The following is a 56166-nucleotide window of genomic DNA, read 5'->3' as shown; positions in this document are numbered from 1 at the left end:
GAAGCTGATCTAGCGCTGCTGCCCTTTGCCTCCTGCAAGCGGGGCGCACTTTCGCCCCGCTGACAGCTGAGGCTCCATCGCGCCGCCTAATTTTTTCATCCCTCCGTTGCATGAAGGGAACAAAATCGCGCTGAACGTGTCATAACTCAGCTCGCCCCACCTCGCTGCGTTTGCTCCAAATAGTCAAATAATATGACTAGTCGGAACTCAACTTCCGTGAAATAGTGCCCGCCGCTGGCGCGAAGGCCGGCCTGTGGGTGCCATGCTACCAATCGGCGCCCCCGGATAAAACATCTTGGGAGACGCTGATGCCCCCTAAAGCTCTCTGTGCGGCCAGCGCCATGGCCGCCTTGTTGCTCGCGACGCCGGCCAGCGCCCAGCTCACGATCGGCTTCTCGCAGATTGGATCGGAATCCGGCTGGCGCGCGGCCGAAACGTCCGTCTCAGCATGAAGTCGACCTCCTGCACCGCGCCAAAGCTCTTGCTGATCCCCCGCACCTCGGGCGTGCTTCTATTCGCGTTCATTGCCCTGCTGCAGGGGCTGGTCGCGCTTGCGCGCCGGCCGGCGGCGAAGCATGCGGGAGCGGCGTCATGACCTCGCGGATCGTCGTCATCCCGACGCGGCGGGCCCATTCCAACCATGCGGAGGTGGCGCGTTCGATCGGCGTCGACATCATCGCCGGCCGCTATGCGGAAGGCACGCGCCTGCCGGGGGATGCCGAGATGATCGCAATGTTCGGCGTGTCGCGGCCGGTGCTGCGCGAGAGCGTCAAGACGCTGGTCGCCAAGGGCCTGCTCACCACCAAGGCGCGGGTCGGCACCGTCGTGCGCGAGCGAGGTGCCTGGAACATGTTCGACGCAGACGTGCTGGCCTGGCACCTCGATGCCGGCATCGACAAGCGCTTCCTTGACGACCTCGCCGAGATCCGTCTCGCCGTGGAGCCGCGCGCGGCGATGCTGGCGGCAACACAGCGATCCGAGCAAGACATCAGCGAGCTGCGCCGCAGCATGGATCGGATGCGGCATGAAGCGTCCGACTCGGTCGGATTTGCAGATGCAGATCTCGCGCTTCATGTTGCCGTGGCGCGTGCCTCGGGCAATCTGTTCATGCGCTCGATTGGGCATGTCATTGAAGCAGCGCTGCGCGCCTCTTTCCTGCTCAGCGCTCCGGTCGAGCCGGAGGATCGCGATACCGTGCTGCTCTGGCATCAGAAGATCGTCGATGCCATCGTCGCGGGCGATGCCCATGCCGCATCCGAGGCCATGGTCTATGTCATTCACAACGGCATGCGCCGCCATGACAGTACGGCGATCGAGACCGCCCCGGCCGAGCCGCCACCGTCGGCCGACACTGGAGAACAAGCGTGACAGACCTTCGCATCGCCATCGTCGGCTTCGGCAAGATCGCGCGGGACCAGCATGTGGCGGCGATCGCCGCCACACCGGGCGCAACGCTTGCCGCCGTGGCGAGCCGCAACGCCTCGCTGCAGGGGGTGCCGCATTTTGCGACCATCGAGGAATTGCTTCAGAAGGGGCCGCCGATCGACGCGGTCTCGCTCTGCACGCCGCCGCAGGTGCGGCGGGCCCAGGCCGCGGCGGCGCTCGCCGCCGGCAAGCACGTCATGCTGGAGAAGCCGCCGGGCACCGGCGTTGCCGAGCTTGATCCGTTGATCGCGATGGCGGCGGGTGCGAAGCGGACATTGTTTGCGACCTGGCATTCGCGCTATGCGCCGGCGGTGGAGCCGGCCCGGCAATGGCTCACTGATCGGCACATCAAATCCGTTCACATCAGCTGGAAGGAGGACGTGCGTGTCTGGCATCCCGGGCAGGGCTGGATCTGGGAGCCCGGCGGCCTCGGCGTGTTCGATCCGGGCATCAATGCGCTGTCGATCCTGACCAGGATTCTGCCGGAGCCCGTGTTCGTCACCGCGGCCGAGCTGGCCTTTCCAACCAATTGCCAGGCGCCGATCGCGGCGAACCTGAACCTGACGGATATCAGCGGCCTGCCCGTGACCGCCGAGTTCGACTTCCGCCAGACCGGGCCGCAGAGCTGGGATATCCTCGTCGAAACCGATCAGGGCCGGCTGACGCTGTCCAGCGGTGGCGCGCGCATGGCCGTCGACGGCAAGGTGCTTGCCGAAGGGCCCGATGAGGAATATCGCGGGCTCTACCGACGCTTCGTCGCGCTCGCAGCAACCGGCGCAAGTGACGTCGATCTGACGCCGCTCCGTCTCGTCGCCGACGCCTTCCTGCTCGGCAAGCGCACGATCGTCGAACCGTTTGTGGATTGAGCATGGCCGCATCAACAATCACAAGAGACGTGTTCGGGACGCTGCCCGACGGCCGCGAGGTCGAGCGCGTCGTGCTGCGCGGGGAGGGCGGCTTCGAGGCGCGCATCATCAGCTACGGCGCGGTGCTGCAGGCGTTGATCGCGCCGGATGCCAACGGCGGATATGACGACGTCGTGCTTGGCCATGATGCCTTCGCCGGCTATCTCGCCGAACGGAAGTTTCTGGGCGCCACCGTCGGCCGCTATGCCAACCGCATCGCCAAGGGACAGTTTTCGCTTCAAGGCGAGACGGTGCAGCTAGCGGTCAACAACGGTCCGAATGCGTTGCACGGCGGGCTCGAGGGTTTTGATCGCAAGCTCTGGGAGATCGCGGAGATCGACGAAGGCGCCGAGCCCGCGGTGACGCTCACCTATGTCAGCCCGCATGGCGAGGAGAGTTATCCCGGTAGGCTCGACGTTCGCGTGACCTATCGCATCACCGGGCCGACCGAGCTGTCGCTGCTGATGGAAGCGCGGACCGACCGGCCGACCGTCGTCAATTTGACCAACCACAGCTTCTTCAATCTCGAGGGTGCGACGTCGGGGACGTCCATTCTCGATCATCATCTAATGGTCGCCGCCGAGCAGTTCCTCCCCATCGATGCCACCGCCATTCCGCTGCCGGAGCCGCCGTGCAGCGTGGCCGGCACGCCGTTCGATTTCCGCAAACCGTGGCCGGTGGGTGAGCGCATCCGCGAACGTGACCCGCAATTGCGCAACGGCAGGGGCTACGACCACACCTACTGCCTCGGGCGCGACGGCAAGCTTGCGCTCGCGGCGCGGCTGGAGGCGCCGCGCTCCGGGCGCATCATGGAGCTGCTCACCGATCAGCCCGGACTTCAGGTCTATTCGGGCAATTATCTCGACGGTACGATGTCGGGCAAGGGCGGCAAGCTGATCCGGCAATCGGACGCCATCTGCCTGGAGCCGCACATCTGGCCCGACGCTCCGAACCGGCCGGACTTTCCGAGCCCGCGCCTCGATTCCGGCGAGGTCTATCGCCATCACACGGTCTATCGCTTCTCAGTGAGGTCGCCATGATGGAGCAGGTGCCGACGGCTGTCCTCTCGGATCATCCTTGCCATCTCGGCGAAGGTCCGACCTATGACGTGACCACGGATATGGCGTGGTGGTTCGACATTCGCGAAGGCAAGCTGTTCGAGGCGCAACTCGGCACCGGCACTGTCCGCAGCCACGCGCTCGGGCGGATGGCGAGCGCGCTGGGGCGCATCGACGCCGAGCGGCAGCTGATCGTCGCCGAGGACGGCCTCTATATCCGCAAGCTCGCTGATGGTGCGATGACGCTGTTCTGTCCGCTCGAAGCGGACAATCCGGCGACGCGCTCAAACGATTGCCGCGTGCATCAATCCGGTACGTTCTGGATCGGCACCATGGGCAAGAAAGCCGAGCCGAAGGCGGGCGCGATCTACGCGCTTCATCGCGGCAAGATCTCGACGCTGTTTCCCGGCATCAGCATTCCCAATTCGATCTGCTTCTCGCCCGACGGCGCCACCGGCTACTTCACCGACACGCCGCGTGCGGTGCTCTATGCCGTGCCGCTCAACCCCGCGACCGGCCTGCCGCGCGGCGAGCCGGAGGTGCTGTTGCGCCACAGCGGCATCGGCGGTCTCGACGGTTCGGTATGCGACGCCGACGGGCAGATCTGGAATGCGTGCTGGGGCGCGAGCCGGATCGACGTCTACTCGCCGCAAGGCGAGCGCCTGCGTTCGCTTAGCGTGCCGGCGAAGCAGGCGAGCTGCCCCGCCTTCGTCGGCCCCGACCTGTCGCGCCTGCTCGTCACGTCGGCCTGGCAGGATATGGACACGGCGGCACGCGCTGCCGATCCGCAAGCCGGCTGCACCTTTCTGCTCGAAGCAGCCGCGCGCGGACGCGCGGAACCCGACGTCAAGCTCGCATAGGAGGCCCAAGCCGTACACGACCGTCGTTCTCGACACCACGAAGAAAGTCTGACACCCAAAGGGAGTGAAACATGCTGAAACTGAAAACAACATTCCTCGCGCTGGCGTTGGCCAGTGCCGCCACGATGGCCACAGGCGTCGCTGCCTTCGCCCAGAAGGCGACGGTCGGCATCGCCATGCCGACGAAGTCCTCGGCGCGCTGGATCGACGACGGCAACAACATGGTCAAGGTGCTGAAGGAGCGCGGCTACAACACCGACCTGCAATATGCCGAGGACGACATCCCGAACCAGCTCTCCCAGGTCGAGAACATGGTGACCAAGGGCGCCAAGGCGCTGGTGATCGCCGCGATCGACGGTACCACCTTGTCCGACGTGCTCAAGCAGGCGAAAGCAAAAGGCATCACCGTGATCGCCTATGACCGCCTGATCCGCGGAACGCCGAACGTCGACTATTACGCGACCTTCGACAACTTCCAGGTCGGCGTGCTCCAGGCGGAGTCGATCGTGCAAGGTCTCGGCCTGAAGGACGGCAAGGGCCCCTTCAACATCGAGCTGTTCGGCGGCTCGCCCGACGACAACAATGCCTACTTCTTTTACAACGGCGCCATGAGCGTGCTGAAGCCGTATATCGACAGCGGCAAGCTCGTGGTCGTGTCCGGCCAGATGGGCATGGATAAGGTCGCGACCCTGCGCTGGGACGGCGCCACTGCGCAGGCCCGCATGGACAACCTGCTCAGCGCCTACTACGGCAACAAGAAGGTCAACGCCGTGCTGTCGCCCTATGACGGCCTCTCGATCGGCATCATCTCCTCGCTGAAGGGCGTCGGCTACGGCAGTGCCGGCCAGCCGATGCCCATCATCTCGGGCCAGGATGCCGAGGTGCCCTCGATCAAGGCGATGCTGCGCGGCGACCAGTACTCGACCATCTTCAAGGACACCCGCGACCTCGCCAAGGTGACCGCCGACATGGTCGACGCCGCGCTCGCCGGCAAACAGGTCACCGTCAACGACACCAAGACCTACGAGAACGGTGTCAAGACCGTGCCGTCCTATCTGCTGAAGCCGGTTGTGGTCTACAAGGACAATTGGGAGAAGACCCTGGTCGACAGCGGCTACTACAAGAAGTCGCAGTTCCAGTAAGACTCTCTCTTTTTCCCCTCTCCCCGCTTGCGGGGAGAGGGTTAGGGTGAGGGGCCTCTTTCCATACGGGCAGTGGTTGGTATGCACTCCGTCATTGCGAGCGCAGCGAAGCAATCCAGTCTGCCACCGCGGAAATTGTCTGGATTGCTTCGCTGCGCTCGCAATGACGATGTGGATGCAGCGATATCAGTCAACCTCTCCCCGCACGCGGGGAGAGACGAAGTAACGCAAGGGACACCAAAGCCATGACCGCCATGCTGGAGATGCGCAACGTCAGCAAGAGCTTTGCCGGCGTGCAGGCATTGCGCGACGTCAACTTCTCGGTTCGCGCCGGGCAGATCCATGCGCTCGTCGGCGAGAACGGCGCCGGCAAGTCGACGCTGATGAAGGTGCTGAGCGGGGTCTATCCGCACGGCAGCTACGAGGGCACCATCATCTTCGATGGCGAGGAGCGCCGATTTCGCGACATCAATGATTCCGAGGCGCTGGGCATCATCATCATCCATCAGGAGCTGGCGCTGATCCCGCTGATGTCGATTGCGGAGAACATCTTCCTGTCGCATCCGCCGTCGAAGTTGGGCGTGATCGACCGCGACGAGGTCTACCGGCGCACGCGCGAGCTGCTGGCGCAGGTCGGCCTGAAGGAATCGCCGGATACGCTGATCACCGATCTCGGCGTCGGCAAGCAGCAGCTCGTCGAGATCGCCAAGGCGCTGTCCAAGCGGGTGCGGATGCTGATCCTGGACGAGCCGACCGCGAGCCTTAACGAGGCCGACAGCGCCGCGCTGCTCGAACGCCTGATGACCTTCCGCGAGCAGGGCATCGGCTCGATCCTGATCTCACACAAGCTGAACGAGGTCGCCAAGGTCGCCGACCACATCACCGTGCTGCGCGACGGCCGCACGGTGGACAGCATCGACTGCCACGCCGAGCAGATCCAGGAAGATCGCATCATCCGCAGCATGGTCAACCGCGACATGGCGCACCGCTTCCCGGAGCGCAACGTGAAGATCGGCGAGCCCGTGCTCGACATCGAGAACTGGTCGGTCTATCACCCCATCCATCCCGAGCGGCAGGTGATCAAGAACGTCAGTTTCGGTGTCAAGCGCGGCGAGGTCGTGGGCATTGCCGGGCTTATGGGGGCAGGGCGCACCGAGTTCGCCATGAGCCTGTTCGGCCGCTCCTGGGGCACCAATATCAGCGGCACTATCCGGCTCGAAGCCCGTGAGATCGCGCTGCCGAGCGTCGCCGCCGCGATCGACGCCGGCCTTGCCTACGTCACCGAGGACCGCAAGCAACTCGGCCTGATCCTCGCCGACGACGTCCGCAAGAACATCACGCTGGCGAGCCTCGACCAGGTCGCACCGGGCAGGGTGATCGACGATATCGCCGAGCTCAAGGTCGCCAGCGACTACCGCAACCGGATGCGCATCCGCTGCTCCGACGTCTACCAGGAGACCGGCCAGCTCTCCGGCGGCAACCAGCAAAAGGTCGTGCTGTCGAAATGGCTGATGACCGACCCCAAGGTCCTGATCCTGGACGAGCCGACCAGGGGTATCGACGTCGGTGCCAAATATGAGATTTACTGTATCATCAACGAGCTTGCGGAAGCCGGCCGCGGCGTCGTGGTGATCTCCTCGGAGATGCCCGAGCTGCTCGGCATCTGCGATCGCATCTGCGTCATGAACGACGGCGCCTTCGTCGGCGAGTTCAAGGGCTCAGAGGCGACACAGGAAAAGATCATGCGCGCCATCATGCGCAACGAACGAAGCATTGGGAACGCCGCGCCCGCGGCCGCGGAGATGGGAGGATTGCAGCCATGACCGACAAGACGGTTTCGCTGCCCGAGGAGCGCCGGCACGGCAGCTTCATCAAGAACAATTTGCGCAATTACGGCATGTTGATGTCGCTGGTTGCGATCATGCTGTTCTTCCAGGTCGTGACCGGCGGCACGTTGCTGCAGCCGCTCAACCTCACCAACCTGGTGCTGCAGAACAGCTACATCGTCATCATGGCGCTGGGCATGCTGCTGGTCATCGTCACTGGCCATATCGACCTTTCGGTCGGCTCGGTCGCAGGCTTCATCGGCGCCGTGGCGGCCTTGCTGATGGTGACCTACAAGGTCGATTATACGCTCGCCTTCATCGCTTGCCTCGCGCTCGGTGGCGCGATCGGTGCGGCGCAGGGCTATTGGGTGGCCTATTTCAAGATCCCCTCCTTCATCGTGACATTGGCGGGCATGCTGGTGTTCAAGGGCCTGGCGCTCGCGGTGTTGCAGGGCCAGTCGCTCGGGCCGTTCCCGGCCACCTTCCAGAAACTGTCCTCGGGTTTCATTCCGGAGCTGCTGCCTGAGGCCGGCACGCTGCATCCGACCTCGATGCTGATCGGCGCCGTTCTCGCGCTCGGGCTCGTCTATGCCAGTGCCAAGGGAAGGTCGCGCGAGCAGTCGCACGGCATCGAGGTCGAGCCCTATGCGTTCTTCCTCGGCAAAAGCATCTTGCTCGCCTGCGCCGTGCTCTATTTCACCTATCTGATCGCCTCGCATCGCGGCTTGCCGAACGTGCTGGTGATCATGACCGCGCTGATCGCGCTCTACGGCTTCGTCACCCGCCGCACCGTGATCGGCCGGCAGATCTACGCGGTCGGCGGCAACGCCAAGGCGGCGAGCCTGTCGGGCATCAAGACCGAGCGGCTGACCTTCCTCACCTTCGTCAACATGGGCGTGCTGGCCGCGCTCGCCGGCCTCGTCTTCGCCGCGCGGCTCAACACGGCGACTCCGAAGGCCGGCCTCGGCTTCGAGCTCGACGTCATTGCCGCCTGCTTCATCGGCGGCGCCTCGGCCTATGGCGGTGTCGGGCGAGTCGGCGGTGCCGTGGTCGGCGCCATGATCATGGGCGTGATGAACAACGGCATGTCCATCCTCGGCATCGGCATCGACTATCAGCAGGTCATCAAGGGCCTGGTGCTGCTGGGCGCGGTGTGCATCGACGTGTACAATCAGCGGCGGTAGCGCTTCGTAGCCCGGATGCAGCGCAGCGTAATCCGGGTCTCTGCGCTTGGTGAGATTTCCCGGATTGCGCTGCGCTGCATCCGGGCTACGGTCCTAAGCACTACGGCAGCGGTGATTGCGTCGTGAACAGCACGGTCGCGATCCCGATCGAGAGCCCCACCGCCGATACGGTTCCCACCGTCGACAGCACGCCCATGCGCCTGAGCGCGATGGCGAAGGCAATGATGATGGGTGTTGCGGTCATCAGCCCGATCTGTGCATCGCTCATGGGATCGTCCGGCGCTCCGTGAAGCTCTGAGCCGGTTCGTACCGCGAAACGGCTGGCTGAACGTTGTGTCGGCGCAAACAGGAGCCCTGCAGTCCCCCAGTTTGTCCGGCAACAAATTCGGAACCGGGTGGCCGAGCTAAGTCTGACCGGTGTCCTGATCCGGAAAGACGATGTCGACGGCCGAGTGCGAACAGCAGGAAACAGGCTGGGGAATCCTGCAGGATCTCCCCGGCGATCCCATGATCTGGGTGCTGATCTTCAGCGAACTCGTCGCCTTCGGCCTGCTCCTCGGCGCCTTCTCTGTCGCCCGCGCGATTCACCCCGCGATGTTCGCGGCCGGGCAGGCCACGCTCGATTCGCATCTCGCCGGCCTCAATACCGTCGTGCTGGTGACCAGCGGCTGGGCGGCGGCCCGGGCGACCAAGGCCGTGCGGAATGGACAACGGGCAACGACACGATACTGGCTTCTCGGCGCCATGGCGCTCGGCTGCCTTTTCATCGCGATCAAGCTCGCAGAGTACGCCGAAGAAACCGGGCGCGGGGTCGGGCTTGAGACCAATCCCTTCTTCACGCTCTACTTCCTGCTGACCGGCTTTCATCTCCTGCACGTTGGTCTCGGCATCATCATTCTCGCCGTGGTCTGCCGCCGAGCCGGGATATCAGGCGTCGAGACGGGAACGGCCTTCTGGCACATGGTCGATCTGGTCTGGATCGTGATGTTCCCGATCCTGTATCTGGTGAAATGACGATGCCAGATCGTGTCGACGTCACCTGGATCGCCTTGATCGGCCTTGCGCTTGCGACCGTCCTGCTGCCGCCGCTGATACCACGGGCGCTGCTCGGCAACGCTCTGCTGCTTGCCTTCGCCGCGCTCAAGGGGCATCGCATCGCGCTCGACTTCATGGATCTTCGCGCCGTCCCCGCACTCTGGCGCGGTCTCGTCGCGAGCTGGATCCTCATCGTGCTGCTGCTTGCCTGGCTCGCCTCCGCGCTCGTCGCCCTGATCTGACGCGCTCATTGCGCCCTGACAAAGAACGGGCCGGGCAAAGCGGCAATAAATCACACCATCGCAATTTCGCAGGAATCAACCGGAAAGGATTGGCAATGGCTGAACGCCTGACCAAGTCGGCCGCTCGAAACGTCTTCTACGGCGGCTCGGCCTTTTTCTTCGCCATCTTCATAGGGCTAACGGCGCACAGCCATTACTACATGGCCACGACATCGACCGACGCAGCCACGCTGACGTCTTCGGTTGCCCGCGGCAAGCACGTCTGGGAGAAGAATTCTTGCATCAACTGTCATACCCTGCTGGGCGAGGGCGCCTACTTTGCGCCTGAAGTCGGCAATGTCTGGGATCGCTGGGGTGGCAACGAGGATCCGGCCGCCGCGCGCGAGACATTGAAGGCCTGGATGCAGTCGCAGCCTTCGGGCGCACCGGGCCGCCGGCAGATGCCTCAATTCAACCTCACCGACCAGGAGCTCGATGATCTCGCCGACTTCCTGCAATGGACCAGCAAGATCAAGCGCCAAGAGTGGCCGCCGAACAAGGCGGGCTGAGCGCATCGCTTCCTGAAATCCCTCAAGACAGAGAGCCTGAGATGAAATATCAGACCCAGAAAGTCGCGATGCTGTATTTCTACGGCGCGCTGACCCTGTTCGTGGCGCAGGTCCTATTCGGTCTCGTCGCTGGAACGATCTACGTCCTGCCCAACACGCTGTCGACCCTGCTGCCGTTCAACGTCGTCAGGATGATCCACACCAACGCGCTGATCGTGTGGTCGTTGATCGGCTTCATGGGCGCGACCTACTTCCTGCTGCCCGAGGAAACCGAGACAGAGCTCTACAGCCCGCTGCTGGCCAAGATCCAGTTCTGGATGTTTTTCGGTGCTGCGGGTGTGGCTGTGGTCGGTTATCTCTTCCAATACCACGAGGGCCGCGAATTCCTCGAACAGCCCTTCATCATCAAGGTCGGCATCGTCGTCGTCTGCCTGATGTTCCTGTTCAACGTCACCATGACGGCGCTGAAGGGCCGTAAGACCACGATCACCAACATCCTGCTATTCGGGCTGTGGGGCGTTGCGATCTTCTTCCTGTTCGCCTTTTACAACCCGGTAAATCTCGCGGTCGACAAGATGTACTGGTGGTATGTTGTTCATCTCTGGGTCGAGGGCGTCTGGGAGCTGATCATGGCCTCCGTGCTCGCTTATCTCATGATCAAGCTCAACGGCATCGACCGCGAAGTGGTCGAGAAGTGGCTCTACGTCATCATCGGGCTGGCGCTGTTCTCCGGCATCCTCGGCACCGGCCATCATTTCTACTGGATCGGCGCGCCCGGTTACTGGCAGTGGATCGGCTCGCTGTTCTCCACGCTCGAGGTCGCGCCGTTCTTCACCATGGTGATCTTCACGGTGCAAATGACCTGGAAGGCCGGCCGCAAGCACCCGAACCGCGCTGCATTGTTGTGGTCGGTCGGCTGCTCGGTCATGGCGTTCCTCGGCGCCGGTGTCTGGGGTTTCCTGCACACCCTGTCCTCGGTCAACTACTACACCCATGGCACCCAGGTTACCGCCGCGCACGGCCATCTCGCCTTCTTCGGCGCCTATGTGATGCTGAACCTGTCCGTGATGGCCTATGCAATCCCACAGATCAGAGGGCGTGCGCCCTACAATCAATGGCTCTCCATGGCGAGCTTCTGGATCATGTGCACCGCCATGATGGTGATGACCTTCGCGCTGACCTTCGCCGGCGTGGTCCAGGTCCATCTCCAGCGCGTGCTCGGCCAGGGCTACATGGACGTGCAGGACCAGCTCGCGATGTTTTACTGGGTCCGGCTGGGGTCCGGCGTGTTCGTCGCGATCTCCGCGCTGATGTTCGTGTGGGCCGTGCTTGTGCCCGGTCGCGCCCGTCAGCCGGTCATCCCCGGCGCGTTGCAGCCGGCCGAGTGAGCGCGCAAAGGCGGCCGTGGCTCGCTGCGGCCGCCGTCACTATGTGAATTCCGGAGAAAGACCATGAATGCAGCACTTCTCGCCGTGGCGAAGCCCGAACCTCAGCCGCCCGCCTATATTGCCAGTGGCAACGAATGCGCGCTGTTCGAGCACGCTTGGCGCAATCAGCTGCCGGTGCTGCTGAAGGGGCCGACCGGCTGCGGCAAGACGCGCTTCGTCACGCATATGGCGGCGCGGCTGGGATTGCCGCTGCATACCGTCGCCTGCCACGACGATCTCACCGCGGCCGATCTCACCGGCCGCTATCTGCTCAGGGGCGGCGATACCGTGTGGAGCGACGGCCCGTTGACGCGGGCGTTGCGCGAGGGCGGCATCTGCTATCTCGACGAGGTCGTGGAGGCGCGCAAGGACGTAACGGTGGTGCTGCATCCCCTGACCGACGATCGCCGCATCCTGCCTCTGGAGCGTACCGGCGAGCAGCTTGCCGCGCCGAACAGCTTCATGCTCGTCGTCTCCTACAATCCAGGCTATCAGACGCTGCTCAAGGCGCTCAAGCCGTCGACGCGGCAGCGCTTTGTCGCGATCGAGTTCGGCTTCCTGCCGCCGGAGCAGGAGATTGCGGTGGTCGCCGCCGAGAGCGGACTATCGCCGGAGCGCGTGCGGCCGCTGGTCGGGCTGGCTGGCCGGCTGCGCGCGCTGAAGGGCCACGACCTGGAGGAGGGTGTCTCGACCCGGCTCGTCGTCTATTGCGCGACCCTGATTGCGGCCGGCATGCCGACGGCCGATGCCGTGCTCGCTGGCATGATCGAGCCGCTGACCGACGATGCCGATGTCAAGGCGGCGCTGCTGGACGTCGCGCGTGCCGTGATCGGCTGAGGCGGCTCCGATGCTCGATTTCCTCGAACTGGAAGAGACCGTCGGCCGCGCCTGGCACCGCATGGTCGGTGGCACCGCCAGCTATCCGGTTCATGCCGAGCATGCGGTCTCGCTTGCGGAAATGAGAAACAGGCTCGCGGTGATGTTCCGCGCGCTGGGCGGTGAGGCGGGTGTGCAGATCGCCGGTGCCGGCGCGCGCAAGTCCGGGCATCGGCTCGGCTGGCGGCAACGCATCGGTCTCGGTGACGAGCGCCTGGAGCAGCCGGGCCGCGATGCCACCTCCATCTTCCTTCCTGAAAGCATCGCGATCTTTCCCGACAACGCGCTGAATGCAGCGCTCTATCGCTGGCTCGCGGCATGGTTCGCAGCCGCGCCGATCGAAACCATCACCGAATCCGATCCGCTGCGGCGGGATCTTCTGGTGTTGCGCCGGGCCAGCGAGACGGCGGTCTTCGTGCTCACGCAATTTCCCGGCCTCGTCGACGACTATGCGCAACTCGCCGCAGCAACTGCCGAAGCCAGGCCGCGTCGCCCCTTGCCGCGCATCGAGCAGGAGGTCGAGCAGATCGTGCTGGCGCTACTTGGAACCGGAAAGGCTCCCGTGGGCAAGCTGTGGCCGGCGATGATGGGAACGGAGCCGCTGCCGGTCAAGGCGCCGCCTGGCTATCGCTCGATGCTTCCGTGCCCGCTGTGGGGCGATTGCTGGACCCGCGAGCTGTCGCCTGCGCATGCGGGCGTGGATGAATGCGCCGATGGTGCGGAGGCCGCGAGCGAGGACAATCGCAAGCACTTTGCCGTGCGCGAGCGCGAGGACGGCGCCAATCGCCGCGATCCCTTCGTACTCAACCGCTTCGAGAAAATTCTCGCGATGGCCGAGATGGTCAATGTCGACCGCCCCACCGATGACAGTGAGGAGGAGGATGCGCAGAAGGCGGCGGACGATCTCGAGGAGATAACGCTCAGCCGCCGCAGCGGCAAGCCGGCGGGCCGGTTCAAGTTTGATCTCGACCTCCCGCCGGAGGCCCTCGATGCCTCGCGCTTGACTGCGGAGCTGACCTATCCGGAATGGGATTATCGCAGCGGCTCCTATTTGCCGGATCATTGCCGCGTACTCGCATCTGCCGCCCCCGAGAATGGGGAAAGCTGGACGCCCGACGAGACCATGCGCCGGCACATCCGCCAGGTGCGCCGCCGCTTCGAGGTCCTGCGGCCGCGCCATGAGTTGATGCGGGCTCAGGCCGACGGGCATGATCTGGATCTTGACGCGCTGGTGCGTGCGCGGTGCGATCTCCGCGCCGGCAGCAGCAGCGGTCTTGATCGCGTCCACATGGCGATGCGCCCGCAAGGTCACGATCTCGCTGTCACGCTGCTGGTTGACGTCTCGCTCTCCACGGACGCCTGGGCCAATGGCTACCGCGTGCTCGACGTCGAGAAGGAGGCGCTGCTCGTGCTTGCCCACGGCCTATCCGCCTGCGGCGATCACCACAGCATCCTGACCTTCACCTCGCGCCGGCGCTCCTGGGTGCGGCTCGAGACGGTTAAGGCGTTCGGCGAGCCGATGAGTGACGTGGTCGAGCGCTGCATTGGCGCGCTCAAGCCCGGCTATTACACGCGGATCGGTGCGGCGGTACGGCATGCCGTCGCCGAGCTTGCACGCCAGCCGCAGCGCAAGAAGCTGCTGCTCGTCCTCACCGACGGCAAACCGAACGACGTCGACCACTATGAAGGGCGCTTTGCGGTCGAAGACACCAGAAAGTCCGTGCAGGAAGCGCGCCGGCTCGGGATCACTGTGTTCGGCGTAACGATCGACGCGGCGGCGCAATCCTATTTTCCGGCCCTGTTCGGGCGCAGCGGCTATGCGATCGTCGGCAACATCAAGCGACTGCCCGCGGCACTGCCGGCGATCTACCGGCAGGTGGCCCACTGAGGCGGTTCATGCAACTCGACGTTGGGCTATTGCTCACGGCTTGGGTATATGATCGAATGTCCGGATGGACCAGAGCCGGCCAAATCCCGATCTGATCATCTTCGACTGCGACGGCGTGCTCGTCGACAGCGAGCTCTTGAGCTGCCGCTGCCTGTCCGAGGTCCTGGCGGAATTCGGTCTCGTGCTCAGCGAGGAGCAGGCGCTCGAGCTGTTTCTCGGACGCAGCACCAAGGCCGTCGAGCAGCATTATCGCGATCTCGGGCACTCGCTGACGGACGCCTTCCCGCCCCGACTGAAGTCGCGTGTGCTGGAGAATTTTGCCGCCTCGCTCGCGCCGATTCCCGGGGTGGAGGCGGCGATCTCCGGACTGACCGTGCCGTTCTGCGTGGCCTCGTCGAGCGATCTCGACCGCGTCTCGCTCTCGCTCGACGTCACCGGTCTTCGGGCATATTTCGGCGATCGGATCTACACCGCGCAGATGGTCAGGCACGGCAAGCCGGCGCCTGATCTCTTTCTTCAAGCGGCCGAGAGCATGCGCACGCCGCCATCGCGCACGCTGGTGATCGAGGATAGCGTCAGCGGCGTGCAGGCGGGTAAGGCGGCCGGCATGACCGTCTGGGGATTTGTCGGCGGCGGCCATTATCGCAGCCGCGATGGCCGGGCTATATTATCGGCCGCCGGGGCCGATCGGGTCTTTACACATATGAGCGATCTCTGGGAGGTGTGAGCGCGCATGGCCGCCGAGAACGACAAGTCGAGACTCGACGACGCCGCGCGCGCCGGCTGGCTCTATTTCATTGCCGGTCACACACAGGACGAGATCGCAAAGATGCTTCAGGTGTCGCGGGCTTCGGCGCAGCGGCTGGTCTCGTTGTGCCTCGCCGAGCGGCTCATCACCTTCCGGCTCGAGCACCCCATCGCAGCCTGCATGGAGCTGGCGGCGCGCTTGAAGCAACGGTTCGACCTCGTTCATTGCGAGGTGGTGCCGGCCGATCCGGCCGCGCCGCAGGCGGTGGCTGGAATCGCCGAGCGCTGCGCCAATTTGCTCGATTCCACGCTGCGTTCGGAGACGCCCGTGATCGTCGCGCTCGGCACGGGCCGGGCGGTGCGTGCCGCCGTCGAGCGCGTCACGCCGATCGAGCGGCCCAATCACCAGATCGTCTCGCTGGTCGGCAACATCTCCGCCGACGGCTCGGCGAGCTTCTACGACACCGTCGGCCGGCTCGCCGACCGCACCGGCGCGCGGCACTATCCGATGCCGCTGCCGTTCCTGATGTCGTCGGAGGACGAGCGCAACAGGATGGTGCGCATCGAGCCGATCGCGAAGGTGAAGGCGGTCGCGGCAAGGGCTGACTTGCGCCTCGTCGGCATTGGCCAGATGGATCAGAAGGCGCAGGTGCACGTCGACGGCTTCGTCACCCGCGACGAATTGTTCGAGATGATGCGGCTGGGCGCCATCGGCGAGATCACCGGCTGGGCCTATGACGCCAAGGGCCGCCTGCTCAAGGCCGGCACCAACAAGCGCCTCACCAGCATTCCGCCGGAAGTGCCGGCGAAGACCACGACCATCGGTGCGGCGGTGGGCGCAGCTAAGGTGGCGGCGATTGCAGCCGCGCTGAGCGGCGGGCTGATCAACGGATTGATCACGGACGAGGCGACGGCAAGAGCGATTCTGGAGCGGTAAAGCGCTCACGCTTCGCGTGCCTACCACACTGGATGCTTCGCGTTCGCGGAGGACGGCAGCCGTGGGTGAAGCGAAACCTCCCCATCCTTCCCGCACCGCAGCACTCACAAGTTGCTGGAATGCCCACGCGCCTGCTTGACAACGTGCCGCCCTTGCGCTGAACATACGCCCAACGCGTGGGCATATGCCCAAAACGCGAATTGAGGGGAGGTCACCGTGAAACATGTCCTGGGCGCCGTCTGCGGCGCGTCTTGCCTGCTGCTGGCCGTCCCGGCGACGGCCGAAACGACCCTGACGATCGCCACCGTCAACAATGGCGACATGATCCGCATGCAGGGGCTGACGGGTGAGTTCACCAAGAAGAACCCTGACATCACCGTGAAATGGGTGACGCTGGAGGAGAACGTGCTGCGCCAGCGCGTCACCACCGATATCGCCACCAAGGGTGGCCAGTTCGATGTCCTCACCATCGGCACGTACGAGGTGCCGATCTGGGCCAAGAAGGGCTGGCTGGTACCGCTCGCCAACCTCGGCGCCGATTACGACGTCGCCGACCTCCTGCCCAAGATCAAGGACGCGGTCTCCGCCGACGGCAAGCTCTACGCCGCGCCGTTCTACGGCGAGAGTTCGATGGTGATGTACCGCACCGATCTGTTCGAGAAGGCCGGCCTGAAGATGCCGGAAAAGCCGAGCTGGGATTTCGTGATCGATGCGGCCAAGAAGCTGACCGACAAGAGCGCCGGCACCTACGGCATCTGCCTGCGCGGCAAGGCAGGCTGGGGCGAGAACATGGCGTTCCTCTCGGCGATGGCCAATTCCTATGGCGCGCGCTGGTTCGACGAAAAGTGGCAGCCGCAGTTCAACACGCCGGAATGGAAGACGACACTCACGACCTACGTCAACCTGATGAAGGAAGCCGGGCCTCCCGGCGCCAGCTCCAACGGCTTCAACGAGAATCTGGCGCTATTCAACGCCGGCAAATGCGCGATGTGGATCGACGCCACGGTCGCGGCGTCCTTCGTCACCAACCCTAAGGAGTCTAAGGTCGCCGACAAGGTCGGCTTCGCGCTCGCGCCCAACACCGGGCTCGGCAAGAACGCCAACTGGCTGTGGGCCTGGAATCTCGCAATCCCTGCCGGCTCCAAGAAGACGGAAGCCGCCGAGAAGTTCATCGCCTGGGCCACCAGCAAGGACTACACCAAGCTGGTGGCCTCGAAGGAGGGCTGGGCCAACGTGCCGCCGGGCACGCGTACCTCGCTCTACCAGAACGATGAGTACCTGAAGGTCGCGCCGTTTGCGAAACTGACGCTGGCCTCGATCGACGCCGCCGATCCCAACAAGCCGACGGTGAAGCCCGTTCCCTACGTCGGCGTGCAATACGCCGCCATCCCTGAATTCCAGGGCATCGGCACGCAGGTGGGCCAGCAGTTCTCGGCGGCGCTTGCGGGATCGATGACGGTCGATGCGGCGCTCACGGCTGCGCAGTCCGCTACCGAGCGCGAGATGAAGCGCGCCGGCTACATCAAGTGAACCCGGGCTCTCCCTGAGCTCAAACTTGCGGCCATCCATTCCTTGCTGGATGGCCGCCCTTCTTCCTCCGAGCGGAGCGCCAAGAATGGCAACCCGGCAGACGCAGCTTCTTGCGCGGTCGCTCCTGACCCCGGCCGTCGGGCTGCTGTTCATCTGGATGATCGTCCCGCTGGCGCTGACGATCTACTTCTCGACGCTGCATTACAGCCTGCTCGATCCCGGCTCGGAATCGTTCGTCGGCCTTGAAAACTTCCGCTACTTCCTCACCGATCCTGCCTTCCTCGCCTCGCTTCAGAACACGCTGGTGCTGGTCGGCTCGGTGCTGGCGCTGACCATCCTGCTCGGCATTCCCCTGGCGCTGCTGATGGACCAACCCGTGATCGGCCGCAATATCGTGCGGTTGATGGTGATCGCCCCGTTCTTCGTGATGCCGACGGTGAGCGCGCTGGTCTGGAAGAACCTGTTGATGCATCCGGTGTCGGGATTGTTCGCCTGGCTCGCCTCGCTGTTCGGCCTGACGCCGATCGATTGGTTCAACGACGTGCCGCTGTTTGCGGTGATTTTGATCGTGACCTGGCAATGGCTGCCGTTCGCGACTCTGATCCTGCTCACCGCGCTGCAATCGCTCGACGAAGAGCAGAAGGAAGCCGCCGAGATGGACGGCGCCAGCGCCGTTTCGACCTTCATCTACATCACGCTGCCGCACCTCGCGCGTCCCATCACGGTGGTGATCCTGATCGACACCATCTTCCTGCTCACGGTGTTCGCCGAGATCTTCGTCACCACCGGCGGCGGGCCGGGCCTGCAAACCACCAACATCGCCTTCCTGATCTATTCGCAGGCGCTGATCCAGTTCGACGTCGGCAGCGCCTCGGCGGGCGGGCTCGTCGCGGTGGTCATCGCCAACATCGTTGCCTTCTTCCTGGTCCGCATCGTCGGCCGCAACCTGGAGGCCTGACATGGCACGGATGGCGACGACGCGGCGGGTCATGATATCGACGGCGGCGGCCTGGCTGTTCGGCTTCCTGATCTTCTTTCCGATCCTGTGGATGGGGCTGGCGAGCTTCAAGACCGAGCTCGAGGCCTTCGCGATCCCGCCATCCTTCCTGTTCTTCCACTGGACCACCGAAAACTACGCGACCGTGCAGGAACGCAGCGATTATCTGCACCACGCGATGAACTCGATCATCATCGCCGGCGGCTCGACGCTCATTGCGCTGCTGATCGCCATTCCGGCGGCCTGGTCGATGGCGTTCTCGCCAACCAAGCGCACCAAGGACATCCTGCTCTGGATGCTCTCGACCAAGATGATGCCGCCGGTCGGCGTGTTGGTGCCGATCTACCTGATCTACAAGAGCCTCGGGCTGCTCGATTCCCGCATCGGCCTCGTCTTCATCCTCTGCCTCGGGAATCTGCCGATCGTCATCTGGATGCTCTTCACATATTTCAAGGAGATCCCACGCGACATCTTAGAGGCCGCGCGCATGGACGGCGCCACGATCGGCCGCGAGCTCGTGTATGTGCTGACGCCGATGGCGATCCCGGGACTGGCGTCCACGCTGTTGCTCAATCTGATCCTGGCCTGGAACGAGGCGTTCTGGACGCTGAACCTGTCCACCTCGAGCGCTGCGCCGCTCACCACGTTCATCGCCTCCTATTCGAGCCCCGAAGGGCTGTTCTGGGCAAAACTGTCGGCGGCGTCGACGCTGGCGATCGCGCCCATTCTCGTCCTGGGTTGGTTCAGCCAGAAGCAGCTCGTGCGCGGGCTCACCTTTGGCGCGGTGAAATAGGGGGCTGCCGGATCATGGGTCAGATCACACTTCAGGGCGTGCAGAAATCCTTCGGCCCCGTGCACATCATCAAGGGCGCCGACCTCGAGATCGCCGATGGCTCCTTCGTGGTGTTCGTCGGTCCCTCCGGCTGCGGCAAGACCACGCTGCTGCGGCTGATCGCGGGGCTCGAGGACGTCAGCGGCGGCAAGATCCTGATCGACGGCAAGAACGTCGTCGATACGCCGCCCGCCAAGCGCGGGCTGTCGATGGTGTTCCAGTCCTACGCGCTCTATCCGCATATGAGCGTGCGCGGCAATATCGGCTTCGGCCTCAAGATGGCGGGCTTGCCGAAGGACGAGATCAACCGCAAGGTCGAGGCGGCCGCCGCGACGCTGAATCTCACGCCCTACCTCGACCGCAAGCCGCGCGAGCTCTCCGGCGGCCAGCGCCAGCGCGTCGCGATCGGCCGCGCCATCGTCCGCGAGCCCAAGGCATTCCTGTTCGACGAGCCGCTCTCCAACCTCGACGCCGCGCTGCGCGTGCAGATGCGCATCGAGGTGACGCGACTTCAGAAGCAGCTCGGCACCACCGCGATCTACGTCACCCACGACCAGGTCGAGGCCATGACCATGGCAGACAAGATCGTCGTGCTCAACGGCGGCAAGATCGAGCAATATGGCTCGCCGCTGGAACTTTACGAGCGACCCGCCAATCTCTTCGTCGCCGGCTTCATCGGCTCGCCCAAGATGAATTTCGTCACCGGCGAGCCCGCTTTGCAGAAGGGGGCAGCGACGATCGGCGTCCGGCCGGAGCATCTGAAGATCGAGCGCGACGGCGGTGGCGGCTGGCAGGGCACCATTGCGGTGGCCGAGCATCTCGGCAGTGACACCTTCCTCTACGTCGACGCCGGTGCGCTCGGCATGCTGACGGCGCGCTACATCGGCGAATTGAGCCTGCATGCCGGCGACCGGGTGTCGCTGATGCCCGACCCTGCACGCATTCACCGCTTCGACGAGAGCGGCAACGCTCTTCGGGGCTGACAAGAAACGGCAAGAAGACGGAAAGACGACCATGTATCTGGAAAAATTCAGGCTGAGCGGCAAGACCGCGTTCATCACCGGCGGCGGCCAGGGCATCGGCCTCGCCTGCGCGGAGGCGCTGGCCGAGGCCGGCGCGAAGGTCATCATCGGCGACCGCGACGGCAAGGTCGCCGACGGCGCCAAAGCCAGCCTGAGGGCGAAGGGCTACGACATCGAGACCGCAATCATGGACGTCACCAACACCACACGCGTGGCGGAGGTGGCAAATGATCTCGTCGCCCGCCATGGCAAGGTCGACATCCTCGTCAACAATGCCGGCATCGCGCGGAGCGAGACGCCGGCCGAGACCGTTACCGACGAGCACTGGCTCAACGTCATCGACGTCAATCTCAACGGCACCTTCTGGTGCTGCCGCGAGTTCGGCAAGCACATGTTGAAGGCTGGAAGCGGCGCCATCGTCAATGTCGGCTCGATGAGCGGCTTCATCGTCAACAAACCGCAGGAGCAGTGCTTCTACAACGCCTCCAAGGCCGCCGTGCACCATCTGACCAAGTCGCTGGCCGCCGAATGGGGCGCGCGCGGCATCCGCGTCAACGCGGTGGCGCCGACCTATATCGAGACGCCGCTCAACGCCTTCGTGAAGAGCAATCCGAAAATGTATGACGCCTGGATCGGTGGAACTCCGATGGCGCGCATGGGGCAGGTCGAGGAGATCGCCTCCGTCGTGCTGTTCCTCTCGTCCGAGGCCGCGAGCCTGATGACTGGCAGCATCGTGCTGGTGGATGGCGGCTACACTTGCTGGTAGGCTCACCGTCAAAACGGACGGACCGGGAGAGACCATGCCGCGAGCGTATATCGGCGTCGACGTGGGGACCACGAGCACGCGGGCAGGGGTGTTTGACGAGGCCGGCACGCTGCTCGCGACGGCCCGGCATCCGATCAGGATCTGGCACGAGGCCGGCGACATCGTCGAGCAGTCGTCGGAGGACATTTGGCAGGCCTGCGCCAAATCGGTGCGCGCGGCGATGGCGGAAGCAGCGATTGCGCCGGGCAGCATCGGCGGCATCGGTTTCGACGCCACCTGTTCCCTCGTGGTGCTCGATCCGCAAGGCGAGCCGCTCACCGTCAGCACCTCCGGCGAGGCGCAACGCAACGTCATCGTCTGGATGGACCATCGCGCCACGGCCGAAGCGCGGCTGATCAACGAGACCGATGATGCCGTGCTGCGCTATGTCGGCGGCTCGATCTCGCCGGAGATGGAGATGCCGAAGCTGCTATGGCTGAAGCGGCATCTGCGCGCGAGTTTCGATGCCGCCGGTCACTTCTTCGACCTGGCCGATTATCTGACCTGGCGGGCGACCGGCGCGCTGCAGCGCTCGACCTGCACCGTCACCTGCAAGTGGAACTATCTCGCCCATGACGGCGGCGGCTGGAGCGCGCCGTTCTTCAAGCGCATCGGCCTGTCCGACTTCGTCGCCGAAAAATATGCGCGCATCGGCACCGAAATCGTTGCGCCCGGTACGCGCCTCGGCGTCGGGCTCACGCCGGCAGCAGCAGTCGAGCTCGGCCTTCCTCCCGGCACCCCGGTCGGCGCCTCCCTGATCGACGCCCATGCCGGCGGTATCGGTGCGATTGGCGGCCGTGACGGGGCAGGCGGCCCGAGCGATGTCGGCGATCGTCTCGCCTACATCATGGGAACGTCCGCCTGCATCATGGCGACGACGAAGGAGCCGTGCTTCGTGCCGGGCGTGTGGGGTCCCTATTATTCCGGCATGGTGCCGGAGTTCTGGCTCAATGAAGGCGGGCAGTCCGCCGCGGGCGCTGCGATCGATCATCTCCTCAAGTCGCATCCCGGCCATGGCGAGGCGAGCGCGGCGGCACGCAGCGAAGGCCTCGATCTCATCGATTTCCTCGAGCGCCGCATCATCGCGCGCTCCGGCGGTGCCAGCCGCGCCGCGCTGCTGGCGCGCGACGTCCACGTGCTGCCGGAATTCATTGGCAACCGCTCGCCCTATGCCGATCCCGACACGCGCGCGGTGATCGCGGGCCTTGATCTCGACACCGACATCGCCGCGATGGAACGATTGTTCGTCGCCGGCCTCTGCGGTCTTGCCTACGGGCTTGCGGAGGTCATCGAGGCGTTTGCCGCGCATGGGGTCCGCTCCAGCATCATGATCATGGGCGGCGGTGCCAGCCGCAGTCCTTTGGTGCGGCAGATCATGGCGGATACCACCGGTCTCACGGTCGCGTTGCCGCAGACGAAGGAGCCGGTGCTGCTGGGCGCCGCGATGTTAGGGGCGGTCGCCGGTGGCGCCTATGCCTCGATCGGTGAGACCATGGCCAAGATGTCGGCGCTGGGACGCAAGAGCGAGCCGACCGCGCCTGATATGGCCGCGTTTCACGCCCGCAAGCGCGAGGTCTACAAGCTGCTGCGCGAGCTCGATCGCGGCAGCCGTGCCGCGATGCGCAGCGTCGCGAGAGGTTGAAGGACATGCTGATTGCCTGCGGCGACGCGCTGATCGATTTCGTGCCGACGCGAAACGTCGAAGGGCGCGAAGCGGTGATGCCCGCGGTCGGCGGCTCCTGCCTCAACGTCGCGATCGGCATGGCGCGGCTGGGCGCGCCGACTGGTTTCGTCGGCGGCATCTCGACCGACCTGTTCGGGCGCATGATCGCCGATCATGCCTCCGCATCGAAGGTTGCACTCGATCTCGCCACCCGCAGCGACCACCAGACCACGCTCGCCTTTGTCCGCATTGTCGAGGGCGAGTCGCACTACGCCTTCTACGATGCCGAGACCGCGACGCGGAACTGGACTTACCGGCATGGGTCCATTCCGTTCGATACTGTCGAGGCCGTCCATGTCGGCTCGACCACGCTGATCAACGACCAGGGTGCGGCCGAGACCAAGGCGCTGATCGCAGACGCGCGGGCGCCGTCCACGATCTCCTTCGATCCGAATTGCCGATCGAACCTCGTCAAGGACAAGCCAACCTATCTCGCCCGCATGGTCGAGTTCTCGAGGAGTGCCGATCTCATAAAGATGTCGGACGTCGATTTCGCTTATCTCTTCGGCGAGGAGCCGTATCAGCAGCGCGCGAGCACATTGCTGGGGCAGGGGACGAGCCTCGTCGTCATCACCCGCGGCCACAACGGTGCCATAGCCTGGCATGCGCAAGCAGGGCAGATCGAAGTGCAAGCACCAAAGGTCGAGGTGGCCGACACCATTGGCGCCGGCGACAGCTTTCAGGCGGCGCTGCTGTTCGCCCTGTACAAGCAGGGTCGCATCGCCCGGCCGAGATTGAAGGACATCGGCGCGGACGAGCTCCGCCGTGCGCTGTCCTTCGCCGCCAATTGTGCCGGCCTGACCTGCACCCGTCCGGGCGCCGATCCGCCCTGGAGCCACGAGATCAATTGGGACTGATAGTCCACGTCACATCCGCGCGACGGCCTTCTCGGCACATTTGAGGAAGGTTCCGATCAGCGGACTGTGGGAGTCCCGCCGCCAACAGACTGCGATGTCGAGGGAGTCGGCGACATCACGCAGGCGTCTGAACACGACTCCGCGTGGCGCGCCGAGCTGTGCGCAGGCCGGCAAGATGGCGAGACCTTCGCCGGCCAGGACCAGGCTCATCGCCGAATGCACCGTCTCCACCCGGCTGGCGATCGGCATCACCACCTGGTGCCGACGCAATAAAGGGACGACCGCGGAGGAGGCGGGCCCATGGTCCGGATGCGGGAGTGCGATCAGCGGGCGGCCCTGCAGCCGGGCCATCGGCACCGAGCTCAAGCGGGCGAGTGGCGAGCGGATCGGCATGGCCAGCATGAAAGGCTGTGCACCGATCTTTGCCACCTGTATCTCGGGATGATTGATTGCGGGCATACACAGCGCGACTGTGACGCTGCGGTCGAGTACGCGGGCCTCGCGCGTTGAGGCGCTGAGCTCAACGAAGCTGAGGTCGACGCCGGGAACCGCGCGGCGCAGTTCGGGGATGAGCCGCGGCAGCATCGCATTCGCCAGCACGAACATGTAACCCACCGACAGCCGGCCGCGCCGTCCCGAAGCAACCGCGCGCGCGGCTTCGGCGCCGTCGGAAGCCAGCGCCAGCGCTTCGCTGGCGCGCGCCAGCAATGCCTGGCCCGCCTCGGTCAGATCCATGCCGCGGGTACCGCGGCGGAACAGCGGCGCGCCGATCTCGGCCTCGAGCTTGCGGATCTGGACCGAGAGCGGCGGCTGCGCCATCCGGAGCTGCTCGGCCGCCTTGCCGATGCTGCGCGCCTCGGCGACGGCGACGAAATAGCGGAGCCGGCGAAGATCCATTGGCATACCGAGAACGTATGGGTTGGCGACAAAAATTGTATTGGACGGCGAGTTAACAAAACTGTCATTCTCGCTGTCAATGTCTACGGGCCAATGGCGGCCCGCTTCGGAGCGTGATGTGACGATGAACGGCGATCCCTGTCTGTTGTCCGCGACCGAGCTGCGCGGTCTCATCGCGGCAAAGCGGATTTCGCCAGTCGAGCTCACCCGTGCCGTGCTTGCCCGCGCCGAGGCCCTCCAGCCCGAACTGAACTGCTTCATCACGTTGTGCGGCGACGAAGCGATTGCAGCGGCACGCGAAGCCGAGCGCAAGGTGATGGCGGGCGAACCGCTCGGCCTGCTGCACGGCATCCCCGTAACCGTCAAGGACATCGTCAATACCAACGGGGTCAAGACCACCTTCGGCGCCGTTCCCTACAAGAATAATGTGCCGGCCGAGGATGCCGTCGCCGTCGCGCGGCTGCGCAGCGAAGGTGCGATCCTGATCGGCAAGACCACGACGCCGGAGTTCGGCAGCAAGTGTCTCACCGATTCACCTTTGTTCGGTCGGACCCGCAATGCCTGGGACGCCTGCCGTTCGTCCGGCGGCTCCAGCGGCGGCGCGGCGGTCGCTGTGGCGAGCGGCATCGCGCCGCTGGCGATTGCGACCGACGGCGGCGGCTCGACGCGAATTCCGGCAGCCTGCAACGGCGTCGTGGGCCTGAAGCAGAGCAACGGCGTGATCCCGCACAGCCAGGCGCTCGACGTCTTCGGCAACCAGACCTATGTCACGCCGACCACCCGCACCGTCGCCGATACCGCGCTGATGATGCAGGCGATGGCGGGCGAAGATCCTATCGATCCCTGGTCGATCGGCGTGCCCGTGCCCGACTTCATCGGCACCGCCGCCCCGCATGGTGATTTGCGCGGGCTGAGGATCCTGTACTGCCTGACGCCGCCGGGCCGTCCGGTATCGGCCGAAGTCGCCGCCAATTTCAAGGTGAGCCTCGACCGGCTGGCCGGGTTAGGGGCCGAGCTCGAGGAATTCTCCGGCGAGGGGTTCGACATCGAGCCGATCTGGCGCGCCATCAACCACACCGTCTGGCGCACGCGCTTTGCCAAGCTTGCGGCCGAGCATCGGGGCGAACTGAGCGAGGCCTTCCTCAAGCAGCTCGCGCTCGCCAGCGAAGTCAGCGGCATCGACTATCAGGAGGCGATGTTCGCGCGCACCGCGTTGTTCCGCCGCGTGCAATCGCTGCTTGCGCGCGGTCACCTGCTGGCGATGCCGACGCTGACGCGCACCGCGCTGCCGATCAAGCAGGACCTGTTCGGCAATATCGAGATCGACGGCAGGCATTACGACAGCGTCCGGCCGCATTGGTTCCCCTGGACAATGCCGTTCAACATGACCGGTCACCCCGCGATCAGCCTTCCCTCGGGCTTTGCCCGCGACGGGCTGCCGATCGGGCTCCAACTGGTCGGCCGTTTCCGGGCCGATGCGGAATTGCTGCGCGTGAGCGCTCTGTTCGAGACGTCAAGCGACCTTCTGTCCCGCTGGCCGTCTTGAGGAGATGGAGATGCAGCAAAGAGCTTGCTTAAGGCGTCCGGACATGTTGATCGTGGCCTGGGTGAGCCCTGAAGCCGAGCGCGCATGAGCGTCTTTGTCCTCCGACGTCTGTTGACTCTGCTGGCGACGCTGGTCGGCGCATCGCTGATCATCTTCCTGGTGCTGGACGCGCTGCCCGGCAACGCCGCGCAGATGCTGATGGGCGCTGATGCTTCGCCCGACGCGGTGCGCGCGCTCACCGTCAAGCTCGGCCTCGACCAGCCGCTGGCGGTTCGCTATTTGCAGTGGATCAAGGGCCTCCTCGTCGGCGATCTCGGCAATTCCTACGTCTACGGCACCCCGGTCGGCAGCCTGATCGCCGAGCGGCTGGTGCTGACCATTCCGCTCGCGATCATGGCCATGACGATCACGGTGACGCTGGCGCTCTCGGCCGGTATCTACACCGCCGCCAACCACAACAAGCTCGGCGATGTCGGCGTGATGTCGTTGACGCAAGTGGGCATCGCGCTGCCGAATTTCTGGTTCGCGATTCTCCTGGTGCTGCTGTTCTCGGTGCGGCTGCAATGGCTTTCGGCCGGTGGCTTTGCCGGCTGGGAGGACGGCATCTGGCCGGGGATCAGGTCGCTGCTGTTGCCCGCGATCTCGCTCGCGGTGGTGCAGGCCGCGATCCTCGCGCGCGTCACGCGTTCGGCCGTGCTCGAAGTGCTGCGCGAGGATTTCGTCCGCACCGCCCGCGCAAAGGGCCTCGGCAAGCGCGAGGTGCTGTGGAGCCACGTGCTGCGGAATGCCATGATCCCCGTGATGACCGTGATGGGCCTGCAATTCGCCAATCTGCTCGCCGGCACCATCGTGATCGAGAACGTGTTCTACCTGCCGGGCCTCGGCCGCCTGATCTTCCAGTCGATCGCCAACCGCGACCTGATCGTGGTGCGCAATTGCGTGATGTTGCTCGCCGCGATGGTGGTGATCGTCAATTTCGTGGTCGATGTGCTCTATGCCTTCATCGATCCCCGCATCAAGGTGCACGACCTGTGAGCGCGCCCATCACCATCGACGCGCCCGTCGCAACGCGTCCGCTGCCGGCGCGCACGTTCTGGCGCCGCGCGCTGCGCCACCGCAGCTTCGTCCTCGGTGGCACGCTGAGCCTTCTGGTGCTGGCTTCGGCACTGTTGTCGCTGGTATGGACGCCGTGGTCGCCTTACGAAATCGACATCGCCGCAAAGCTCCGCCCGCCCTCGGCGGCGCATTGGCTCGGCACCGATTCCTTCGGCCGCGACATCGTCTCGCTGCTGCTTGCGGGCGCCCGATCCACCATCATGGTCGGTGTCATCGCCGTCAGCATCGGTCTCACCTTCGGCGTCACTCTGGGTCTGATCGCCTCGGCCCGGCGCGGCTGGACGGAGGAGATCATCATGCGCTTTTCCGATTTCACCTTCGCCTTTCCGGCCGTGCTGTCCGCGATCATGCTCGCCGCCGTCGTGGGGCCGGGCATGGTGACCTCGATCGTCGCGATCGGCATCTTCCAGATCCCGACCTTGACCCGGCTGACGCGCGGCTCGGCCAATGCGATCTGGGCGCGTGAATTCGTGCTGGCGGCACGGGCGGCGGGCAAGGGGCGCTTCCGCATCACCATCGAGCATGTGCTGCCGAACATCCTGTCGATCCTGATCGTGCAGGTCACCATCCAGTTCGCGCTCGCCATTCTCGCCGAGGCCGCGCTGTCCTATCTCGGCCTCGGCACGCAGCCGCCGCAGCCATCCTGGGGACGGATGCTGAACGATGCGCAGACGTTGCTGTTCCAGTCGCCGATGCTCGCGGTCTATCCGGGCGTTGCGATCGCAATCTCGGTGCTCGGCCTCAACCTGCTCGGTGACGGATTGCGCGACCTGCTCGATCCCCGGCTGGCGCGGGAGCGATGACGATGGCCGAGCGCTCCAACATGCCGCTAATCGAGGTCGACAATCTCGGTGTCCGCCTCAACACCAGCCGCGGGCCGGCGCAGGCCGTGCGCGGTGTCAGCTTTGCGCTGACGCGCGGCGAGACGCTCGGGCTCGTGGGCGAGTCCGGCTGCGGCAAGTCGGTCACGGCGTTGTCGTTGATGGGGTTGCTGCCGGACAGCGCCGTCGTGACCGGCAGCATCAAGCTGGACGGCGATGAACTCGTCGGACTTCCGGATTCCGACTATTGCCGCCTGCGCGGCAACCGCATCAGCATGATCTTCCAGGAGCCGATGACAGCGCTCAATCCGATGCATACGATCGGCAACCAGGTCGCCGAGCCGCTGCGCCGTCACAAGAATTATTCGGCGGCGCAGGCTCGTCGGGAAGCAATCGCCTTGCTCGACCGCGTCGGGCTGCCCGACCCCGCGCGTCGTGTCGATGCCTATCCGCATCAGTTCTCCGGCGGCCAGCGCCAGCGCGTCACCATCGCGATGGCGCTCGCGTGCGAGCCGGACCTGTTGATCGCGGACGAGCCGACCACCGCGCTCGACGTCACCATCCAGGGCCAGATCCTCGACCTCATCGCCGATCTCGTCGAGGAGCGCGGCATGTCCATGATCCTGATCTCGCACGACCTCGGCGTCATCGCCGAGAACGTCCAGCGCATGATGGTGATGTATGGCGGCACCGTGGTCGAGAGCGGCCCGACCGACGAGGTGTTTCGTCGCATGGGCCATCCCTACACACAGGGCCTGTTCCGTGCCCGGCCCAAGCTCGGCGCGCGCAAGGGGACGCGGCTGAAGACGATCTCCGGCACGGTGCCGGAGCTTGCCGATCTGCCGTCCGGCTGCACCTTCTCCGATCGCTGTCCGCTCGTGATCGACCAGTGCCGCGCGGCGCTGCCGCCGATGGTGGACGTCGGCCCCGGCCATTTTGCGCGCTGCATCCGAACGGACGTGTCGATAGCCGAACGCGTCGGAGCGCTGACCGCATGAGCATCGCCCCGCTTCTCGACGTCAGGGATCTCGAACAGCGCTACACGCTGCCGCGCGAGAGCCTGTTCCGTCCGCCGGGGCAGGTGCGCGCGCTCAACGGCGTCAGTGTGCAGGTCCGGGCCGGCAAGAGCCTCGGCATCGTCGGCGAGTCCGGCTCCGGCAAGTCCACCTTCGCGCGCGTCGTGATGGCGCTGGAGCGGCCGACCGCAGGACAGGTCGCGCTGCTCGGGCGCGATCTCAACCGCTTGCCGGCCGACGAGCTGCGCCGCGCCCGGCGTGATTTCCAGATGGTGTTCCAGGATCCCTACGGCTCGCTCGATCCGCGGCAGACCATCGCGCGGATCGTCGCCGAGCCGCTGACCGTGCTGGAAGGTGCCGACCGCACCACGTTCCGCGACCGCGTCGCCGCGGTGCTGCGCCAGGTCGGCTTGCGCGATGCGGACATGGAAAAATATCCGCACGAATTCTCCGGCGGCCAGCGCCAGCGCATCGCGATTGCGCGTGCGCTGATCACCCAGCCGAAGCTGATCGTTGCCGACGAGCCGGTCTCGGCGCTCGATGTCTCCGTGCAGGCCCAGGTGCTGAACCTGATGCAGGACCTCCAGGAGCAGTTCGGCCTGAGCTACATCCTGATCAGCCATGACCTCGCCGTGGTCGACTATCTCTGCGACGAGGTCGCGGTGATGTATCTCGGCCGCATCGTCGAGCAGGGGCGGCCAGAGGATTTGTTCGAGCGCTGCGCCCATCCCTATACGCGGGCGCTGCTGGAGGCGGTGCCGCGGGCTCGCGCCGGAGGTGGCCGGCGCCGCCGCGGGGCCCAGGCGATCGCCTCGCACTCGGCGGTGACGACCGGATGCCCCTATGCATCGCGCTGCCCGCTTGCCGACCAGCATTGCCGCGAGGTTCCGCCTGCGTTACGCAAGGTGGGCGAGGGGCACCTTGCCGCCTGCCACAAGGCCGAGGCCGTGATGGCGTTGCCGCAGGCGGCCATGGAAGGTTAGTGTTCGGGGCAGGATTGGCGTTAAGCTGGAAACAGGATTGGCCGGGGAGTTCGCGCATGTTCAGGAAACTATCGATCGTCGCATTTGCCGCTGCGCTCGTCGCGGCGCCTTTGCCGGTGCTGGCGCAGAGCAAGAAGGACAGCGTCGTCATGGGGATGACCCTTGAGCCGCCGGGGCTCGACCCCACCAACGCCGCCGCGGCCGCGATCGCCGAGGTCACGCTCTACAATATCTATGAGACGCTGACCAAGATCAACGAGGACGGCTCCACCTCACCGCTGCTCGCCGAGAGCTGGACCGCGTCGCCCGATCTGAAGACCTATACGTTCAAACTGCGCAAGGGCGTCAAATTCCACAATGGCGAAGCGTTCGATTCCGCGGCGGTGAAGTTCTCGTTCGAGCGCAACGCGGCGCCCACCAGCACCAACAAGGACAAGAGCCTGTACCAGGCCTTCGAGAAGGTCGAGACGCCCGACGCCGACACCGTCGTGATCACGGTGAAATATTCCGAGCCGAACCTGCCGTTCCTGCTCGGCCAGGCGGGCGGCTCGATCGTCGAGCCGAAGAGCGCTGGCACCAATGTCACGCAGCCGGTCGGCACCGGACCATACCAGCTTGGCGCCTGGGCCAAGGGCTCCTCGATCACGCTGAACAAATGGGCCGACTACCGCAACGCCTCCGCGATCAAGCTGTCGAAGGTGACGATCCGCTTCATCTCCGATCCGGCGGCGCAGGCCGCGGCGTTGCTCTCGAACGACGTCGACGCATTCCCGCGCATCGCGACCCGCGTGGTTGCTCAGTTCAAGTCTGATCCGCGCTTCACGGTGCTGATCGGCGGCTCCAGGGCCAAGACCATCGTGGCCATCAACCACCGCAAGAAGCCGCTCGACGACGTCCGCGTTCGCCGCGCCATCCTCGCCGCGATCGACCGCAAGGCCTTGATCGACGGCGCGGTCGAGGGTTACGGCACGCCGATCGGCAGCTTCTACACGCCGGGATCGCTCGGCTATGTCGACACCACCGGCATCAACCCGTACGATCCCGAGAAGGCCAAGAAGCTGCTGACTGAAGCCGGCGTCACCACGCCGCTCGAACTGTCATTGAAGCTGCCGCCGCCGCCCTATGCGCGGCAAGGCGGCGAGATCGTCGCGGCCCAGCTCGCCAAGGTCGGCATCATCGCCAAGATCGAGAACGTCGAATGGGCGCAATGGCTGTCGCAGGTGTTCGCCGGCAATGGCCCGCACAATTTCGATCTCACCATCGTCAGCCATGTCGAGCCGTTCGACCTCGTCAAGATCACGGAGCCGGATTACTACCTCGGTTACAACAACGAGAAGTTCAACGCGCTCTACAAGCAGATCGTCTCGACGCCGGACGAAGCCGGCCGTGCCAAGCTGCTCGGTGACGCCCAGCGCATGCTGGCGACCGATGCAGTCTCGGCTTACCTGTTCCAGCCACAATGGCCCACCGTCATCAACAAGAAGCTGAAGGGCGTCTGGAAGGAAGTCCCGCAATTCGAGAACGACTTCTCCGCCTGGTATTGGGAATAGGCGAAGGGGCGCGCCGCTGAGGCCGCGCGCTGCCTTTCTTCCCCTCTCCCCTTGTGGGAGAGGGGGGCTCGCCGTGCAGCGGCGAGACGGGTGAGGGGTTCTCTCCGCGAGCACATCTCTCATCGGAATTCGCGGAGAGATACCCCTCATCCGGCGCTTCGCGCCACCTTCTCCCACAAGGGGAGAAGGAAGACGCCAAACAAAACCTGAAAAACAACCCCATGCACAGTAGCCGGGGTCAGTCATTTCAATGGCTTGCACGTTGCGCCTGTGTGATCGACGCGATGCGCCCGAAAGTTGACCCGTCGGGCAAAACACTGGCATGATGGCATGCTCGAGTCTCGTGGTGGAGACGCGCGCCGTCGGTCGAGGCAGCCGTGCAGAAATCATCCCGCCGCAATGCCGGCATTGCCGCGGCGGCCGTCAGCGCCGAGGCGCCGATCTCCCCAATGCTTGATCATGCAAGGCTCGATCATGCGTCGATGAGCGATATCACTCATGCCCTGGCCGATGGGCATGTCACTGCCACGGCGCTGGTCAAAGCCTTTCTCGCGCGCATCGAAGCCTACGACCGTAACGGACCGCAGCTCAACGCGGTCCGCGCGCTCAATCCCAACGCGCTCACGATCGCGGGCAGGCTCGACGGCGTCAAGCCGTCGGCCAAGCGGCCGCTGGCCGGCATCCCGGTCCTTGTGAAGGACAACATCGCGACCGGCGACGCTCAGCCGACCACGGCGGGCTCGCTGGCGCTGGAAGGCGCCCGCGCCCGGGACGATGCAACGCTCGTCAAGCTGCTGCGCGAGGCCGGCGCGGTGATCCTCGGCAAGGCGAATCTGACCGAGTTCTCCAACATGCTCGCGGTCGACATGCCTTCCGGCTATTCGTCGCTGGGCGGTCAGGTCAAGAATCCCTATGCGCCGGCGCTGGCCGACGATCACGGCATCCCCGTCGTGTCCCCGGGCGGCTCGAGCGCGGGTTCGGCGGTCGCGGTGGCGGCGGGCTTGTGTGCGGCCTCGATCGGCACGGAGACCTCGGGCTCGCTGCTCTTTCCCGCCAGCCAGAATGGCCTCGTCACCGTGAAGCCGACGGTCGGGCTCATCAGCCGTGCCGGCATCGTGCCGATCTCGCATAGTCAGGACACCGCGGGGCCGATGACGCGGACCGTGCGCGACGCGGCGCTGCTGCTCAACGTGCTCGCGGCCAAGGACCCGCTCGATCCGGCGACGCAAAAGCAGCGGCGGCCGGCCGATTACACCGCCGGTCTGACGCGCGATGCGATGAAAGGTGCGCGCATCGGCGTGCCGAGCGATCCCGCCGATCCGCTGAATGATCCCTTCTTCCGCAAGCTGCCCCCCAAAGGAGCGAAGGTGGTAGGGGAAGCGATCAAGGTGCTGGAGGATCTCGGCGCCGTGATCGTGCGCGCCAGCATTCCGACAGCCGGCTGGATGAGCGGACCGGGTACGATCATGGCCGTGCTCAACCGCAATCCGCTGAGCGCCAACAGGGGCAATGCGGTCGCGCAGCGGATCGTCTTCATCTACGAGCTGAAACGAGATCTCAACCTCTACCTGAGGGATTGGGCGACCAACACCACCATCAAGACCATGACCGACATCGTGACCTTCAACGAGGCCAATGCGGGCAAGGCGCTCCGCTTCGGCCAGGACAACTTCCTCGCAGCCGACCTCACCCGGGGCGACCTAAGCGAACGCGAGTACAAGGCGGCACTCGCCATGGACCTGCTCAGCGCCAAGACCCGCGGCATGGATGCCTACATGAACCAGCACAAGCTCGACGCCGTGCTGTTCCCGGGCAGCGAAGGCGCCGCAATCGCCGCCAGGGCGGGCTATCCCAGTGTCCTCGTGCCGTGCGGCTTCGTCGCCGGCGTCGACGGCAAGGACACGCCCGATTATCCGTTCGGCGTTACCTTCGCAGGCCGCGCCTGGAGCGAACACAAGCTGCTGCGTCTGGCCTACGCGTATGAGCAGGCCTCCGCCAAGCGCAAGCCGCCGCCTGGCTTGCCGGCGCTTTAGAGTGCACTGTGCATGTGCCGGTTGGTGGCGGTGGCATGCGCTGACAAATCCGCTGTCAGTTCCCACCGATACAGCGGACGCACCGACCTGCCATGGGGCGGGCGTATTGCAGACCTACTCTCCTTCAATCCAAATTCCTGCTTCGCTAAGGGCGCTTAGAATGCGGTCGATGTCTTTCCGGTCCAATACTCGGCTGTCACACAGCTCATTCAACTCATCGAAGGTAATCTTACCGTCACGTTGACCGATTTCGATGGCTCGTCGACTGATTTCGGACACGCTCATGCTCTCTCCATTTCAGCAGCCTCTACTATAATGGGAGAGAGTCGGGTTGTGGCCCTTAGCCGAACCGGGCTGAGGCATTTGCGATTTCGGCTGAGGGAGCCAGAGCGGACGCGGGGCTTGAGCTTGCCCGACCGCCGCTTTTGACTCATAGCGGACATCCTGCTTCGCTGATGTTATTCCTGATCGCTGGGAAGCCGGGAAAAGCTCGACGGATGCATTGTAGCGCTTTCGCGGCCATCCGCATTCTCTGGGATTTCAAGTCAGTGAGTGATGTTATTCGCGAGATAGTTGCCAGGCTTAGGTCGAAGCATGCCAACGAAATGAGTTCGCGGCTTCCATCCGCCGAGCGCGAATTTGAACCTATTAAGAGTCTGTATAGCCAAGCCGAATTTGTAGGCTGGACCGTAGAAGGTGGCCTGTCAGCCAGCGAATTGCTGAACGAACTTGGGTTTGCAATAGCCGTAGGGTTCTACAGAAATGAACTTGATTTTGATTTCTGTGATCGAGTGGCAAACGACCTATTTGCGACCATGAATTCGTTATGCCCTGGCGGAACAGATCTTCTGATGAGTGTCTTCCTCGCCTTCGATAGTGGCGAGTACTACCACGATGAGAACCACAGCATTCATCCGGTGGATAGGTTTACACGGCCAAGGATCGCCGAAATTGTCGAAGAGCGCATGCCGAAGGTCTGACGAGGCGAGCACCGACGATATGACCGGTACTCACTGGCCGCCAAGGCCCTCGCCGAGCGCTATGCATCCGCCTCCAAACAAGCACTGTCTTTGTCCGCTTGTGGCCCATCTGCGAAGTTGCGCTGCGTCTCACAGAGGTCTGCTTATCGCGGCAGAGCGGACCAGATTTGCTCAACCTGAGTTCTTCGCATTTTGACCCTTTGAGACATCAGCCACCTCCCGCCGACGCTATCCCCGAACCCCGTTCAGTGCGATAATTTAAATTGGGACCAACGTTCTCCTGATCCGGGAGACAACCATGCGGCGGCGGCAATTTGTTAAATTCATTGGCGGCGTGGCACTTGCTTGGCCGCTCAGTGCCCGAGCGCAGCCGGTGGGCAAGTTATACCGTATTGGTTATTTCAACGCGGGCGCCGCAGCTGCGCAGGGTGGCGTCGGACTCGAACGAGCTTTCGCTGAAGCCCTCCGTGAGTTGGGCTGGATGGAAGGGACTAACGTTGCCTTCGAGTACCGATTCGCAGAAGGTCATTCGGATCGGCTACCCGGCATGGCCACAGAGTTGGTGCATCTCAAGGTCGATGTCATCGTTGCAAACGGAACATTGGCATCACTCGCCGCCAAGCAAGCCACCTCGACGATCCCCATTGTCACGGCGCCTGCTGGCGATCCACTCGGGAGCGGGCTTGTTCCGAGTTTGGCGCACCCAGGCGGGAATGTCACAGGTTTGAGCCTAATGGCTCCGGATTTGGGCGGGAAGCGGTTGGAGCTACTCAAGGAGCTTCTGCCCGACGTCTCCAGAGCGGCCATCCTGTGGAATGCTGCCAATCCCTATGCGGCGGATGTGTTCAGAGAGACGGACCGTGCCGCCCGGACATTGCGAGTTACGCTCCAATCGCTTGAGGTGCGCAGCCTCGATGATTTTGATACAGCGTTCGAGGCTGCCAAAGTCCAACGTCCAGAGGGCCTGATTACGGTCGAAGACCCACTCACCGTTCGTTATCGAAAACAGATCGTCGACTTCGCAGCGAGAAATCGCTTGCCTGCCATCCACGGCGTTCGGGAGTTTGTGGAGGCTGGAGGCCTCATCGCTTATGGCGCGAGCCTATCGGATTTGTCCCGGCGCGCTGCGACCTACGTAGACAAGATCCTGAAGGGCACCAAGCCTGCGGATCTTCCAGTTCAACAGCCAACTAAGTTCGAGTTTATTGTCAATCTCAGCGCTGCCAAGGCGCTCGGGCTGACCATGCCGCCATCGCTGCTCGCCCGCGCCGACGAGGTCATCGAATGAGGGCGTAGTTTGCTGTGGAGCATGAGTCCGTTGCTGGCCCGACGGCGAAGTTCGGTTTGGATCAGAAATGGGCTGCTAATAGGGGCACATCGGAAGTGAAGCGGCGCCGTTCAAACCGGCGCTTTTGATCCGCAAGGCGACATCGACCAGACGCCTAATCGGCCCTTCAACTCACCTGTGTGCCCTTGTGTTATTGTATCCCTTCCGGGAACTCGATGGAGGGAAGGATGGACATTCGATCGAAATTGACGGCGCTGTGTGAAGCATTCAACGCGCACGACTTGGATTCCATCATGGAGTTCTTTGCTGACGATTGTGTCTTGGAGATGCCGAGGGGAACCAAGCCTTGGGGCTCCCGCTTCGAGGGCAAACGCAACGTACGAGACGGGCTCGCGACGCGCTTTGAAGGCTTACCGGATGTTCACTACGGCGACGCCGAGCATTTTGTTGATACGATGGCAAACACGGGCATTTCAAAATGGACGCTAACGGGCACGACCGGCGAAGGAAAAAGGATCGAGGTCCGAGGATGTGACTTTTACACTTTTCGCGCGGACGAGGTGATCCGCAAGGACTCGTATTGGAAGATTGTTGAAGGACCTTCGTCAGCCTAACGACGCACATGTCCGAATGTGGCCCAGAGGTGCAGGTCCAGGCAGCGTCTCTGTTGTCGGCTCATCGGGGGAAATCGGAAGTAACCTGCGTGCCGACAATTGGCGCTCATGACCCATATCGGACTTACTGCCGTTCTCAGTTTGTATATCCGATGGACTAGGCTTACCCGGTAGGGAACCGATCTTACCTGTTCGCGAACCCGCAAATCTCCCAATGGACCTGAAGTAAGACCGGACAGAGGCCGCCGAGCTAAGCTTGACCTGCGCGCGCGCGGACGGCAGAGCGCGCAGGCAGAACGCTTTCATACATTTCCTTTCCAGATCAGCCACCGGTAGACGCCGAACACGTTGATAAGTGTCACCACCACGTTTTGCACCATCAGCGCATATTCCGCTGTTAGATAGCCGACGACGATCCAGATCACCGATGCACCGCTCAGTACGACGAAGGCCCAGCCGGTAATGAGTGGCCGCGCCCGGGCAGCTAGGATCAGCCCGGCGCCGATCGTGCCGACTGTCGCCACCCAACGCAGGATTTCATCCATGACGCGTGTGCTCCCCGAAAACCGACGTCGGAGCGTCGTTCCGCGATTTGCCTATACGGACGCAGTCACAGGCAGGCCGCCGGAGTGGAACTTTCCCTCTCGTGCCGACCACCATGCGACCCCCGCCCGAGCGACTTGGCCCCACAGTGGCGGCGGAAGGTCAGAGCACCACTGTGGTGATCCCGTGCGGTATCAACTCCGCTGCGCCGAAATCGGAAGCTCCTTTTTTCTCATCCCCGAACCGCGTTTCCATCAACCGGCGTGCGGCACATTGCCCCGGGCTGCCGAAATGAAATCTGAGCCAAGGACTTATCTGCGCAACGAGGTGATCGAATGAGCGCGACTTCCGCTGTTGGCCCATCTTCCGTTAGGGCGTAGCGACGAGTTGTCCGGAGCGGGGTAAACCGGAAGCGCCCCGACTGCTGGGCAAACCGGCGGCTTTTGACCCGAAGCGGACCTCGCTAGATTTCTCTCAACTGCGAGCAAAGCTGCTAACTCAACGGAAGGTTTGCCGGGTGAATGATCCACCGGCCGGATCGGAGTAGCAGGATGATAGATCGCGCAGCACGCGACCAGCTTTCAGGAAACCTTAGACAGCTGATTGCCGGCTCGATTACCAACGATCAGTTTGAACGAACTATGCCGGTGAACGACGGGGACCCAGCGATCTGGGCGATTACAGACATGTCGTGGCTCCTCTACAGCGATATGAAGGAGCATCGCTTGGTCCGACGTCACCGCCTCGATCCGGTCTGGAAACGTGCTGCGCTGGATATTGTTTCTCGACGGCGACTTTGAGTACCGTTGGCCGAAGATTTCATTGCCCGGCCTCCACCCGATGCGACGTGCCCGCCCGATGTGGTTGAGTTGGCACAATACGATTTCTCACGATCGTGCCTCCGGCTTTCTTGCGGCTGGAGATTACAATGCTTGGCCGTTCATTTCCCGTTTTGAGTACAAGCATGCCTTGAGGCATCCGAGACGTCTGGCCGGAAGGCCAAGGTAAGGGCCTAGTTGTAGCGTAGAGACAGCATTCATGAGCGAGAATCTCGACACGGCCGAGCGATGTGCTCAGATTTCGAAGGCCGCGAATGATGAAACTATCCGGTCGATATTTGCCCGGATGTCTGAGCTGTATCGTGAGTTGCACGAGCAAGAGGAGAGGCTTGCGGATTGGAAGAGGCAGCAGGGTCCTACTTCAACATTTGATTTCATATTCAAGAAACCTCGCGATTAGCGCAAGCTTTTGACCCGAAGCGACTTCAACCGCCGATTAGCTGCTCTCACGAGGTCTGCTCTTTAAGCGATACAGAAGCACCTCGTGGAGTTCGATCTTCTGCTCTTGACGAAAAATTTGCAGGAAGAACGAAAACGCTTCAATGACGAGCCTGACGGCAAGTACAGTTCTGAAGGGTTGATGCGCGGTTCTTCTCAGTTGCGCCAGCTTGGCGAGCTTACCGCCGAGGCAGCCGTTTTTGTAGGATCGGTCGTACCACACGGCGGCTCTCAACTGGTTCAAGCGCCCGTCTTGGGACTGATAGTGCGTCGCGAGCCAAAACTGTGCGTTCCAATTATCCTTGACGGCGAGCTTGCGAAGTTCTCGTACCCCCTCCGGGACACCGCGAAGCTGAAGGAAGCGGGCTCGATGTAAGACACCGTTCTCCTGACCAGATGAGGCGGCACGATCAAACCAGTTCCATGCCGTCACGAGATCGGGGGCAACGGCATCGCCTCGGGCATACTCCCAGGCGAGGGCCAACTGAGCGTCCACGTCGCCGGACGATGCAGCAGCGATCCATTCAGGAATCTTGCTACGACGCTTGGTGAGATTGTCAGCGCGGGCCGTTAGTGAAAGTCGCATTCGTTCAAGGCAATATCCCTGCGATCCTCGGATTTTGTCACAAAGGAAATTAAGGAAACACCACTCTGCGGCAAACAATTGGAAGCGACGTTTGTCCGCTTCTGGCCCCTGAGCCGAACAATGCTGAGGCCATCGCAATGTTGGCTCTCAGGGCTAGACCGGACGCGGAGACGTGCTTACCTCGCTCCGCTTTGTGACCCCTTCCAGACGTCACACGCTCAACGGAACGAACCAGTTTCCGTGGTTGCCGAAGGGGCGAGATCGGCGTTTCGAAAGCGATCAGCGAGCGCAAAGACGTCCGCACGCTCGATGATCAGATCGCGGAACAGTCGTGCCCGGTGTGACATCCATTGCGGGTCGGGATAGACGACATGCATGGGCAGCGGCGGCACGACGAAGTCGGGCAGCACATGGACGAGACGGCCGGCCGCGATGTGCTCGACGGTGCACCAGTTCGGCAGCACGGCGACGCCTATCCCCTCCAATGCAGCCAGCGTCATCACGTCCGCATCGTCGCAGGTCATCGCCGGCGCGATGTCCACGACGTAACGGCCGGTTTCGGATTCGAACGTCCACTGATTCTTCTGCGACAGGCGCGAGTAGGTGACGCAGGGCATGCGGCGCAGATGATCCGGCAACGAGGGTACCTGATGACGCGCAAGCAGCGCGGGCGCCGCCACCAGCAGGCGTTTAATGGTGCCCACCCGCCGCGCCACCAGCGAGCTCGAATTGAGGCTGCCGATCCGTATCGCAAGCTCGGTCCCGGTTTCGATGAGGTCGACGAACTGTTCCGTAAAACTGACGTCCAGCCGGACATCAGGATAGCGGCGGGTATATTCGGCGAAGATCTCACGGAAGAAGAAGCGGCCGAACGAGGTCGGCACCGTCATGCGCAACGTCCCTGACGGATTGCCGATCCGGCTTTGCGTCGGCGCGCCGGCGCTCTCGAGCAGCGCGACGATGTCTTTGGCGTATTTCAAGACGCGGTCGGCTTCCGGGGTCGGCCGCAGCTTGCGCGTGGTGCGCACGAACAGTCGGCAGCGAAACTCGGCTTCCAGCAGCGCGATGCGCTTGCTGATCGCCGGCTGACCCAAACCGAGGTCGTCGGCGGCCTGGGTGAAACTCCCTGCCTCCATCACCCGGATGAAGGTCTGCAGCGCCTCGATCCGGTCCATTCATTCCTCGCCGGAATTTATATTATTCTGACCATTCCATATACGGCATGGCTGGTCCGGTCTAGCCTTCCTGCGTTCAGGGGAGGACACGAATGAGCAAATCGATCGGCATTCTCGGGGCCGGCACCGGCGGCCTGCATCTGGCGCTCTACCTGCAGAAGCAGGGCATTGCGGCAACCGTGCTGACGGACCGCGCCCCGGAGCAGTATGCGGCGACACGGCTGATGAACACCGTCGCGCATCACAGCGTCACCATCGCGCGGGAGAACGAGCTTGGCGTGAACCACTGGGATGATCCCCAAGTGGTCTATCACCACCACGATCATTTCTTCAATTTCCCCGACGGCGGGCTCCTGTTCCGCGGTGCATTTCAGCGGCCGAGCCGCGCGGTGGATTATCGAATCTACCTGCCGGCCCTGATGAAGGACTTCGAGGATCGTGGCGGCCTGATCGAGTATGCCAGCATTCAGGATGACGACATCCCCGCGCTGGTCTCGCGCTTCGACCTTCTCGTCGTCTCCACCGGCAAGGGCGCCCTCGGGCGGATGTTCGCTCACCGGCCCGAACTCTCTCCGTACGATCGGCCGCAGCGCCTGCTTTGCGTCGGCCTGTACGACGGCGTCGATCACGGCAGCCCGGATGACGACGATCCGCGCGGCGTCACCCTGTCCGTCTCGCCCGGCCATGGCGAGATGATCGTCATCCCCACGCTGAGCTTCGGCGGCATGAAAACGGCGCTGTTGATGGAAAACATTCCCGGCGGCGACATGGCCGACCTGGTCTCGCTCAGCTACGATGCCAACCCGGCAGCATTCCGCCAGACCCTTCTGGACAAGCTGGAAAAGCATCATCCGCACACCTACGACCGGATCGACACGCATCGCTTCGGGCTGGCCCAGCCGCTCGACCTGCTGCAAGGCGCGGTGGTGCCGACGGTGCGGCAGTCCTGGGTAGCTTTCGACGGCGACAAGCTCGCCATTGCCTTGGGCGACGTTCACTCCGTCGTCGATCCCTTGATGGGCCAGGGCGCCAACATGGCCTCATATGCGGCCTTCGAGCTCGGCAAGGCGATCGCCGATGCGGTGGCATTCGATGCGCGCTTCGTCGAGGACGTCGACCGTGCGCGCGAGAACCGCGTGCTTGCCGCTGCCCGCTGGACCAACATGATGCTGCAGCCGCCATCGGAAGCCATGGGCCGGCTGATCTTCGCCATGTCGCAGGACCGGGAGCTTTGCGACGAGTTCACCGAGAACTTCAATTATCCGGAGCGCCAGTGGGATCGTCTGGCGAGCGACAAACGCATCCACGCCTGGATCGATAGAAGCGGCAGGATCGCCGCCTGACGACGAACCGCCGTACGGACTCAGTTTCGCTCCTGGGCGGATGCTGAACCATGTCTGAGAGGAACACCAATGCATTGCCTGACCGTTCTTTACCCGACGCCCGACGATCCATCGGCCTTCAGGGCCTACTACGTCGACAAGCATGCCCCCCTGGCAGCGACGCTCCCTGGTCTGGTGCGTCATCATTACGCTTTCCCCCAACGACTCGGACCGGGGGAGGCGCCGTTCTGCATCTTCCAGGCCTTCTTCCCCGATGCGGCTGCGATGGACGCGGCGCTCGGTTCGGAGATCGGCCGGAAGGTCGCAGCCGACGTGCCAAACTATTCGCCCAAGGGGGCGACACTCTGCCATTTCAAGATCGAAGGCGCGTAATGGGCCATCATGCCGAACCGGCCGGTTTTCGGGCAGCCGCATCGCGGTTCGCGACGGGCATTACCGTCGTCGCGACCGTCGATGAGGATGGCGCGCCGCTCGGCATGACCGCCAACAGCTTCACGACCATTTCGGCAAACCCGCCGACGGTGCTTGTCTCTCTCATGCACGGGCGGACGTGGCAGGCTGTGGCCAGGTCCGGCGTCTATTCGGTCAATGTCCTGCATGCGGAAGACGCCGCGATCTGCGCGCACTTTGCCGGAAGGCCCTTGTTGCGCGACGCTCCGCCGCTCGTCGCTCGCCAAGGATTTTTCGTGCTCCCGCAGGCGATCGCGCAGTTCGCCTGCGAGGTGGTCCAATCGATCGATATCGCCGACCACACGCTCTTCATCGGCGAGGTGCGCTGGTGCCGGCACAATGAGGGAACGCCTCTCGCATTCTACGCCAGCCGTCTTCGAAGGGGCGTCGGGATGGAAATCTCTTCCGCGGATCGTGTTTCCTATCCCGGTGACGGATGGTGGACCTGAGACGACTGTGCTCGGAAGGGTGAACCACTATACCTTCCGTCTCCCAATGCAACCCAGCGCATTGCATATGATCCGCGCGATCGCAATCGCTCCAAGATTCTGCACATCGCGCTCGGGAACGAATTCGACGATGTCCAGGCCGACTATTCTGGACTTTGCCGCGACACCCCGTATGAGATCGACAACGTCGAAATAGGACAGGCCGCCGGGCTGTGGGACGAGCACGCCGGGGATGACCGATGGATCGAGACCGTCGCAATCGATGGTCATCAGGCACTCGCCGTCATCCTCGATCGCGTCGAGCACGCTTGCGATCCCGTGATGCTGGACATGTCTTGCCGTGAAGATCTTCGCGCCCCACGCCTTTGCATCGTCGAATTCGGCGCGACCGGAGCCGCCGATGCCGCGCAAGCCGACCTGCACGATGCGCTTGACCCAGGGCAATTCGCTGGCGCGCCGCATCGTGCTGGAGAAGGTATAGCCCGATCCGTTTCGCTGATCCCGCCAATCAAGGTGGGCGTCGATCTGCACGACTGTCAGTCCCTTGCAGTCCTGGAACGCCTCGAAGAAAGGAATGGGGACGGAATCATCACCGCCCAGGAGGATCGGAACGGCGCCGACCGAAAGGACGGCCTGCGTGGCTGCTCTGATGGCATCACGGTTGCTCTCCGGCGTCATTGGGTCGGTCGGGACGTTTCCACCGTCCAAGACCCTCATTTTGCTCGGATCGAGCAGCTCGGCGTCCTGATCGAAATCCCAGCGGGTGAGATCGCTCTCATAGTGACGCAGCGCGCGACGGATGACGTCGGGCGCTCTTGCGGCATGGCTGGTCTGACCTGCGAGGTACGGGGTGGCATCCGACGCGCCGAACAGGATCGCGTCAGCCGCCGGCGGTGGGGCGGTCAGGTCGCAGGCCTCAACACCTAGGAATGTCGTCATGTCGGGATGCACTACGCGTATCCATGGATCACCCGCGCGTCCGTCAACGTGCATCGCTCGACCGTGTTCCGGGTCGGTATCTCGATGTCCCCTGGAATGCCGCTGTCACTTGGAGGGTCTTGAACGTCTGGAACTCTCATGCGTTAGTCGGCGGCGCCATCCGGCATGACGATGCGGCCACGGAGTTCGGTTCTTGCTCAGACTTTACAGGTGGCCGTCCGACGACTGGCACGGCATCGGCGCGGAAATGCCCACGGAGGTCATCTGGGCCGATCTTCTAAACGGTACCGACGAGGAAAAGCAGTTCGTCGAGCGGCTGCTCGGCATCCGCATTCCCTCGGAAGACTCGCTCAGCGAGATCGAGGCGTCGAGCCGCCTGATCTTCGACCACGGCACGCTCTATCTCAGTTCGCCCGCGGTCCGGGTCACCGAGGCCGACGAGGCCGAGATCACGCCGGTGGGCTTCGTCATCGGTCCGCATGTGCTGGTGACGGTGCGCTTCGCAGAGCTACCGATCTTCGACGACATCGGCAAGCGCATCGGCTCCGATGACAGCCTGGAGAACGGCATGTGCGTGTTCGTCAGCCTGCTCGAGGCCATGATCGATCGCGGCGCCGATGTCCTGGAGCATCTCGGCGGCAAGGTCGACCAGCTCTCGCGCGGTGTCTTTAGGGGCGGGCTGGTGCGCACCCAGCGCCCGGTGCGCTCCAGCCGCAGGATGCGGGAGGCCCTGGAGACTGTCGGCGAGCTGGCCGACCGGCTCGCCAAGGCGCGCGATGTCCTGCTCGGGGTGGGCCGCGTTGCCGCGTTTGCCGGCGACGTCGGCAGCGAGTGGATCACGGCATCCTCGAAGAAGCGTCTGGAAGCCGTGTCCAAGGACGTCGTCTCGCTCAGCGATTACGAGACGCGATTGTCGGACAAGATCCAGCTGCTGCTCGATGCCGTGCTCGGCTTCATCAACATCCAGCAGAACGAGCTGTTCAAGATCCTGACGATCGTCTCAGTCGTCGGCGTGCCGCCAACCATCATGGTCGGCGTCTGGGGCATGAACTTCAAGCACATGCCCGAATTGGACTGGAGCTTCGGCTATCCGCTGGCCTGGCTCGCAATCATCGCCAGCGGCCTGTTGCCGCTGATCTGGTTCAAGCGGCGCGGCTGGTTCGAGTGATGGCAGCGGCGCATCGTTCAAACGATGCGCCGCTGCTCGATCATGCGGCCTTGGCGTCCGCCTTGCTGATCCAGTCGCGGGCGAGCGTCACGTCAGCTTGCGACAATTGATGGCCTGCCGGCAGCACCTTGTGGGTGACGCTCGCACCTGCCTGCGACAGCAGTGCGGCGAGCCGTGCCGAATTGCTCGCCGGCACGATTGGATCAGCCTGCCCGGAGAGCAGCAGCACCGGCTTGCCGCCGAGCGCAGCCTTGGGCGGATCCGACAACGGCACCATCGCGCGCAGCAGGATCGCGCCGGCCAGCACGTCCGGCTGCAGCAGCAACAGCGCGGCCGCGATGTTGGCGCCGTTGGAGAATCCGACTGCGATCGGCGCGGCGAGGCCGTAGCGTTGCCGCGCCTCTGTGACGAACTCGCCCAGCTCGTGCGCGCGACGGCGCACGTCCTCCTCGTCGAACACGCCTTCGGCGAGACGGCGGAAGAAGCGCGGCATGCCGTGCTCGAGCACGCGGCCGCGCGGCGAAAGCAGGGCAGAGCCGGGCGAGATCATCTGGCCGAGGCCGAGCAGGTCGTTCTCGTCGCCGCCGGTGCCGTGCAGCAGCAGCAGAGGTGGAGAGCCCGCGTCGCCTGCGGGCTCGAAACGATGGATGAATGCAGTCTCGGTCATGACGCGGTCTCTTCCAGATTCGGCAGAACGCCCTCGATCTGCTTGCGGTGCGGTTCGAGGAAAGCAGGCAGCTTCAGCTCGCGCCCGAGGCTCGCCACGGGCTCGTCCACGGCAAAGCCGGGGATGTCGGTCGCGATCTCGAACAGCACGCCGCCAGGCTCGCGGAAGTAGATCGAGCGGAAGTAGTTGCGGTCGCGCTGCTCGGTCGGGTGCAGGCCGTGATTGCTCACGAGCCTCTCGGCCATCTGGCCCTGCTCGGCATCGTCGGCCGCGCGGAAGGCGATGTGGTGCACCGACCCGCCGCCCTGATGCCCGCGCAGAAAGCCCTTCGCCTCGTAGACGTCGACGACGCTGCCCTCGGCATCGCCGGGCGCCTTGAAGCGGATCACCGAGCCCTCGCGCCCGGTCTCCTTGAAGCCGAACACGTCGGTGAGGATGGCCGCCGTCTTCGCCGCGCTGTCGAGCAGCAGGGTCACGCCGTGGAAGCCGCGGATCGCATGCTCGGCCGGCACGTCGCCATTGCTCCAGCCCGGCTCGTTCTCGGCACCGGGAATGCCGACCAGCGCGAGCGCCATGCCATCGGGATCGGTGAACGGCAGCACGGACTCGCCGAAGCGCTTCTCCAGCGCCTCGTACCGAATGCCCTTCTCGGTGAAGCGCTGCGTCCAGTAGCCGAGCGAGCGCTGCGACACGCGGAAGGCGGTCTGATGGGTCTCGCCGACGCCGCGGCGCCCGGCCGAGACGCCCGCCCACGGAAAGAAGGTCAGGATGGTGCCGGGGCGGCCGGTCTCGTCGCCGTAATAGAAGTGGTAGGTGCCGGGATCGTCGAAATTGACCGTCTTCTTGACGAAGCGCAGGCCAAGATCCCGCGTGTAGAAGCCGAAATTACGGATGGGATCGCCAGCGATCGCGGTGACATGGTGCAGTCCAGACATTGTCGTCCTCCAGATTCGGGGAGCGGTCTTGCTCTGGCCGGAAATATCGTTCCGCTTTGGATTGGAGACAATCCATGCATATATGACGGCTATGTCTACGATTTGGAAACAGTCGACGGGGCGACCCCTTGGATAAGCTCGCCAGCCTCCGGGCCTTCGTGAAGGTGGTGGAAAGCGGCAGCTTTGCCGAGGCCGGCCGGCAGCTGCGGCTGTCGCGCTCGGCGATCAGCAAGTACATCGCCGACCTCGAGGAGAGCCTCGGCGTCCAGCTTTTGAACCGCACCACAAGGCACGCCAGCCCGACCGAGAACGGCCAGCGCTATTTCGAGCGCGCGGTCGTGATCCTCTCGGAGATCGAGGCTGCCGACCAGGCGGTGACGCAGGCGCAATCGGCGCCGCGGGGACTGCTCCGCGTCAACGCGCCGATGTCGTTCGGCACGATGCGCCTCGGGCCGGTCCTCGCCGATTTCATGGCGCGCTTCCCGGAGCTGCAGCTCCAGATCGTGCTCAGCGACGATCTGCTCGATCCCGTGCAGGACGGCTTTGACGTGACGTTGCGGATCGCGGAGCTGGAATCGTCGAGCCTGATCGCGCGCAAGATCATGCCGGTGGCGCGCATGATCTGCGCGTCGCCGGATTATCTCGCCCGGCACGGCACGCCGAAGCATCCGCAGGATCTGCGCGAGCATGCTTCGCTGACCTACGGCTTCCTGCTCACGGGTAATCAGTGGAAGCTCACCGGCCGCGACGGCGACCACTGGATCCAGCCGGCATGGTCGCTCTGCGTCAACAATGCCGAGGTGTTGCGCGACGTCGCAGTCAAGGGCAGGGGGCTCGCGCTGCTGCCGGAGTTCATTGCGGCCGATGCGTTGAAGAAGGGCGAGCTGCGAACGGTGCTGGATGATTATTCTGCGCCGCCGCTTGCGCTCTATGCGGTGTATCCGCCGACGCGGCATCTGTCGGTGAAGGTGCGGCTGTTCATCGATTTCCTGGTGGAGCGGTTCGGGCGGGAGGATGAGGAAGTTGGCGGGCGCAGACGTGCGGAGGCTGGGTCGTGAAGCCACGAATCTGCCGGGGCAACGGCTCGCAGCGCCAGTCTAGGGACTCTGCCGCTGAAATTGTGAGTGGCATGGGTTCTCCCATTGTCAGCGTTGTTGACAGTGATTCCTCGGAATTACTCTTGCGCGAATGATAAGATGAAGTCCGGCAACCAGCAGAGGCCATGATGATTGTGCCTCTGCTGAGAGTCCCGCGCAGTGGCTGGATAAGATTATATCGCAACGGAGACTTGAACTTTCTTCCCGTGGCTTGGGACTCATATTCGCGTCCCGACTTCGCCTCAGGACAGGGAGAGTTCAGCCGCTGTCGGGCGTTGCCGAGGGCTCTCTTCCGTGCCACCGCGAAGAGCCTGGCTCGATGAGTCGCCCGCACTTCTCGACTTGGTTTCAACAAGCGCAGGAGGAAACTATGCGGAAGTCTCTCACCTTTTTCCTTTCTGGTGTGGCATTGGCCGTCGCGGCGTCAACCGCCGTAGCCGGTGAGCGGGTGCTCGAGTTCAAGCTCGTCACCAAGCCGCTCGACCTCAAGGTCATAGAGGCCGCAAACGTTGAAGGACAGACGGTCGTGTCCGGGAAATTCTTCGGAGTGGCCGTCTTCAGCGATGGCCGTATCGGCGTGAAAGAGTTCGTCAATAGTTCGGACCTGCTCAAAGGGTCTGGCCCCTTCTTCGGCTATAGCACTTACACGTTCGAGGAAGGCTCGATTACGGCGCGCTACACCGGATCGGCCAAAGACGGCAAATCGACGGGCGAATACACGATTCTGTCGGGCTCTGGTGCCTACGCGAATGCAACGGGTACGGGAACCATCGAAAGCGCGCCGAACCCATTCAAGGGTGTCAACCTGCTCAACATAAAGCTGGTCGTTAAAACTTCGGGCTCGTGATAGCGAATGCTAAACAGGTCCCGCACGAAGGTAGTTGATCTCTTGGGGGGCGCGCTGGCCCGGCCGGAAACACAGCGCCGGCCGGGCGACCTACTGAAGAACCGGCTGGAGTCGTGGGATTGATCTTTCCGCTTGGCCAGCCGCTGGTGCCGCAGGAGAGAACGCTTGGGAGCTCCGACCTGCGCAAATCTAGCTGACAGATTGCTGTCCGGCAGGTTCAAGCAGATCATTCAGCGCTTGCATCGACGCCTGTCGAATCTCGGCGAGTTCGCGTGCGGCACTGTCGAGTTCGGCAGGTGACATCGCGGGTGCCGCCAGCTCGACGTCGCGGCTGCGCTCGAACAGGCGGACGAGGCCGAGCGCACTTGCCGCGCTGCCAAGTTGATGCGCGGATCGTGCGAGGTGCTTGTGATCGCCCGCCGCCGCGGCGTCGGCGATGTCGTGGATCAATCGTTCTCCCGTCTGCTGGAGCAGATGGTGGAGCTTGTCGATTTGCGCGGCGCCCAGCAGCTCCCGCTGGTCGTCGAGGAAAGGCCGATCGATCAGTTCGGTCGCCGGGCGTTGCGCGGCTGCCGGCTCGGCCACCAGATCATCCTCGATCGCCTCGCGCAGCGCGTTGACCAGGATCGGCTTGCTGACGACCTTGGCGATGCTGGCGCCGGCAAGCCGATCGCGAGCGCGGCCGGAGACGTCGGCGGTCACGGCGATGAGGCGCGGCATCTTGGCAAGTCCGAGCTCGCCGATCCGGAAGGCCGCCTCCACGCCGTCCATGTCGGGCATGTGCAGATCCATCAGGATGACGTCGAAGGCCTGATCGCGGGCGAGCTCGACGGCGGCGGCGCCGTTCCTGGCGATCGTCGTGTGGTGGCCGAGCCGGTGCAGGATCGCTGCGCCGACCTCGCAATTGACGGGGTCATCGTCGACCAGGAGCACGCGGAGCTGCCGCGACGGCGGCGCAAGCGCGCCTTGCGCCACGCTGCTTCCGGCAAGCCCGAGCGGCACTTCGAGCGTGAACGTGCTGCCCGCGCCGGGCGCGCTCTCGACCTTGAGCTCGCCGCGCATCAGGCGGGTGAGGCGGCGCGCGATCGCAAGGCCGAGGCCGGTGCCGCCGAAGCGGCGCGCGATACTGTCGTCGGCCTGGACGAAATCCTCGAAAATCCGCTCGTGCAGCTCGGGCGCGATGCCGATGCCGGTGTCGCGCACGATGATGCACAGCAGGAGGTGATCGCCGCGCCGCTCGGTTGCCGCGCTCACGCCGATGCCGCCGCTCGGGGTGAACTTGATCGCATTGCCGATCAGGTTGAGCAGGATGCGGTTGAGCCTGACGGGATCGCCATGCGCGGCGGTGTCGACCGTGTCATCGCAGGCGAGATCGAAGCTCAGGCCCTTGTCGAGGGCTTGCGGACGCATCAGGTCGCCGGCGGCTTCGATGAGCTGGTCGAGACGGAAGTCGCGCGTCTCCAGCATTTCCGTGCTGGCCTCGAGGCGCGCATATTCCAGCACCGCATCGACCAGCGCGATCAGCGTTTCGCCCGACGCCGCCGCGGCGGCGAGATGGCGGCGCTGGGCCTCGCTGAGGAGGCTGCCGCCGTCCAAGACTTGCAGCACGCCCATGACGCCGTTGAGTGGCGTGCGCAGCTCGTGGCTGACGACGGCGAGGAAGCGCGACTTGGTCTCACTGGCCGCGACCGCCGCGCGGCGCGCGCGCTCGGCGGCGTCGTGCTCGGCGAGCGCGTGGTCGCGGGCCTTCTCCAGCTCGGAGGTGCGCTCGATCACCTTGCGCTCGAGCGTGGCGTAGGATTCGCGCAAATGCGCCGCCATGCGGTTGAACTGCTCGCCGAGCGCCTCCAGCTCGTCGCCGGTCTTGATCGCGAGCCGCGAGTTGAGGTCGCCGCTGCCGATCCGCCTGGCTCCTTGGGTCAGCAGCTGGATCGGCACGGTCATGCGCCGGCTGAGAATGAGCGAGACCAGCACCGCGCACGCGAGCAGGATCACGAGCAGGAAGGTCGAGCGGCCGATCGAGGCATAGATCGGCGCGTAGGCTTCGGTAAGCGGCAGCTCGACGAACACCAGCCAGCCGAGCGAGGGCACGGTCGCATAGGTCGACAGCACGCGCTGGCCGGAGAGATCCTCCTTGACGAGGCCGCCCGAAGGCGGCCCGATGCCGTCGAGCGCGGCGCGGACGTCGGCATGGCCGGAGAGATCGCTGCGCTGGAGCGCCCGCCATAAATCGGGATGCGCGATCAACACGCCCATGCGGTCGACGACATAGGCCTTGCCGGTGTTGCCGACCCTGATTCCCGTGACGAGGTCCCAGATGAAGCGCAGATTGACCTCGGCGACGATCACATCGGGAGCGCGCCCGGTGCCGCGCGTGGCGAGCGTCATGAAGGGCTCGGTGTCGCCGAAGAAATAGACGGGACCGTAATAGGCCCGGCTGTCATTGGCACCGCGGAAGGCGGCTGAAGCGGAGAGATCGGCGTTGCTGCCGACCTTGTCGGCGATCCGGCGCGATACGCGCAGCTGCTCGCGGCCTTCCGAATTGAGCTGGGCGATCTCCGCGATCGCAGGCGAGAGGCGCAGGAGGCGGATGGCGTTCAGCCGCTCGTCCTCGTGGGTCGACAGCTCCGGCGGCAGGCGCGCGAGCCACCTGATCTGGTTCTCGATCTGGCCGATGAACTGGCCGATCTGAATCGCTGCGGAGGCGGCCTGTTCGCGCTGGGTCGCCGCCAGCAGCTGCTTCTGCTCGCGATAGGAGAACCAGACGTCGAAGCTGGTGTTGATGGCGAGCGCGGCGAAGGCGAGGGCGACGATCGAGTAGAGATATTTCCTGAACAGCCGGCCGGAAGGCGTGCGCGAAGGTTCCTGGTCGCCGGGATCGTTCACTCGCGGATCTCGTCGGCGCGCGCGAGCAGCGTGAACGGGATCGTCAAGCCGAACGAGCGGGCGACCGTGCGGTTGATCAACAGCTCGTATTTGCGCGGCGATTGCACTGGAAGGTCGCCGGGCTTGGTGCCGCGCAGGATCAGGTCGACGTAATCGGCCGAGCGCACCTCGAGCGTTGGGCCGTAGCTCATCAGCCCGCCGGCATCGATGAAGTAATGGAACGGATAGATCGTGGGCACGCGGTATTTGGCGGCGGCCGCGACCACCGCCTTGCGGTTGACCACGAGGAAGCTGTCGACCAGCGCCACCATCGCCGCCTTGGGCAGTTCGGAAAAGCGCTTGACGGCGTCGTCGATCTCCGCGGGCGCGTTGACGGGCGCGGGGATCACGGAGACGCCGGATGCGGCAGCCTCCTGCTCGATCGATTCGAGGAAGAAGCGTCCGCCGCGCGGGGTGGTCGCGGGGTTGAACAGGATGCCGACCCGCGCGACGTCGGGCACGGCCTCGCGGATCAGCTGGAGCCACTTGCCGCCCATCTCGGCGCTGCTGTTGGTGAAGCCGGTGGCGTTGCCGCGGGGATGCGCGAGGCTTTCGACGAAGCCGTTGCCGACCGGATCGTTCGCGGTCGCAAACACGACCGGGATGGTCTTGGTGGCGGCAAGGACGGCGGCGGTCTCGATCGTCGACCCCGTCAGGATCACGTCCGGCTTGAGGTCGAGCAATTCCTGGACGGCCATCTTCAGCCGGTCCGGCGCGCCGAAGGTGGAACGGAGCTCGAGGCGGAAGTTGACGCCTTCGACCCAGCCGCGCTGCCGCAAGCCGGCGACGAGGTTGCCCAGGCGAGAGCTTGCGCTGTCGATCATGCCGCGTCTGGTCAGCTCGTCGTCGAGCGGCAATGCGGTGAGTGAGGCGACGATCCGCATGCGATTGTCGGTTGCGCCGAGCGCGATCCATCCCGCGACCGACGCAGTCGCGAGGCGAATGAAGCCGCGGCGATTGACCGCCGAGGAAACGAAAGATCGCCCCGTCATGGACTAAGTTGCACGATCGCCTTGCTTTGCTCGATGCTTAGCGCGAAAGCGGGGTGCCCACAATCGGCGAAAGGCGCATGTGAATGTTCGTTCGCAGGCTTTCGATCTGGTGCCCGGCGGCCTAGCGCCGCAGCGTGAACGCGTCCGCGCTGCGCCGTTGCTCCCATTTCGCCTGCTCCAGCTCGGGCCGGTCGCACTCGATCTCGGGATAGCCGATGCAGAGATAGGCGATGAACTTCCAGCTGTCAGGCACGTCGAGAACAGCGTGCATGCGCGCAGGGTTCAGTATCGACACCCAGCCGAGGCCGATGCCCTCGGCGCGGGCGGCGAGCCACATCGCGGTGATGGCGGCGACCACGGAATATTCCGTCGTTTCAGGCATGGTCGCGCGGCCGAGGCCGTGGCCGATGTCGCTGCCCTTGTCGGCGAACACGGCAAGATGGCCGGGCGCCTGCTCGAGGCCGGACAGTTTCAAGGTGGCATAGCGTGCGGCGCGGTCGCCGGAGTAGCAGCTCAGCGCGTCGGCATTGCACGTCCTGAAATCTTCGACCACGGCGCGGCGCGTTGCAGTATCATTGACGATCACGAAGCGCCAGGGCTGGCTGAGGCCGACCGAAGGCGAGAGGCAGGCGGTCTCGATCAGGCGATCGATCGCCCCCTCCGGCAGCGGATCGCTGCGGAAGCGGCGCACGTCGCGGCGCCACACGAACAGCTCGCGTAAGTGCTGGCGGAAGCTATCGTCGAACTCGACCATGAGGTCATCGCCCCATTTGGAAGGACGCCGCCACCAGCAGGATCAGGATCTCGCCCGTCTGCTCGAACGCGCCGAGGATGTCGCCGGTCTGCCCCCCGATTTGGCGGATGGCAAGCCGCGCCAGCAGCAGGCCGGCCAGTGACAGCAGGATCAGGCCGACCAGCGCCTTGCCCGGCCCCAACGTCAGGGCAAGCGCAAGCGTTCCAAGCGCGAAGGCGATGGCCACGCTGCGCCCGGGCGGCGCCCCGGCGCCGGCAGAGAGGCCATCAGGCCGCGCCGACGGGACTAGCCACATGAAGGCCGGCAGGCCGGCACGGGCAGCAACGTGCGCCGCGCACAGCGCGAGCATGACGGCCCATGGATTTGCGATCGTCGCAAGCGCGCTCCAGCGCAGGCCGAACGATAGGATCAGGGCGCAGACGCCATAGGTCCCGATCCGGCTGTCGCGCATGATCTCGAGCTTGCGCTCGCGCGTGCGGCCGCCGCCGAGGCCGTCCGCGGTGTCGGCAAGTCCGTCCTCGTGCAGCGCGCCGGTGATGAGGGCGGTCGTGGCTAGCACGAGGAGGGCGGCAAGGCTCGGCGTCAGTCCGAAGCGAATGGCGATCTTGTAAGTGAGGGCGCCGGCGAGGCCGACCAGCAGTCCCGCGACCGGCAGCGCCCACATTGCCCGCGCAACGGCGCCGTCGCCCGCAGGCTTCGATGATGGCATCGGCAGGATCGTCACGAACGATGTCGCCATCTTGAGATCGGCGAAGATGTCCTTGAGGTGCTCGGCGCGCGGGATCATTTCAGCTTCAACGGCAGGCCGGCGACGACGAACTCGACCTCGTCGGCGACACCGGCAATGATCTGGTTCATGATTCCGGCGGCATCGCGGAAGCTGCGCGCCAGCGCGTTGTCGGGCACGATGCCGAGGCCGACCTCGTTGGTGACGAGCACGACGGGGCTGTTGAGGCGGGGCAGCGTGTCGGCGAGCTCTCTCACCTCTCGCTCCCAATCGCGCGCCGTATGCATCAGGTTGGAGAGCCACAGCGTCAGGCAGTCCACCAGCCTCGCGCCGCCACCTTCGGTTGAGAGCAGCGCGGGCACGAGATCGAGCGGCACCTCGCGCTCGATCCAATCGGCTCCGCGCCGCGCGCGATGTCTTGCGATGCGTTCCTGCATTTCGCCGTCGAGCGCCTCGGCCGTCGCGACGTAGACGGGCTGGCCGGCAAAGCTGCGCGCGCGCGCCTCCGCCCGGGTGCTCTTGCCCGATCGCGCCCCGCCGGTGATCAAGATGATGGCCATAAAGGTCTCCTGCCGCAGCACTAATCATCAAACGCGGCCAAAGACAAAGCCGAAATCAGGCAGCGAGGGGCTTGCACTCGGCCGCCGTCTTGCGCAACAGGGGCGGGACAGGAGCTGGATGTGGACTTTGCGGGCGCGATGGTGGTGGCGATGGCGGTGGATGCCCTTCTGGGCTGGCCGGCCTGGCTGTTCGCGCGGATCGGGCATCCCGTCACCTGGCTGGGCGGGCTGATTGCCGGCATCGACACCGCCTTGAATCGCGCGTCCGATCCGCCGGCGTTGCGCCGAGCCGCGGGCGTCGCCGGCGCGCTTGCGGTGATCGCGCTCTCCGTAGCGCTCGGCGGGGCGCTGCAATCACTGCTTCCTTCGGGTTGGGTCCAGATCGTGCTGATTGGCATCCTGGCCTGGCCATTGGTCGCGCTGCGCTCGCTGCATGATCATGTGGCTGCCGTCGCCATGCCCTTGCTGGCCGGCGACGTTGCCGCCGCGCGCGAAGCGGTCTCGCGCATCGTCGGCCGCGATCCCGCAAGCCTCGATGACGCCGGCATCGCGCGCGCGGCGATCGAGAGTCTTGCCGAAAACACCTCCGACGGCATCGTCGCGCCGGTGTTCTGGGGCGCGCTGTTAGGCTTGCCCGGTATCCTCGGCTACAAGGCGATCAACACGCTGGACTCCATGATCGGCCACCGCAGCGAACGGCACGAAGCCTTTGGATGGGCGGCAGCGCGCATCGACGATGTCGCCAATTTCATCCCGGCGCGGCTGACCGGATTTCTGGTCGTGCTGCTGGCGCCGCGAAGATCGGACGCGCTGGCGTGCATGACGCGCGATGCGCGCCGGCATCGCTCGCCCAATGCCGGCTGGCCGGAAGCGGCGATGGCGGGCGGACTCGGCGTGCGGCTCAGCGGCCCCCGCATCTATCACGGCAACGCGATCAACGAGCCCTGGCTGAACGAGGGTGCGCGCGATCCGCGCGCCGCCGATATCACCGAGGCGCTGACAGTCTATCGCCGCGCCATGCTGCTGGTCGGCGGCGTGCTTGCGATCCTGGCTTTCGCGTGAAACAACGGGGCATGCGCGAGCACGGTGGAAATCTCGATCTGGCCCAGCGGCGTTTCGGCGGACGCGCAGAGGATTGGATCGATCTGTCGACCGGGATCAACCGGATGCCCTATCCCGTGGGCGAGGTAAGCGCACGCGCGTGGAGCGCGCTGCCGTCACGCGCCGAGATCGAGGCATTGCATCAGGCGGCGCGGCACGGCTACCGCACGAGCGCACCGATCGTTGCGATGGGCGGTGCTCAGGCCGCCATTCAATTGCTGCCGCAACTCGCGGCGCCCGGGCGCGCGCGTATCCTCGCGCCGACCTACAATGAATATGCCGGCGTCCTGTCGGCCGCCGGCCGGGACGTCCAGGAGGTTGCCGAGCTCGATGCGCTGGCGGGTGCGGACCTCGCCATCGTCGTCAATCCCAACAATCCCGACGGGCGGTGCCATTCGCGCAAGGATCTGCTCGCGCTGTTGCCGCGCGTCGGCCGTCTCGTCGTAGACGAGAGCTTTGCGGACCCGATTCCGCAATTGTCGCTTGCACCCGACGCGGATCGACCGGGACTGTTGATCCTGCGGTCGTTCGGAAAGTTTTATGGCTTGGCCGGCCTGCGGCTCGGCTTCGCCATCGGTCATGCCGCCGACATCGACAAGCTTGCCGCCGTGTCGGGTCCATGGCCTGTTTCGGGCGCGGCGATCGAAATCGGCTGTCGTGCCTTGCGCGATCAGACTTGGGCCGAGGCGACGTCGGCGCGGCTCGCGCGCGACTGTGTTCGCCTCGATGCAATGGCGCATTCGCGAAGCTGGCGGCTCATCGGCGGCACACCGCTGTTTCGCTTGTACGAAACGGCCGACGCGGTGGCTGCGCAGGAGAGGCTCGCGCGCAGCCACATCTGGTCCCGCGTGTTCGCGCAACAGCCGACATGGCTGCGCCTCGGGCTCCCCGGCAGCGAAGCCGAATGGACGCGCCTTGCGC

General features: G+C 64.5%; 56 protein-coding genes and 1 pseudogene (2 of these 57 cut by a window edge). 43 read left to right on the top strand and 14 right to left on the bottom strand.

The annotated features are described in order from the left end of the window. The 9 genes and pseudogenes from I6F33_RS20465 to mmsB all read left to right on the top strand — a co-directional run. Positions 1-13: the final stretch of a fumarylacetoacetate hydrolase family protein gene (locus tag I6F33_RS20465; protein ID WP_225143980.1), read on the top strand. It extends 1160 nt beyond the left edge of the window; only the last 13 of its 1173 coding nucleotides appear in the window; its start codon lies beyond the left edge, outside the window; it ends in the stop codon at positions 11-13. Positions 14-308: 295 nt separating this feature from the next. After that, positions 309-443 (top strand): annotated as a pseudogene (locus I6F33_RS20460) (sugar ABC transporter substrate-binding protein); the annotation flags it as partial. 148 nt (positions 444-591) lie between these two features. Beyond that, positions 592-1368 carry a FadR/GntR family transcriptional regulator gene (locus I6F33_RS20455; RefSeq protein ID WP_036005559.1) on the top strand — a complete coding sequence of 259 codons (777 nt, stop codon included), beginning with the start codon at positions 592-594 and terminating at the stop codon, positions 1366-1368. Then, positions 1365-2291 (top strand): Gfo/Idh/MocA family protein, encoded by a 927-nt coding sequence (locus tag I6F33_RS20450; protein WP_225143979.1) that lies wholly within the window; start codon positions 1365-1367, stop codon positions 2289-2291. Before I6F33_RS20455 ends, I6F33_RS20450 begins: the two co-directional genes overlap by 4 nt. A 2-nt stretch (positions 2292-2293) precedes the next feature. After that, the gene (locus I6F33_RS20445; protein WP_225143978.1) at positions 2294-3370 is read left to right on the top strand and encodes an aldose epimerase family protein; all 1077 of its coding nucleotides are present in this window, start codon (positions 2294-2296) and stop codon (positions 3368-3370) included. Further along, on the top strand, positions 3370-4248 hold the full coding sequence (locus I6F33_RS20440) for an SMP-30/gluconolactonase/LRE family protein (RefSeq protein ID WP_225144063.1): 879 nt from the start codon (positions 3370-3372) through the stop codon (positions 4246-4248). Before I6F33_RS20445 ends, I6F33_RS20440 begins: the two co-directional genes overlap by 1 nt. A gap of 71 nt (positions 4249-4319) precedes the next feature. Then, positions 4320-5390, top strand: a complete 1071-nt coding sequence (gene chvE / locus I6F33_RS20435) for a multiple monosaccharide ABC transporter substrate-binding protein (protein ID WP_036005529.1) — start codon at positions 4320-4322, stop codon at positions 5388-5390. 245 nt (positions 5391-5635) lie between these two features. Beyond that, the gene (mmsA, locus tag I6F33_RS20430; protein ID WP_225143977.1) at positions 5636-7213 is read left to right on the top strand and encodes a multiple monosaccharide ABC transporter ATP-binding protein; all 1578 of its coding nucleotides are present in this window, start codon (positions 5636-5638) and stop codon (positions 7211-7213) included. Then, positions 7210-8400, top strand: coding sequence for a multiple monosaccharide ABC transporter permease (mmsB, locus tag I6F33_RS20425; protein WP_036005525.1), 1191 nt, complete (start codon positions 7210-7212; stop codon positions 8398-8400). Before mmsA ends, mmsB begins: the two co-directional genes overlap by 4 nt. A gap of 100 nt (positions 8401-8500) precedes the next feature. Here mmsB and I6F33_RS20420 read toward each other — a convergent pair whose 3' ends face one another. Continuing rightward, positions 8501-8668, bottom strand: a complete 168-nt coding sequence (locus I6F33_RS20420) for a hypothetical protein (protein WP_085974376.1) — start codon at positions 8666-8668, stop codon at positions 8501-8503. A gap of 170 nt (positions 8669-8838) precedes the next feature. Here I6F33_RS20420 and I6F33_RS20415 point away from each other — a divergent pair, with 170 nt between their 5' ends. The 15 genes from I6F33_RS20415 to I6F33_RS20345 all read left to right on the top strand — a co-directional run bounded on the left by I6F33_RS20415 (position 8839) and on the right by I6F33_RS20345 (position 23866). Further along, the gene (locus I6F33_RS20415) at positions 8839-9414 is read left to right on the top strand and encodes a cytochrome c oxidase subunit 3 family protein (RefSeq protein WP_225111792.1); all 576 of its coding nucleotides are present in this window, start codon (positions 8839-8841) and stop codon (positions 9412-9414) included. Between the two features lie 2 nt (positions 9415-9416). Further along, entirely contained in the window at positions 9417-9677 is a 261-nt protein-coding gene (locus tag I6F33_RS20410; RefSeq protein WP_109145859.1) for a cytochrome C oxidase subunit IV family protein, read from the top strand. Positions 9678-9772: 95 nt separating this feature from the next. After that, complete coding sequence (locus tag I6F33_RS20405) at positions 9773-10225, top strand: cytochrome c (protein ID WP_036005521.1); 453 nt, start codon at positions 9773-9775, stop codon at positions 10223-10225. A gap of 41 nt (positions 10226-10266) precedes the next feature. Continuing rightward, positions 10267-11613 (top strand): cbb3-type cytochrome c oxidase subunit I, encoded by a 1347-nt coding sequence (locus I6F33_RS20400; protein WP_036023400.1) that lies wholly within the window; start codon positions 10267-10269, stop codon positions 11611-11613. Between the two features lie 63 nt (positions 11614-11676). Then, a complete protein-coding gene (locus tag I6F33_RS20395) occupies positions 11677-12489 on the top strand; it encodes a CbbQ/NirQ/NorQ/GpvN family protein (RefSeq protein WP_225111793.1) in 813 nt (270 codons plus the stop codon). A gap of 10 nt (positions 12490-12499) precedes the next feature. Continuing rightward, on the top strand, positions 12500-14416 hold the full coding sequence (locus tag I6F33_RS20390; RefSeq protein WP_225143975.1) for a nitric oxide reductase activation protein NorD: 1917 nt from the start codon (positions 12500-12502) through the stop codon (positions 14414-14416). A gap of 64 nt (positions 14417-14480) precedes the next feature. After that, positions 14481-15143, top strand: coding sequence for an HAD family hydrolase (locus tag I6F33_RS20385; RefSeq protein ID WP_225143973.1), 663 nt, complete (start codon positions 14481-14483; stop codon positions 15141-15143). 6 nt (positions 15144-15149) lie between these two features. Beyond that, a complete protein-coding gene (locus tag I6F33_RS20380; protein WP_057030032.1) occupies positions 15150-16100 on the top strand; it encodes a sugar-binding transcriptional regulator in 951 nt (316 codons plus the stop codon). A gap of 216 nt (positions 16101-16316) precedes the next feature. Then, the gene (locus I6F33_RS20375; RefSeq protein ID WP_036023411.1) at positions 16317-17630 is read left to right on the top strand and encodes a sugar ABC transporter substrate-binding protein; all 1314 of its coding nucleotides are present in this window, start codon (positions 16317-16319) and stop codon (positions 17628-17630) included. 85 nt (positions 17631-17715) lie between these two features. Continuing rightward, complete coding sequence (locus I6F33_RS20370; protein ID WP_225143971.1) at positions 17716-18588, top strand: carbohydrate ABC transporter permease; 873 nt, start codon at positions 17716-17718, stop codon at positions 18586-18588. 1 nt (position 18589) lies between these two features. Further along, positions 18590-19420 carry a carbohydrate ABC transporter permease gene (locus I6F33_RS20365; RefSeq protein ID WP_036005504.1) on the top strand — a complete coding sequence of 277 codons (831 nt, stop codon included), beginning with the start codon at positions 18590-18592 and terminating at the stop codon, positions 19418-19420. Positions 19421-19434: 14 nt separating this feature from the next. Next, positions 19435-20442 carry an ABC transporter ATP-binding protein gene (locus tag I6F33_RS20360; protein WP_036005503.1) on the top strand — a complete coding sequence of 336 codons (1008 nt, stop codon included), beginning with the start codon at positions 19435-19437 and terminating at the stop codon, positions 20440-20442. A gap of 31 nt (positions 20443-20473) precedes the next feature. After that, a complete protein-coding gene (locus I6F33_RS20355; RefSeq protein ID WP_036023419.1) occupies positions 20474-21247 on the top strand; it encodes an SDR family NAD(P)-dependent oxidoreductase in 774 nt (257 codons plus the stop codon). 34 nt (positions 21248-21281) lie between these two features. Further along, positions 21282-22928 carry an FGGY-family carbohydrate kinase gene (locus I6F33_RS20350; protein WP_225143970.1) on the top strand — a complete coding sequence of 549 codons (1647 nt, stop codon included), beginning with the start codon at positions 21282-21284 and terminating at the stop codon, positions 22926-22928. A gap of 5 nt (positions 22929-22933) precedes the next feature. After that, positions 22934-23866, top strand: a complete 933-nt coding sequence (locus I6F33_RS20345; RefSeq protein WP_225143968.1) for a carbohydrate kinase — start codon at positions 22934-22936, stop codon at positions 23864-23866. A 9-nt stretch (positions 23867-23875) separates the two neighbouring features. Here the strand turns inward: I6F33_RS20345 and I6F33_RS20340 are convergent, their stop codons facing one another. Further along, positions 23876-24763: a LysR family transcriptional regulator gene (locus I6F33_RS20340; protein ID WP_225143966.1), complete on the bottom strand. Its 888-nt coding sequence runs from the start codon at positions 24761-24763 to the stop codon at positions 23876-23878. Positions 24764-24887: 124 nt separating this feature from the next. On the opposite strand from I6F33_RS20340, the gene I6F33_RS20335 reads away from it, so the two are divergent. The 7 genes from I6F33_RS20335 (at position 24888) to I6F33_RS20305 (ending at position 33828) form a co-directional block, all read left to right on the top strand. Beyond that, positions 24888-26309 (top strand): amidase, encoded by a 1422-nt coding sequence (locus I6F33_RS20335; RefSeq protein WP_225144062.1) that lies wholly within the window; start codon positions 24888-24890, stop codon positions 26307-26309. Between the two features lie 84 nt (positions 26310-26393). Continuing rightward, positions 26394-27344, top strand: a complete 951-nt coding sequence (locus I6F33_RS20330) for an ABC transporter permease (protein WP_036005490.1) — start codon at positions 26394-26396, stop codon at positions 27342-27344. Next, entirely contained in the window at positions 27341-28228 is an 888-nt protein-coding gene (locus tag I6F33_RS20325; protein ID WP_036005488.1) for an ABC transporter permease, read from the top strand. The genes I6F33_RS20330 and I6F33_RS20325 overlap by 4 nt, the downstream gene beginning before the upstream one ends. Positions 28229-28230: 2 nt before the next feature. Next, positions 28231-29244: an ABC transporter ATP-binding protein gene (locus I6F33_RS20320; RefSeq protein ID WP_225143964.1), complete on the top strand. Its 1014-nt coding sequence runs from the start codon at positions 28231-28233 to the stop codon at positions 29242-29244. Beyond that, positions 29241-30245, top strand: coding sequence for an ABC transporter ATP-binding protein (locus tag I6F33_RS20315; RefSeq protein WP_225143962.1), 1005 nt, complete (start codon positions 29241-29243; stop codon positions 30243-30245). Before I6F33_RS20320 ends, I6F33_RS20315 begins: the two co-directional genes overlap by 4 nt. Positions 30246-30301: 56 nt before the next feature. After that, on the top strand, positions 30302-31795 hold the full coding sequence (locus I6F33_RS20310) for an ABC transporter substrate-binding protein (RefSeq protein ID WP_225111803.1): 1494 nt from the start codon (positions 30302-30304) through the stop codon (positions 31793-31795). A 377-nt stretch (positions 31796-32172) separates the two neighbouring features. Continuing rightward, on the top strand, positions 32173-33828 hold the full coding sequence (locus I6F33_RS20305) for an amidase family protein (RefSeq protein WP_225143959.1): 1656 nt from the start codon (positions 32173-32175) through the stop codon (positions 33826-33828). A 114-nt stretch (positions 33829-33942) separates the two neighbouring features. On the opposite strand, the gene I6F33_RS20300 is transcribed toward I6F33_RS20305, so the two are convergent. Beyond that, positions 33943-34113, bottom strand: coding sequence for an RNA polymerase sigma factor region1.1 domain-containing protein (locus I6F33_RS20300; protein ID WP_225143957.1), 171 nt, complete (start codon positions 34111-34113; stop codon positions 33943-33945). 170 nt (positions 34114-34283) lie between these two features. Between I6F33_RS20300 and I6F33_RS20295 the strand changes: the two genes are divergently transcribed. From I6F33_RS20295 to I6F33_RS20285, 3 genes are all read left to right on the top strand, one after another. Next, positions 34284-34808, top strand: a complete 525-nt coding sequence (locus tag I6F33_RS20295) for a hypothetical protein (RefSeq protein ID WP_225143955.1) — start codon at positions 34284-34286, stop codon at positions 34806-34808. A 298-nt stretch (positions 34809-35106) separates the two neighbouring features. Then, positions 35107-36096 carry an ABC transporter substrate-binding protein gene (locus I6F33_RS20290; protein WP_225143953.1) on the top strand — a complete coding sequence of 330 codons (990 nt, stop codon included), beginning with the start codon at positions 35107-35109 and terminating at the stop codon, positions 36094-36096. A gap of 227 nt (positions 36097-36323) precedes the next feature. Beyond that, the gene (locus I6F33_RS20285; RefSeq protein ID WP_249789925.1) at positions 36324-36710 is read left to right on the top strand and encodes a nuclear transport factor 2 family protein; all 387 of its coding nucleotides are present in this window, start codon (positions 36324-36326) and stop codon (positions 36708-36710) included. 302 nt (positions 36711-37012) lie between these two features. Here the strand turns inward: I6F33_RS20285 and I6F33_RS20280 are convergent, their stop codons facing one another. Next, a complete protein-coding gene (locus tag I6F33_RS20280) occupies positions 37013-37255 on the bottom strand; it encodes a hypothetical protein (RefSeq protein WP_051056887.1) in 243 nt (80 codons plus the stop codon). Between the two features lie 549 nt (positions 37256-37804). Here I6F33_RS20280 and I6F33_RS20275 point away from each other — a divergent pair. Next, positions 37805-38053, top strand: coding sequence for a hypothetical protein (locus I6F33_RS20275; RefSeq protein ID WP_225143949.1), 249 nt, complete (start codon positions 37805-37807; stop codon positions 38051-38053). 475 nt (positions 38054-38528) lie between these two features. Here I6F33_RS20275 and I6F33_RS20270 read toward each other — a convergent pair whose 3' ends face one another. Together I6F33_RS20270 and I6F33_RS20265 are read right to left on the bottom strand one after the other, a co-directional pair. After that, positions 38529-39116, bottom strand: a complete 588-nt coding sequence (locus tag I6F33_RS20270) for a tetratricopeptide repeat protein (RefSeq protein WP_225143947.1) — start codon at positions 39114-39116, stop codon at positions 38529-38531. Positions 39117-39334: 218 nt separating this feature from the next. Beyond that, positions 39335-40291 (bottom strand): LysR family transcriptional regulator, encoded by a 957-nt coding sequence (locus tag I6F33_RS20265; protein ID WP_225133545.1) that lies wholly within the window; start codon positions 40289-40291, stop codon positions 39335-39337. Between the two features lie 92 nt (positions 40292-40383). On the opposite strand from I6F33_RS20265, the gene styA reads away from it, so the two are divergent. The 3 genes from styA to I6F33_RS20250 all read left to right on the top strand — a co-directional run bounded on the left by styA (position 40384) and on the right by I6F33_RS20250 (position 42533). Beyond that, on the top strand, positions 40384-41634 hold the full coding sequence (styA, locus tag I6F33_RS20260; protein WP_225143945.1) for a styrene monooxygenase subunit StyA: 1251 nt from the start codon (positions 40384-40386) through the stop codon (positions 41632-41634). Positions 41635-41703: 69 nt separating this feature from the next. Further along, the gene (locus I6F33_RS20255; protein WP_225143943.1) at positions 41704-42006 is read left to right on the top strand and encodes an EthD family reductase; all 303 of its coding nucleotides are present in this window, start codon (positions 41704-41706) and stop codon (positions 42004-42006) included. After that, positions 42006-42533, top strand: a complete 528-nt coding sequence (locus I6F33_RS20250; RefSeq protein ID WP_225143941.1) for a flavin reductase family protein — start codon at positions 42006-42008, stop codon at positions 42531-42533. Before I6F33_RS20255 ends, I6F33_RS20250 begins: the two co-directional genes overlap by 1 nt. A gap of 27 nt (positions 42534-42560) precedes the next feature. Here the strand turns inward: I6F33_RS20250 and I6F33_RS20245 are convergent, their stop codons facing one another. Then, positions 42561-43472 carry an arginase family protein gene (locus I6F33_RS20245; protein ID WP_225143939.1) on the bottom strand — a complete coding sequence of 304 codons (912 nt, stop codon included), beginning with the start codon at positions 43470-43472 and terminating at the stop codon, positions 42561-42563. 193 nt (positions 43473-43665) lie between these two features. Between I6F33_RS20245 and I6F33_RS20240 the strand changes: the two genes are divergently transcribed. Continuing rightward, positions 43666-44640 carry a magnesium transporter CorA family protein gene (locus I6F33_RS20240; protein ID WP_036005440.1) on the top strand — a complete coding sequence of 325 codons (975 nt, stop codon included), beginning with the start codon at positions 43666-43668 and terminating at the stop codon, positions 44638-44640. Between the two features lie 40 nt (positions 44641-44680). Here the strand turns inward: I6F33_RS20240 and I6F33_RS20235 are convergent, their stop codons facing one another. Together I6F33_RS20235 and I6F33_RS20230 are read right to left on the bottom strand one after the other, a co-directional pair. Further along, positions 44681-45307: an alpha/beta hydrolase gene (locus tag I6F33_RS20235; RefSeq protein ID WP_036005438.1), complete on the bottom strand. Its 627-nt coding sequence runs from the start codon at positions 45305-45307 to the stop codon at positions 44681-44683. After that, positions 45304-46242: a ring-cleaving dioxygenase gene (locus I6F33_RS20230; RefSeq protein ID WP_225143938.1), complete on the bottom strand. Its 939-nt coding sequence runs from the start codon at positions 46240-46242 to the stop codon at positions 45304-45306. The genes I6F33_RS20235 and I6F33_RS20230 overlap by 4 nt, the downstream gene beginning before the upstream one ends. A gap of 128 nt (positions 46243-46370) precedes the next feature. Here I6F33_RS20230 and I6F33_RS20225 point away from each other — a divergent pair, with 128 nt between their 5' ends. Both I6F33_RS20225 and I6F33_RS20220 read left to right on the top strand, forming a co-directional pair. Beyond that, positions 46371-47300: a LysR family transcriptional regulator gene (locus I6F33_RS20225; RefSeq protein WP_225143936.1), complete on the top strand. Its 930-nt coding sequence runs from the start codon at positions 46371-46373 to the stop codon at positions 47298-47300. A gap of 409 nt (positions 47301-47709) precedes the next feature. Beyond that, a complete protein-coding gene (locus tag I6F33_RS20220; protein WP_225143935.1) occupies positions 47710-48186 on the top strand; it encodes a hypothetical protein in 477 nt (158 codons plus the stop codon). A 189-nt stretch (positions 48187-48375) separates the two neighbouring features. Here the strand turns inward: I6F33_RS20220 and I6F33_RS20215 are convergent, their stop codons facing one another. The 5 genes from I6F33_RS20215 to cobU all read right to left on the bottom strand — a co-directional run bounded on the left by I6F33_RS20215 (position 48376) and on the right by cobU (position 54144). Then, positions 48376-51072 carry a hybrid sensor histidine kinase/response regulator gene (locus tag I6F33_RS20215; RefSeq protein WP_225143933.1) on the bottom strand — a complete coding sequence of 899 codons (2697 nt, stop codon included), beginning with the start codon at positions 51070-51072 and terminating at the stop codon, positions 48376-48378. Further along, entirely contained in the window at positions 51069-52103 is a 1035-nt protein-coding gene (locus tag I6F33_RS20210; RefSeq protein WP_109144301.1) for an ABC transporter substrate-binding protein, read from the bottom strand. Before I6F33_RS20210 ends, I6F33_RS20215 begins: the two co-directional genes overlap by 4 nt. Before the next feature lie 121 nt (positions 52104-52224). Further along, the gene (bluB, locus tag I6F33_RS20205) at positions 52225-52857 is read right to left on the bottom strand and encodes a 5,6-dimethylbenzimidazole synthase (RefSeq protein ID WP_036034966.1); all 633 of its coding nucleotides are present in this window, start codon (positions 52855-52857) and stop codon (positions 52225-52227) included. 4 nt (positions 52858-52861) lie between these two features. Next, entirely contained in the window at positions 52862-53644 is a 783-nt protein-coding gene (gene cobS / locus I6F33_RS20200) for an adenosylcobinamide-GDP ribazoletransferase (RefSeq protein ID WP_225143931.1), read from the bottom strand. Then, positions 53641-54144: a bifunctional adenosylcobinamide kinase/adenosylcobinamide-phosphate guanylyltransferase gene (gene cobU / locus I6F33_RS20195; protein ID WP_225143925.1), complete on the bottom strand. Its 504-nt coding sequence runs from the start codon at positions 54142-54144 to the stop codon at positions 53641-53643. Before cobU ends, cobS begins: the two co-directional genes overlap by 4 nt. A gap of 120 nt (positions 54145-54264) precedes the next feature. Between cobU and cbiB the strand changes: the two genes are divergently transcribed. Further along, complete coding sequence (gene cbiB, locus I6F33_RS20190) at positions 54265-55206, top strand: adenosylcobinamide-phosphate synthase CbiB (protein ID WP_225143924.1); 942 nt, start codon at positions 54265-54267, stop codon at positions 55204-55206. Between the two features lie 11 nt (positions 55207-55217). Next, positions 55218-56166: the 5' portion of a threonine-phosphate decarboxylase CobD gene (gene cobD / locus I6F33_RS20185; RefSeq protein WP_225143923.1), read on the top strand. It continues 17 nt past the right edge of the window; 949 of the gene's 966 nt are visible here — the first part of the coding sequence; its start codon is at positions 55218-55220; its stop codon lies beyond the right edge, outside the window.

It is taken from the genome of Bradyrhizobium sp. BRP20 (assembly GCF_020194215.1).
GTDB lineage: Bacteria > Pseudomonadota > Alphaproteobacteria > Rhizobiales > Xanthobacteraceae > Bradyrhizobium > Bradyrhizobium yuanmingense.
This window is presented reverse-complemented; position numbering and strand designations above follow the sequence as displayed.

Excerpts from the sequence above, each read along its gene's own strand:
- I6F33_RS20315 (WP_225143962.1), top strand. The coding sequence starts at position 29,241 with ATGAGCATCGCCCCGCTTCTCGACGTCAGGGATCTCGAACAGCGCTAC.
- bluB (WP_036034966.1), bottom strand. The coding sequence starts at position 52,857 with ATGGTCGAGTTCGACGATAGCTTCCGCCAGCACTTACGCGAGCTGTTC.
- I6F33_RS20395 (WP_225111793.1), top strand. The coding sequence starts at position 11,677 with ATGAATGCAGCACTTCTCGCCGTGGCGAAGCCCGAACCTCAGCCGCCC.
- I6F33_RS20420 (WP_085974376.1), bottom strand. The coding sequence starts at position 8,668 with ATGAGCGATGCACAGATCGGGCTGATGACCGCAACACCCATCATCATT.
- I6F33_RS20320 (WP_225143964.1), top strand. The coding sequence starts at position 28,231 with ATGGCCGAGCGCTCCAACATGCCGCTAATCGAGGTCGACAATCTCGGT.
- I6F33_RS20330 (WP_036005490.1), top strand. The coding sequence starts at position 26,394 with ATGAGCGTCTTTGTCCTCCGACGTCTGTTGACTCTGCTGGCGACGCTG.
- I6F33_RS20365 (WP_036005504.1), top strand. The coding sequence starts at position 18,590 with ATGGCACGGATGGCGACGACGCGGCGGGTCATGATATCGACGGCGGCG.
- I6F33_RS20210 (WP_109144301.1), bottom strand. The coding sequence starts at position 52,103 with ATGACGGGGCGATCTTTCGTTTCCTCGGCGGTCAATCGCCGCGGCTTC.
- I6F33_RS20290 (WP_225143953.1), top strand. The coding sequence starts at position 35,107 with ATGCGGCGGCGGCAATTTGTTAAATTCATTGGCGGCGTGGCACTTGCT.
- I6F33_RS20230 (WP_225143938.1), bottom strand. The coding sequence starts at position 46,242 with ATGTCTGGACTGCACCATGTCACCGCGATCGCTGGCGATCCCATCCGT.
- cobU (WP_225143925.1), bottom strand. The coding sequence starts at position 54,144 with ATGGCCATCATCTTGATCACCGGCGGGGCGCGATCGGGCAAGAGCACC.
- I6F33_RS20380 (WP_057030032.1), top strand. The coding sequence starts at position 15,150 with ATGGCCGCCGAGAACGACAAGTCGAGACTCGACGACGCCGCGCGCGCC.
- I6F33_RS20300 (WP_225143957.1), bottom strand. The coding sequence starts at position 34,113 with ATGAGCGTGTCCGAAATCAGTCGACGAGCCATCGAAATCGGTCAACGT.
- I6F33_RS20345 (WP_225143968.1), top strand. The coding sequence starts at position 22,934 with ATGCTGATTGCCTGCGGCGACGCGCTGATCGATTTCGTGCCGACGCGA.
- I6F33_RS20335 (WP_225144062.1), top strand. The coding sequence starts at position 24,888 with ATGAACGGCGATCCCTGTCTGTTGTCCGCGACCGAGCTGCGCGGTCTC.
- I6F33_RS20415 (WP_225111792.1), top strand. The coding sequence starts at position 8,839 with ATGTCGACGGCCGAGTGCGAACAGCAGGAAACAGGCTGGGGAATCCTG.
- I6F33_RS20350 (WP_225143970.1), top strand. The coding sequence starts at position 21,282 with ATGCCGCGAGCGTATATCGGCGTCGACGTGGGGACCACGAGCACGCGG.
- I6F33_RS20390 (WP_225143975.1), top strand. The coding sequence starts at position 12,500 with ATGCTCGATTTCCTCGAACTGGAAGAGACCGTCGGCCGCGCCTGGCAC.
- I6F33_RS20440 (WP_225144063.1), top strand. The coding sequence starts at position 3,370 with ATGGAGCAGGTGCCGACGGCTGTCCTCTCGGATCATCCTTGCCATCTC.
- chvE (WP_036005529.1), top strand. The coding sequence starts at position 4,320 with ATGCTGAAACTGAAAACAACATTCCTCGCGCTGGCGTTGGCCAGTGCC.
- I6F33_RS20360 (WP_036005503.1), top strand. The coding sequence starts at position 19,435 with ATGGGTCAGATCACACTTCAGGGCGTGCAGAAATCCTTCGGCCCCGTG.
- I6F33_RS20285 (WP_249789925.1), top strand. The coding sequence starts at position 36,324 with ATGGACATTCGATCGAAATTGACGGCGCTGTGTGAAGCATTCAACGCG.
- I6F33_RS20445 (WP_225143978.1), top strand. The coding sequence starts at position 2,294 with ATGGCCGCATCAACAATCACAAGAGACGTGTTCGGGACGCTGCCCGAC.
- I6F33_RS20410 (WP_109145859.1), top strand. The coding sequence starts at position 9,417 with ATGCCAGATCGTGTCGACGTCACCTGGATCGCCTTGATCGGCCTTGCG.
- I6F33_RS20235 (WP_036005438.1), bottom strand. The coding sequence starts at position 45,307 with ATGACCGAGACTGCATTCATCCATCGTTTCGAGCCCGCAGGCGACGCG.
- I6F33_RS20255 (WP_225143943.1), top strand. The coding sequence starts at position 41,704 with ATGCATTGCCTGACCGTTCTTTACCCGACGCCCGACGATCCATCGGCC.
- mmsA (WP_225143977.1), top strand. The coding sequence starts at position 5,636 with ATGACCGCCATGCTGGAGATGCGCAACGTCAGCAAGAGCTTTGCCGGC.
- I6F33_RS20355 (WP_036023419.1), top strand. The coding sequence starts at position 20,474 with ATGTATCTGGAAAAATTCAGGCTGAGCGGCAAGACCGCGTTCATCACC.
- I6F33_RS20295 (WP_225143955.1), top strand. The coding sequence starts at position 34,284 with ATGTTATTCCTGATCGCTGGGAAGCCGGGAAAAGCTCGACGGATGCAT.
- I6F33_RS20400 (WP_036023400.1), top strand. The coding sequence starts at position 10,267 with ATGAAATATCAGACCCAGAAAGTCGCGATGCTGTATTTCTACGGCGCG.
- I6F33_RS20280 (WP_051056887.1), bottom strand. The coding sequence starts at position 37,255 with ATGGATGAAATCCTGCGTTGGGTGGCGACAGTCGGCACGATCGGCGCC.
- I6F33_RS20340 (WP_225143966.1), bottom strand. The coding sequence starts at position 24,763 with ATGGATCTTCGCCGGCTCCGCTATTTCGTCGCCGTCGCCGAGGCGCGC.
- mmsB (WP_036005525.1), top strand. The coding sequence starts at position 7,210 with ATGACCGACAAGACGGTTTCGCTGCCCGAGGAGCGCCGGCACGGCAGC.
- styA (WP_225143945.1), top strand. The coding sequence starts at position 40,384 with ATGAGCAAATCGATCGGCATTCTCGGGGCCGGCACCGGCGGCCTGCAT.
- I6F33_RS20370 (WP_225143971.1), top strand. The coding sequence starts at position 17,716 with ATGGCAACCCGGCAGACGCAGCTTCTTGCGCGGTCGCTCCTGACCCCG.
- I6F33_RS20250 (WP_225143941.1), top strand. The coding sequence starts at position 42,006 with ATGGGCCATCATGCCGAACCGGCCGGTTTTCGGGCAGCCGCATCGCGG.
- I6F33_RS20265 (WP_225133545.1), bottom strand. The coding sequence starts at position 40,291 with ATGGACCGGATCGAGGCGCTGCAGACCTTCATCCGGGTGATGGAGGCA.
- cobS (WP_225143931.1), bottom strand. The coding sequence starts at position 53,644 with ATGATCCCGCGCGCCGAGCACCTCAAGGACATCTTCGCCGATCTCAAG.
- I6F33_RS20245 (WP_225143939.1), bottom strand. The coding sequence starts at position 43,472 with ATGACGACATTCCTAGGTGTTGAGGCCTGCGACCTGACCGCCCCACCG.
- I6F33_RS20270 (WP_225143947.1), bottom strand. The coding sequence starts at position 39,116 with ATGCGACTTTCACTAACGGCCCGCGCTGACAATCTCACCAAGCGTCGT.
- I6F33_RS20405 (WP_036005521.1), top strand. The coding sequence starts at position 9,773 with ATGGCTGAACGCCTGACCAAGTCGGCCGCTCGAAACGTCTTCTACGGC.
- I6F33_RS20220 (WP_225143935.1), top strand. The coding sequence starts at position 47,710 with ATGCGGAAGTCTCTCACCTTTTTCCTTTCTGGTGTGGCATTGGCCGTC.
- I6F33_RS20310 (WP_225111803.1), top strand. The coding sequence starts at position 30,302 with ATGTTCAGGAAACTATCGATCGTCGCATTTGCCGCTGCGCTCGTCGCG.
- I6F33_RS20455 (WP_036005559.1), top strand. The coding sequence starts at position 592 with ATGACCTCGCGGATCGTCGTCATCCCGACGCGGCGGGCCCATTCCAAC.
- I6F33_RS20385 (WP_225143973.1), top strand. The coding sequence starts at position 14,481 with ATGGACCAGAGCCGGCCAAATCCCGATCTGATCATCTTCGACTGCGAC.
- I6F33_RS20275 (WP_225143949.1), top strand. The coding sequence starts at position 37,805 with ATGATAGATCGCGCAGCACGCGACCAGCTTTCAGGAAACCTTAGACAG.